Source organism: Amaricoccus solimangrovi, assembly GCF_006385685.1.
In the GTDB taxonomy this organism is placed as follows: domain Bacteria; phylum Pseudomonadota; class Alphaproteobacteria; order Rhodobacterales; family Rhodobacteraceae; genus Amaricoccus; species Amaricoccus solimangrovi.
In genome coordinates this window covers 1-56,752 of record NZ_VFRP01000012.1, presented here as the reverse complement: position 1 = coordinate 56,752, position 56,752 = coordinate 1, and the positions used below count along the sequence as shown (strand labels likewise).

General features: G+C 70.9%; 48 protein-coding genes, 3 tRNA genes and 1 pseudogene (1 of these 52 cut by a window edge). 19 read left to right on the top strand and 33 right to left on the bottom strand.

Annotated elements, in window-relative coordinates; all coding sequences use genetic code 11:
- From xylB to FJM51_RS13065, 9 genes are all read right to left on the bottom strand, one after another.
- Positions 1-864 carry the 5' portion of a xylulokinase gene (gene xylB, locus FJM51_RS13105; protein WP_140454595.1) on the bottom strand. The gene continues 609 nt to the left of window position 1, outside the view, so only the first 864 of its 1,473 coding nucleotides appear in the window; the start codon lies at positions 862-864; the stop codon falls past the left edge of the window.
- Positions 865-919: 55 nt separating this feature from the next.
- Positions 920-1,084 carry a cytochrome bd-I oxidase subunit CydX gene (gene cydX, locus FJM51_RS23770; RefSeq protein WP_181164547.1) on the bottom strand — a complete coding sequence of 55 codons (165 nt, stop codon included), beginning with the start codon at positions 1,082-1,084 and terminating at the stop codon, positions 920-922.
- Between the two features lie 20 nt (positions 1,085-1,104).
- Positions 1,105-2,262 carry a cytochrome d ubiquinol oxidase subunit II gene (gene cydB / locus FJM51_RS13095; RefSeq protein WP_140454594.1) on the bottom strand — a complete coding sequence of 386 codons (1,158 nt, stop codon included), beginning with the start codon at positions 2,260-2,262 and terminating at the stop codon, positions 1,105-1,107.
- 4 nt (positions 2,263-2,266) lie between these two features.
- Positions 2,267-3,844 (bottom strand): cytochrome ubiquinol oxidase subunit I, encoded by a 1,578-nt coding sequence (locus FJM51_RS13090; RefSeq protein ID WP_140454593.1) that lies wholly within the window; start codon positions 3,842-3,844, stop codon positions 2,267-2,269.
- 22 nt (positions 3,845-3,866) lie between these two features.
- A complete protein-coding gene (locus FJM51_RS13085; protein ID WP_140454592.1) occupies positions 3,867-5,537 on the bottom strand; it encodes an ATP-binding cassette domain-containing protein in 1,671 nt (556 codons plus the stop codon).
- A complete protein-coding gene (gene cydD / locus FJM51_RS13080) occupies positions 5,534-7,189 on the bottom strand; it encodes a thiol reductant ABC exporter subunit CydD (protein WP_233713117.1) in 1,656 nt (551 codons plus the stop codon). Before cydD ends, FJM51_RS13085 begins: the two co-directional genes overlap by 4 nt.
- A 4-nt stretch (positions 7,190-7,193) precedes the next feature.
- The gene (locus FJM51_RS13075; RefSeq protein ID WP_140454590.1) at positions 7,194-7,760 is read right to left on the bottom strand and encodes a GbsR/MarR family transcriptional regulator; all 567 of its coding nucleotides are present in this window, start codon (positions 7,758-7,760) and stop codon (positions 7,194-7,196) included.
- Positions 7,761-7,987: 227 nt separating this feature from the next.
- Positions 7,988-8,872, bottom strand: a complete 885-nt coding sequence (gene purU / locus FJM51_RS13070) for a formyltetrahydrofolate deformylase (RefSeq protein ID WP_140454589.1) — start codon at positions 8,870-8,872, stop codon at positions 7,988-7,990.
- A 114-nt stretch (positions 8,873-8,986) separates the two neighbouring features.
- Positions 8,987-10,126: an alpha-hydroxy acid oxidase gene (locus tag FJM51_RS13065; RefSeq protein ID WP_140454588.1), complete on the bottom strand. Its 1,140-nt coding sequence runs from the start codon at positions 10,124-10,126 to the stop codon at positions 8,987-8,989.
- A 146-nt stretch (positions 10,127-10,272) separates the two neighbouring features.
- Here FJM51_RS13065 and FJM51_RS13060 point away from each other — a divergent pair, with 146 nt between their 5' ends.
- From FJM51_RS13060 to FJM51_RS13050, 3 genes are read left to right on the top strand one after another with little or no spacing between them, the layout of a single operon-like run.
- The gene (locus FJM51_RS13060; RefSeq protein WP_140454587.1) at positions 10,273-11,349 is read left to right on the top strand and encodes an HlyD family secretion protein; all 1,077 of its coding nucleotides are present in this window, start codon (positions 10,273-10,275) and stop codon (positions 11,347-11,349) included.
- Complete coding sequence (gene rbbA / locus FJM51_RS13055) at positions 11,346-14,066, top strand: ribosome-associated ATPase/putative transporter RbbA (RefSeq protein ID WP_140454586.1); 2,721 nt, start codon at positions 11,346-11,348, stop codon at positions 14,064-14,066. The genes FJM51_RS13060 and rbbA overlap by 4 nt, the downstream gene beginning before the upstream one ends.
- A gap of 1 nt (position 14,067) precedes the next feature.
- On the top strand, positions 14,068-15,180 hold the full coding sequence (locus tag FJM51_RS13050; RefSeq protein WP_140454585.1) for an ABC transporter permease: 1,113 nt from the start codon (positions 14,068-14,070) through the stop codon (positions 15,178-15,180).
- On the opposite strand, the gene ade is transcribed toward FJM51_RS13050, so the two are convergent.
- Positions 15,177-16,895, bottom strand: a complete 1,719-nt coding sequence (gene ade, locus FJM51_RS13045; protein WP_233713116.1) for an adenine deaminase — start codon at positions 16,893-16,895, stop codon at positions 15,177-15,179. The two genes, FJM51_RS13050 and ade, sit on opposite strands and share 4 nt — an antisense overlap.
- Positions 16,896-17,089: 194 nt before the next feature.
- Between ade and atzF the strand changes: the two genes are divergently transcribed.
- Entirely contained in the window at positions 17,090-18,883 is a 1,794-nt protein-coding gene (gene atzF / locus FJM51_RS13040) for an allophanate hydrolase (RefSeq protein ID WP_140454583.1), read from the top strand.
- Here atzF and FJM51_RS13035 read toward each other — a convergent pair whose 3' ends face one another.
- Positions 18,884-19,858: a glutathione S-transferase family protein gene (locus FJM51_RS13035; RefSeq protein ID WP_140454582.1), complete on the bottom strand. Its 975-nt coding sequence runs from the start codon at positions 19,856-19,858 to the stop codon at positions 18,884-18,886.
- A 310-nt stretch (positions 19,859-20,168) separates the two neighbouring features.
- On the opposite strand from FJM51_RS13035, the gene FJM51_RS13030 reads away from it, so the two are divergent.
- On the top strand, positions 20,169-20,645 hold the full coding sequence (locus FJM51_RS13030; protein WP_140454581.1) for a hypothetical protein: 477 nt from the start codon (positions 20,169-20,171) through the stop codon (positions 20,643-20,645).
- A 59-nt stretch (positions 20,646-20,704) separates the two neighbouring features.
- On the top strand, positions 20,705-22,759 hold the full coding sequence (locus FJM51_RS13025; protein WP_210240281.1) for a sigma-54-dependent Fis family transcriptional regulator: 2,055 nt from the start codon (positions 20,705-20,707) through the stop codon (positions 22,757-22,759).
- Positions 22,760-22,846: 87 nt separating this feature from the next.
- Here the strand turns inward: FJM51_RS13025 and FJM51_RS13020 are convergent, their stop codons facing one another.
- The 8 genes from FJM51_RS13020 to FJM51_RS12985 form a co-directional block, all read right to left on the bottom strand.
- Entirely contained in the window at positions 22,847-24,475 is a 1,629-nt protein-coding gene (locus tag FJM51_RS13020; protein WP_140454580.1) for a molecular chaperone GroEL, read from the bottom strand.
- A gap of 66 nt (positions 24,476-24,541) precedes the next feature.
- Entirely contained in the window at positions 24,542-25,318 is a 777-nt protein-coding gene (locus FJM51_RS13015; RefSeq protein ID WP_140454661.1) for an iron-sulfur cluster assembly protein, read from the bottom strand.
- 5 nt (positions 25,319-25,323) lie between these two features.
- Positions 25,324-26,346, bottom strand: coding sequence for an amidohydrolase family protein (locus FJM51_RS13010; protein ID WP_140454579.1), 1,023 nt, complete (start codon positions 26,344-26,346; stop codon positions 25,324-25,326).
- Between the two features lie 33 nt (positions 26,347-26,379).
- Positions 26,380-27,453 (bottom strand): NAD(P)-dependent alcohol dehydrogenase, encoded by a 1,074-nt coding sequence (locus FJM51_RS13005; RefSeq protein WP_140454578.1) that lies wholly within the window; start codon positions 27,451-27,453, stop codon positions 26,380-26,382.
- A gap of 94 nt (positions 27,454-27,547) precedes the next feature.
- Positions 27,548-27,925: an MmoB/DmpM family protein gene (locus FJM51_RS13000; protein ID WP_140454577.1), complete on the bottom strand. Its 378-nt coding sequence runs from the start codon at positions 27,923-27,925 to the stop codon at positions 27,548-27,550.
- An 11-nt stretch (positions 27,926-27,936) separates the two neighbouring features.
- Positions 27,937-28,992, bottom strand: a complete 1,056-nt coding sequence (locus FJM51_RS12995; protein WP_140454576.1) for an aromatic/alkene monooxygenase hydroxylase subunit beta — start codon at positions 28,990-28,992, stop codon at positions 27,937-27,939.
- 30 nt (positions 28,993-29,022) lie between these two features.
- Positions 29,023-30,099, bottom strand: coding sequence for an NADH:ubiquinone reductase (Na(+)-transporting) subunit F (locus tag FJM51_RS12990; protein ID WP_140454575.1), 1,077 nt, complete (start codon positions 30,097-30,099; stop codon positions 29,023-29,025).
- 130 nt (positions 30,100-30,229) lie between these two features.
- A complete protein-coding gene (locus FJM51_RS12985) occupies positions 30,230-31,900 on the bottom strand; it encodes an aromatic/alkene/methane monooxygenase hydroxylase/oxygenase subunit alpha (RefSeq protein WP_140454574.1) in 1,671 nt (556 codons plus the stop codon).
- A 501-nt stretch (positions 31,901-32,401) separates the two neighbouring features.
- Here FJM51_RS12985 and FJM51_RS12980 point away from each other — a divergent pair.
- A complete protein-coding gene (locus FJM51_RS12980) occupies positions 32,402-32,836 on the top strand; it encodes a hypothetical protein (RefSeq protein ID WP_210240280.1) in 435 nt (144 codons plus the stop codon).
- A gap of 87 nt (positions 32,837-32,923) precedes the next feature.
- Here FJM51_RS12980 and FJM51_RS12975 read toward each other — a convergent pair whose 3' ends face one another.
- On the bottom strand, positions 32,924-33,175 hold the full coding sequence (locus FJM51_RS12975; RefSeq protein WP_140454572.1) for a hypothetical protein: 252 nt from the start codon (positions 33,173-33,175) through the stop codon (positions 32,924-32,926).
- 92 nt (positions 33,176-33,267) lie between these two features.
- Between FJM51_RS12975 and FJM51_RS12970 the strand changes: the two genes are divergently transcribed.
- Complete coding sequence (locus FJM51_RS12970) at positions 33,268-34,347, top strand: WD40 repeat domain-containing protein (RefSeq protein WP_140454571.1); 1,080 nt, start codon at positions 33,268-33,270, stop codon at positions 34,345-34,347.
- 12 nt (positions 34,348-34,359) lie between these two features.
- Positions 34,360-34,557, top strand: a complete 198-nt coding sequence (locus FJM51_RS12965; RefSeq protein WP_140454570.1) for a hypothetical protein — start codon at positions 34,360-34,362, stop codon at positions 34,555-34,557.
- A 17-nt stretch (positions 34,558-34,574) separates the two neighbouring features.
- Here FJM51_RS12965 and FJM51_RS12960 read toward each other — a convergent pair whose 3' ends face one another.
- Both FJM51_RS12960 and FJM51_RS12955 read right to left on the bottom strand, forming a co-directional pair.
- Positions 34,575-34,835, bottom strand: a complete 261-nt coding sequence (locus FJM51_RS12960) for a ribbon-helix-helix domain-containing protein (protein ID WP_210240279.1) — start codon at positions 34,833-34,835, stop codon at positions 34,575-34,577.
- Positions 34,836-34,906: 71 nt separating this feature from the next.
- A complete protein-coding gene (locus FJM51_RS12955) occupies positions 34,907-35,959 on the bottom strand; it encodes an NAD(P)-dependent alcohol dehydrogenase (RefSeq protein ID WP_140454568.1) in 1,053 nt (350 codons plus the stop codon).
- A gap of 160 nt (positions 35,960-36,119) precedes the next feature.
- On the opposite strand from FJM51_RS12955, the gene FJM51_RS12950 reads away from it, so the two are divergent.
- The 4 genes from FJM51_RS12950 (at position 36,120) to FJM51_RS12935 (ending at position 40,293) form a co-directional block, all read left to right on the top strand.
- Entirely contained in the window at positions 36,120-37,862 is a 1,743-nt protein-coding gene (locus FJM51_RS12950; protein WP_140454567.1) for an alkaline phosphatase, read from the top strand.
- 70 nt (positions 37,863-37,932) lie between these two features.
- Complete coding sequence (locus FJM51_RS12945; RefSeq protein WP_140454566.1) at positions 37,933-38,382, top strand: hypothetical protein; 450 nt, start codon at positions 37,933-37,935, stop codon at positions 38,380-38,382.
- A gap of 3 nt (positions 38,383-38,385) precedes the next feature.
- Positions 38,386-39,051 carry an ABC transporter ATP-binding protein gene (locus tag FJM51_RS12940; protein ID WP_140454565.1) on the top strand — a complete coding sequence of 222 codons (666 nt, stop codon included), beginning with the start codon at positions 38,386-38,388 and terminating at the stop codon, positions 39,049-39,051.
- A 12-nt stretch (positions 39,052-39,063) separates the two neighbouring features.
- Positions 39,064-40,293 carry an FtsX-like permease family protein gene (locus FJM51_RS12935; protein WP_140454564.1) on the top strand — a complete coding sequence of 410 codons (1,230 nt, stop codon included), beginning with the start codon at positions 39,064-39,066 and terminating at the stop codon, positions 40,291-40,293.
- 183 nt (positions 40,294-40,476) lie between these two features.
- Here FJM51_RS12935 and FJM51_RS12930 read toward each other — a convergent pair whose 3' ends face one another.
- The 5 genes from FJM51_RS12930 to dld form a co-directional block, all read right to left on the bottom strand.
- Positions 40,477-41,115, bottom strand: a complete 639-nt coding sequence (locus FJM51_RS12930; RefSeq protein ID WP_140454563.1) for a LutC/YkgG family protein — start codon at positions 41,113-41,115, stop codon at positions 40,477-40,479.
- Positions 41,112-42,533, bottom strand: coding sequence for a lactate utilization protein B (locus FJM51_RS12925; protein WP_140454562.1), 1,422 nt, complete (start codon positions 42,531-42,533; stop codon positions 41,112-41,114). The genes FJM51_RS12930 and FJM51_RS12925 overlap by 4 nt, the downstream gene beginning before the upstream one ends.
- On the bottom strand, positions 42,530-43,297 hold the full coding sequence (locus tag FJM51_RS12920) for a (Fe-S)-binding protein (protein WP_140454561.1): 768 nt from the start codon (positions 43,295-43,297) through the stop codon (positions 42,530-42,532). The genes FJM51_RS12925 and FJM51_RS12920 overlap by 4 nt, the downstream gene beginning before the upstream one ends.
- A 7-nt stretch (positions 43,298-43,304) precedes the next feature.
- Positions 43,305-45,077, bottom strand: coding sequence for an L-lactate permease (locus tag FJM51_RS12915; RefSeq protein ID WP_140454560.1), 1,773 nt, complete (start codon positions 45,075-45,077; stop codon positions 43,305-43,307).
- 69 nt (positions 45,078-45,146) lie between these two features.
- Positions 45,147-46,832 (bottom strand): D-lactate dehydrogenase, encoded by a 1,686-nt coding sequence (gene dld / locus FJM51_RS12910; protein ID WP_233713115.1) that lies wholly within the window; start codon positions 46,830-46,832, stop codon positions 45,147-45,149.
- Positions 46,833-47,074: 242 nt separating this feature from the next.
- Here dld and FJM51_RS12905 point away from each other — a divergent pair, with 242 nt between their 5' ends.
- The gene (locus FJM51_RS12905) at positions 47,075-47,875 is read left to right on the top strand and encodes an FCD domain-containing protein (protein WP_140454558.1); all 801 of its coding nucleotides are present in this window, start codon (positions 47,075-47,077) and stop codon (positions 47,873-47,875) included.
- 89 nt (positions 47,876-47,964) lie between these two features.
- Positions 47,965-50,634 (top strand): HAD-IC family P-type ATPase, encoded by a 2,670-nt coding sequence (locus tag FJM51_RS12900; RefSeq protein WP_140454557.1) that lies wholly within the window; start codon positions 47,965-47,967, stop codon positions 50,632-50,634.
- A gap of 32 nt (positions 50,635-50,666) precedes the next feature.
- On the opposite strand, the gene FJM51_RS12895 is transcribed toward FJM51_RS12900, so the two are convergent.
- From FJM51_RS12895 to FJM51_RS12885, 3 genes are read right to left on the bottom strand one after another with little or no spacing between them, the layout of a single operon-like run.
- The gene (locus FJM51_RS12895; protein ID WP_140454556.1) at positions 50,667-51,332 is read right to left on the bottom strand and encodes a GntR family transcriptional regulator; all 666 of its coding nucleotides are present in this window, start codon (positions 51,330-51,332) and stop codon (positions 50,667-50,669) included.
- Between the two features lie 32 nt (positions 51,333-51,364).
- On the bottom strand, positions 51,365-52,120 hold the full coding sequence (locus tag FJM51_RS12890; protein WP_233713114.1) for a M48 family metallopeptidase: 756 nt from the start codon (positions 52,118-52,120) through the stop codon (positions 51,365-51,367).
- A gap of 30 nt (positions 52,121-52,150) precedes the next feature.
- Complete coding sequence (locus FJM51_RS12885; protein ID WP_140454555.1) at positions 52,151-53,464, bottom strand: polyhydroxyalkanoate depolymerase; 1,314 nt, start codon at positions 53,462-53,464, stop codon at positions 52,151-52,153.
- 203 nt (positions 53,465-53,667) lie between these two features.
- Here FJM51_RS12885 and FJM51_RS12880 point away from each other — a divergent pair, with 203 nt between their 5' ends.
- From FJM51_RS12880 to FJM51_RS12865, 3 genes are all read left to right on the top strand, one after another.
- Complete coding sequence (locus FJM51_RS12880; protein WP_140454554.1) at positions 53,668-53,994, top strand: FYDLN acid domain-containing protein; 327 nt, start codon at positions 53,668-53,670, stop codon at positions 53,992-53,994.
- Between the two features lie 190 nt (positions 53,995-54,184).
- Positions 54,185-54,260: transfer RNA gene (locus FJM51_RS12875), tRNA-Ala, on the top strand.
- Positions 54,261-55,219: 959 nt separating this feature from the next.
- The gene (locus FJM51_RS12865; protein WP_140454553.1) at positions 55,220-55,699 is read left to right on the top strand and encodes a site-specific integrase; all 480 of its coding nucleotides are present in this window, start codon (positions 55,220-55,222) and stop codon (positions 55,697-55,699) included.
- Between the two features lie 21 nt (positions 55,700-55,720).
- Here FJM51_RS12865 and FJM51_RS12860 read toward each other — a convergent pair.
- From FJM51_RS12860 to FJM51_RS12850, 3 genes and pseudogenes are all read right to left on the bottom strand, one after another.
- Positions 55,721-55,796: transfer RNA gene (locus FJM51_RS12860), tRNA-Val, on the bottom strand.
- Positions 55,797-55,831: 35 nt separating this feature from the next.
- Positions 55,832-55,906: transfer RNA gene (locus FJM51_RS12855), tRNA-Val, on the bottom strand.
- A gap of 285 nt (positions 55,907-56,191) precedes the next feature.
- Positions 56,192-56,629: pseudogene (locus FJM51_RS12850) on the bottom strand (transposase); the annotation flags it as partial.
- Between FJM51_RS12850 and FJM51_RS24150 the strand changes: the two are divergent.
- Positions 56,543-56,752 (top strand): hypothetical protein (locus FJM51_RS24150; RefSeq protein WP_210240278.1); only part of this gene is annotated, 210 nt, incomplete at its 3' end. The pseudogene FJM51_RS12850 and the gene FJM51_RS24150 overlap by 87 nt on opposite strands.

The following is a 56,752-nucleotide window of genomic DNA, read 5'->3' as shown; positions in this document are numbered from 1 at the left end:
CCAGAGGCCGGGCAGCCCGTGCGCCAGCACCTGCAGCCCGCTGCCGGGCGCCGGGCGCCAGACGTCCGCGGTGATCGTGATCTGCGCCGAGGTGCCGAGCGAGACGAACCCCTCCCCCGGCGCGACGAGCCCGAGGCCGAGCGCCCCGGCCGCGCCATCCCCCGCCCCGGCGATCACGACGGGCGCCGCGTCGAGCCCCCAGGCCGCCGCGAGCGCGGGCCGCAGCCTGCCGGTCGGCTCCGGCCCCTCGACGACGCGCGGCAGGCTCACCCTCGGCATGCCGAAGTGGTCGAGCGCGCGGTCCGACCAGTCCCGCGCCGCCTCGTCGAGCAGCAGCGTGCCGGCGGCGTCGCAGGGATCGGTCGCATGTTCCCCGGTCATCCTCAGGCGCAGGTAATCCTTGCAGAGCGTCAGCCGGCGGGTGGCCGCCGCGACGTCCGGCTCGTGGCGTGCGAGCCAGACATGCTTGCAGGCGGTCATGCCCGGACCCGGCCGCAGTCCCGCCGCCGCCTCGAGCCAGGGGAGCGCCGCGGCCTCCGCCGCCTCCCGCGTGGCGCGGGTGTCGTTCCAGAGGATCGCCGGGCGGAGCGGCCGGTCGGCACCGTCGAGCCAGACCGCGCCATGCATCTGCCCCGAAAGCCCGATCGCCCCCACCGCCGCGAACTCCCGGGGCGCGTCGGCGCGGAGCGCGCCGAGCGCGGCTTCGAGCGCGCGCCACCAGTCCTCCGGATCCTGTTCCGAGGCGCCGGGCCCGGGGCTCCGGACCGGAACCGGCGCCTCGGCGGCGGCGCGCACGCCGCCCGCGTCGATCAGCACCGCCTTCAGGGCCGAGGTGCCGAGATCCAGTCCGAGCGCCGTCGCCATTCCCGTCCTCCCCCGCCGCGCGCGCGATCCGGCGCGCGGCGCCCTCGGCGCGGGGTCAGATCGCGTCCTCGCCCGCGCCGCGCGGTTGCGTTCCCGGCTTCGCCCGCGCCGGCGGGCGCGCCGCCGCGGCCTTGTCCGCCATCAGTTCGTACCACATCGCATTCAACACCGCGAAGGCCGCGGCCAGCGGCAGGCCGAGGATCCAGGCGAAATACCACATCTCTCGTCTCCTTTCGGGTTTCAGTAGGAATGGCCCCTGCCGTCCTGGATCGCGCGCGCGTCGACCTTGCCCCAAAGCACGCGATAGACCCAGGTCGTGTAGGCGATGATCAGCGGCAGGAAGATCACCGTGGCCGCGAGCATGACGAAGAGCGTCATGTGGCTCGACGAGGCGTCCCAGACGGTGAGGCTCGAACGGGGATCGACCGAGGAGGGCAGGATGAAGGGGAACATCGCGAGGCCGACGCTCGCGACGATCCCGAAGATCGAGAGCCCGCTCGCGAGCAGCGCCAGCCCGCCCCGGCCGAGCGCCATCAGCCCCGCGGCGATCAGCGGCCCGGCGAGGCCGAGCGCGGGCGCGACCATCATCCAGGGATGGGCCTCGTAGTTCCGGAACCAGGCGCCCGCGGCCACCTCCACCGACTTGGCGAGCGGGTTCGACGGCCCGTCCGTCACGACCGTGCTCGTGACCGCGTAGCCGTCGACGCCGAGCCAGAGCCAGATCCCGGCGAGCGCGTAGAGGATCGCGGTCAGCAGCGCCGCGGAGATGCCATAGCCGCGCGCCCGCGTCTCGACCGGGCCGGAGGTCTTCAGCATCAGCCAGGCCGCGCCATGCATCGTGAGCATCGCGACCGAGATGAGCCCCGCGAGCAGCGCGAAGGGGTTGAGCAGTTCGAAGAGCGTCGTGCCGTCGTAGAAGATCCGCATCGCATCGTCGAACCGGAAGGGCACGCCCCTCAGCACGTTTCCGACCGCGACGCCGACCACCAGCGCGGGCACGAGCCCGCCGACGAAGAGCCCCCAGTCCCAGCCCGCGCGCCAGCCCGGCCCCTCGCGCTTGGAGCGGTACTTGAACCCGACCGGCCGCAGGATCAGCGCGAAGAGGATCAGGAACATCGCGAGGTAGAAGCCCGAGAAGCTGACCGCGTAGAGCGGCGGCCAGGCGGCGAAGATCGCGCCGCCGCCGAGGATCAGCCAGACCTGGTTTCCCTCCCAGACCGGGCCGACCGCGTTGATGACGACGCGGCGCTCCAGATCGTTCTCCGCGACGAAGGGCAGCAGGATCTGCGTGCCGAGGTCGAAACCGTCCATCACGGCGAAGCCGATCAGGAGCACGCCGAGCAGCACCCACCAGATCAGGCGCAGCGTGTCATAGGCGATGAGGTCGTGCAGGATCATGGTCTCACTCCGCGGCCACGAGGGCGCCGGGGGCGAGCGGCGCCTCCGGCCCGGTATCGGGATCGGGCCCCTTGCGGATCGCGCGGAGCATCAGCCCCATCTCGACGATGAAGAGGCAGGTGTAGATGGCGATGAAGCCCAGCAGCGTCGTCAGCACCGTCGAGGCGCCGAGATTCGAGACCGCGGCCGCCGTCGGCAGCACGCCCTCGATGCTCCAGGGCTGCCGCCCGACCTCGGCGACGACCCAGCCGAGTTCCGCCGCGAGCCAGGGCAGCGGAATCGCGATCACCGCGACCCGGAGCAGCCACCGCCGCCGGTCGAGCGCGCGCCGCGCCGAGAGCCAGAAGAAGGTGCCGGTCAAGAGGATGAAGAAGAAGCCGAGGCCCACCATCGTCCGGAAGGCGAAGAACATCGTCGGCACGTTCGGCACCGTGTCCCAGGCCGCCTTCTCGATATCGGCCTCCGTCGCCCGGCGCGGATCCTCGACATAGCGCAGGAGCAGGAGCGCGTAGCCGAGCCGGTGGCCGAGATCCCCGAAGGTCGCCTTAGCCTCCGCCGGGGCCGCGTCGCCGTTCGGCGCCGCGCGGATCGCCTGGAGCGCGTCATAGGCCCGGATCCCGTCGCGGATATGGTCCTTCGCCTCCTCGACCAGATCGAAGATGCCGGGGATCTCGCGCGTGAGCGAGCGCGTGCCGATCAGCCCGAGCACACCCGGAACCTGCACCGCGAAATGCGTCTCGCGCGCCCGCTGGTCCGGAAGGCCGATCAGGTTGAAGGCGGCCGGCGCGGGCTCGGTGTGCCACATGCCCTCCATCGCCGCCATCTTCATGCGCTGGTGCTCGGTCGTGAGATACCCGCTCTCGTCGCCCAGCACGACGACCGAGAGCGAGGCGGCGAGGCCGAAGGAGGCCGCGACCGTCATCGAGCGCCGCGCGAGCTTCAGGTGCCGCCCGTTGAGCAGATACCAGGCCGAGACGCCGAGCACGAAGATCGAGGCCGTCACATAGCCCGCCGAGACGGTATGGACGAATTTCGCCTGCGCGACCGGGTTGAACATCACGTCGAAGAAGCTCGTGATCTCCATCCGCATCGTCTCGGGGTTGAAGGCCGAGCCGACCGGGTTCTGCATCCAGCCGTTCGCGATCAGGATCCAGAGCGCCGAGAAGTTCGAGCCGAGCGCCACCGCCCAGGTCGCCGCCAGATGCCCGATCTTCGAGAGCCGGTCCCAGCCGAAGAAGAACAGGCCCACGAAGGTCGCCTCGAGGAAGAAGGCCATCATCCCCTCGATCGCGAGCGGCGCGCCGAAGATGTCGCCCACGTACTGGCTGTAATAGCTCCAGTTCATCCCGAACTGGAACTCCATCACGATGCCGGTGGCAACGCCGACGACGAAGTTGATGCCGAAGAGCACGCCCCAGAACTTCGTCATCTGGCGCCAGATCGTCCGGCCGGTCATCACATAGACCGTCTCCATGATCGCGAGCAGCACCGAGAGGCCGAGGGTGAGCGGTACGAAGAGGAAGTGAAAGAGCGCCGTGGTTGCGAATTGCAACCGGGAGAGCGCGACGATGTCGAGTTCCATGAGGCTTCCTGACATGACGGGTTCAGTCGGGCCGAAGTCCGGCGAGAAGGCTGTCGAAGGCGGGTTGGCCGCGGGCGGCGTCCGCGACGATCCGGCCGCCCGAAAGCGCGACGATCCGGTGCGCGAGCGCCGCCTCGCGGCGGATATGCGTGGCGATGAGAAGCGTCCGCCCCTTCGCCGCCCGGTCGAGGCGGCCGAGCACCCGGGCGGCGGTCGCGGCGTCGAGCCCGTCCGTCGGCTCGTCGAGCAGCCAGAGCGGGCGGTCGTGGAGGAGCGCGCGGGCGAGCGCGAGCCGCCGCCCCTGCCCGCCGGAGAGGCCGAGCCCGCCCTCCCCGAGTTCCGTTCCGAGCCCCTCGGCGAGGCCCGCGACGAAGGATCCGAGCCCGGCGGCGTCGAGCGCGCCGAGAAGCCGGGCATCCGAGGCGCCGGGAGCGGCGAGCGCCAGATTGCCGCGCAGGCTGTCGCGGAAGAGTTCGGTCCGCTGGCCGAGCGGCGTGGCGGGCAGCGCGGCGGCGGCGCCGCCTTCGGGTGCGAGCGCGCCGGACAGGAGCGCGATCAGCGTGGATTTCCCCGCCCCGGAGGCGCCGACCACCGCGACCCGCTCGCCCTCCGCGATGCTCAGGTCAATGCCGTCGAGCACGGGCGCCGCCGCGCCTGGATGTCTCACTGCGACACCGCGAAGCGCCACCGCGAGGCCCGGCCCGGGCGTGGCCGGCGCCGGAACGGGCGCGCGGGGCGCGAGCCCCGGCCCGAGGCGTTGGGCGGCGAGGCGCGCGCGGGCGAGGTCGCCGCCCGCGCGGCGCAGCGCGGCGAAGGGTTCGGTCGCGGCGAAGACGCCGAGCAGCCCGAGCGCCGCCACCGGCGCGCCGATCGCCCCCCGCTCCGCCAGCGCCGCGACGATGAGAAGCGTGCCCGCGAGCAGGCCCGCCTGGCCGAGCGCGAGACCCGCGCCGGTCCGCCGCTCCAGCCGGTCGAGCGCCGCGTCGGTCCGCGCGAGCCGCGCATCCGCCGCCGCGAGCCGCGCCCGCGCGGCGCCGAGCCGGCCCGCCATCAGCAGGTCGGTCTGGCCATGGGCGAGATCCGCCGCCCCGGCGCGCAGCGTTTCCAGCAGCCGCGCCCGGTCCCGCGCCGGCCGCCGCCCGCGGACGAGCGCCAGCGCCGGAAACCCGAGCCCCAGCCCGAGCAGCGCCAGCGCCACCGCCACGCCCGCCCGAGCATCCATCAGCCCCAGGCCGAGCCCGACCGCGCCCGCGGCGCAGCCGAGCGCCGCGGCCGGGACGATCCCGCGCAAATAGACCGCGTCGAGCGCGTCCACGTCGAGCGTGAGCCGGAAGAGCCGCCGGCTCGGCCCCCGGACCAGGTCCGGCGCCGCGTCGCCCCGGACCATCCCCCGGAACAGCCGCTCGCGCAGCGCCGCGAGGCTCGCGAGCGCCGCGTCATGCGTCGTCAGCCGCTCGCCGTAGCGCGCGCCGGTCCGAAGGATCGCGAGCAGCCGGATCGCCGCCGCCGGCGCGAAGACGTCGAAGGCGAGCGCGGTCGCGACGCTCGCCCCGGCGAGGCCCGTCGCGGTGATGAACCAGCCCGAGAGACCGATGAGCCCGACGCCCGCGAGCAGCGTCGCCGCCGCGAGCAGGAGTCCGAGCGCGAGCCGGCCGCGGGTGCCGCGCGAAAGCGGGAGAAGGACGCGGATCACGCGGCGGCCTCCAGCCCGGGGGCCGCCAGCGCGAGGTGCCGGTCGAGCCGGGCCGCGAGCAGCGGATCATGGGTCGCGACGATCAGCGTGCGCCCCCGCGCGAGCGCGAGCAGGAGTTCCGTCACCTCGGCGGCGGTCTCCGCGTCGAGATGCGCGGTCGGCTCGTCGGCGAGGATCAGCCGCGCGCCGGGCGTCGCCGCGGCGCGCGCGATCGTGAGGCGCAGCGCCTCCCCGCCCGAGAGCCCGTACCCGCCCTCGCCGATCAGCGCGCGGCCGCGCGCCGCCGCCACCCCGTCGAGCCGGGCGAAGCGCAGCGCCTCGGCCACCTCCCCGGGTCCGATCGACCGCCCGAGCGTGACGTTGCGCGCGAGCGTGCCCGGAAAGATCCGGGCCGACTGGCCGATCCAGGCCATGCCCGCGCGCAACTCCGCCGCGCTTTCCGCGTCGAGGCGCCGCCCGCCGATCCGGATCTCGCCGGCCTCCGGCGTCGCGAGCCCCGCGACGAGCGCGAGCAGCGTGGACTTTCCCGCGCCGCTCGGCCCGGTGACGGCGAGGGACTCGCCCGGCGCCAGATCGAACGCGACCCCGTCGAGCGCCGCCTCCGCGCGGCCGGCATGGCGGAAGCACAGCCCGGAAACCGCGACGGCGGGCGTGCCTGCGAAGGGGGCTTCCGCCGCCTCTCCCGCGCCGGGCAGGACCGCGGCCCCCTGGCCGAGCGCGTCGAGCGCGGCCAGCGCCGCCTCGCCCGAGGCGCGGTCGTGCCAGACGGCGGAAAGCTCGCGCAGGGGTTCGAAGAAGGCGGGGGCGAGCAGGAGCAGGAAGACCCCCTGCCCGAGCGTCAGCTTCGCGCCCCAGGCGCCGAAGCCGATCTGGCCGAGCAGGTGGAAGCCGACGAAGACCGCGACCATCGCGACGCCGAGCGCGGCGAAGAGTTCCAGCACGGCGGAGGAGAGGAAGGCGATCCGGAGCACCGCCATCGTGCCCGCTCGGAACCGCTCCGCCTCGGCGCGGAGCCGCCTCGCCGCGAGATTGGCCGCGCCGAGCGCCCGGATCGTCGCGATCCCGCGCAGCCGGTCGAGCAGCGCCGCGTTCATGTCGGCGACATGCCCCAGCCGCTCCGCGCTCGCCGCCTGGGCGCGCCAGCCGACGAGCGCCATGAAGACCGGAACGAGCGGCGCCGCGATCAGGAGCAGGAGCGCGACGAGCCAGGAGAGCGGCAGGACCGCGAGAAGGATGCCGAGCGGGACGACCACCGCGCGCAGCCGGGCGGGCCGGAACCGTGCCAGAGAGGGCGTGACCGCCTCGGCCTCCTCCGCGACCACGCTCGCGACCCGCCCCGAAGGCGCGCGCGCGCGATCGAGGGGCGAGCCCGCCGCGACCCGCGCCAGCGCCGCGGCCCGGGCCGCCGAGAGCCGGGACCGCGCGGCAACGAAGGCGAGCCACCCGCCCGCGGTTTCGAGAAGCGCGCGGAGCGCGGCGAGCGCGACGAGCCCGGCCGCGGGAAGGAGCACACCGGCGACGCCCCCGCCGCCTGCGATGCGCCCGAGCGCGAGGGCGATCAGCGCCGCCTGCGGGATCCAGAGGAGCGGCGCGACGGCGAGGAGCGCCGAGGCGCGCGCGAGCCGGCCATCCGTCCTCGCGTCCCGCTCCATCGCCTCAGGCCCCCTCATCCGTCCTGCGCGGCCAGCGCGTCAGCCGGTCCTTCGCCTCCAGCAGCCGCGTGACCTTCGCGCCCAGCGCGAGCAGCGTCGCGAGGCGGTCGCTGTCGAGGGTCTTCACATCGTCGTACCAGGTCACCAGCTGCTCGATCAGCCCGTGCATCTCCGCCATCCGCGCCTGGGCGTGACGCTCCGCCTCGTCGCCGGCCTCCACCAGGATCAGGTCGCGCAGGACCGAGAGGGTGGGATCGATCTCCCGCTTCTTCCGCTCCTCGGCCAGGGTGCGCAGTATCGCCCAGACATCGGACGGGGTCGTGAAGAAATCACGACGGTCTCCGGGCTTGTGGCGGAGCAGAACCAGGTTCCAGGTCTGCAGTTCACGCAGGCTCATGGAGACATTGGAGCGCGAGATGCCGAGCATTTCAACGATTTCCTCGGCGCAGAGCGCATCCTCCGACACGTAGAGCAGCGCGTAGATCTGCCCCACCGTCCGGTTGATGCCCCAGCGGCTGCCCATTTCGCCGAAATGGAGCACGAAGGACTGGACGAGCGGCGAAAGGTTCATGACATACCGTCATTTCAGAAATTTCCGAAATGACTAGCACGCCAGATCCCGCGCGCGCAATCCTGCCCGCCCGCGGGACAGCCCCGCGGCCCGCGCATGGCCGGTCACGGCGGGCGTGACGGCCAGAATATGCATAGACATAATGGCGCAAAGCCGGAGGCGCGGATCGCGCGCCCCCGGCTTATGCATATGCTTGTTGGCCCGAAGCGGGCGTGCGACGGGCCGGCTCAGCCCATCCGCTCGGAGGCGTAGCTGCCGGGGCTCGCCGGGAAGACCACGGTCCGGTTGCCGTTCATGAAGGCCCGGCGGTGGATATAGGCGTGGATCGCGCGCGCCAGAACCTGCGCCTCGACGTCGCGGCCGAGGCTCACGTAATCCTCCGCCGACTGCGCGTGCGTCACCCGCGCCACGTCCTGCTCGATGATCGGCCCCTCGTCGAGATCGGCGGTCACGAAATGCGCCGTGGCGCCGATCAGCTTCACGCCGCGCTCATGCGCCTGCTTGTAGGGGTTCGCGCCCTTGAAGGAGGGCAGGAAGGAGTGGTGGATGTTGATGATCCGCCCGGACATCTTCTGGCAGAGCGAATCCGACAGCACCTGCATGTAGCGCGCGAGCACGATGAGCTCCGCCCCGCTTTCCTCGACCAGCGCCATCAGCCGCGCCTCGGCCTCGGGCTTGTTCTCCTTCGTCACCCGCACGTGGTGGAACGGGATGTCGTGGTTCACCACCACCTTCTGGTAGTCGAAATGGTTCGAGACCACGCCGACGATGTCGATCGGCAGCGCGCCGATGCGGGAGCGGTAGAGCAGGTCGTTGAGACAGTGGCCGAAGCGCGAGACCATCAGCATCACCTTCACCCGCTCGGCCGCGTCATGGACGGCCACGTCCATGTCGAAACCCTCGGCGATGGGCGCCAGCGCCGCCGCGACCGCCTCGCGGGACGCGCCGTTCTCGGAGACGACGCTGACCCGCATGAAGAAGCGGCCGTTGTCGAGATCGTTGAACTGCGAACTGTCGACGATGTTGCAGCCCTGCTCGGCGAGCGCGCCCGAGACCGCCGCGACGATGCCGCGCCGCGACGGGCAGGCGACCGTGATGATGAACTCTTCCATGACTTTCCTCCTTCGCCGCCGATCGGGACGCGCGCCCGTGCTGCCTCGCGGAAAACGGCCGCGCCGGCTGTTCCAATCCCGACGCTTCGGCGCGCGAATCTCCCGCCCCGGGCCTCAGAGGTCGAGAATCTCCGCGTTCACCGCGCGGATGTCGCGCCGGCCGCAGAGCGCCATAGAGATGTCGAGCTCGTTCCGGATGATCTCGAGCGCGCGCGTCACCCCGGCCCGGCCGCCCGCGCCGAGCCCGTAGAGGAAGGGCCGGCCGATCCAGACCCCCTTCGCGCCCAGCGCCACCGCCCTCAGCACGTCCTGGCCGGAGCGCACGCCCCCGTCCATGTGCACCTCCATCGCGCCGTCCACCGCGGCGACGATCCCGGGCAGGGCCGAGATCGCCGAGCGCGCGCCGTCGAGCTGCCGCCCGCCGTGGTTCGAGACGATGAGCGCGTCCGCGCCGGAATCGAGCGCCATGCGCGCGTCCTCGGGGTCGAGGATCCCCTTCAGGATCAGCTTCCCGCCCCATTTCTCCTTGATCCAGGCCACGTCGTCCCAGGAAAGCCGGGGATCGAACTGCTCCGCCGTCCAGGAGGAGAGCGAGGAGAGATCGGCCACGTCCTTCGCATGGCCGACGATGTTGCCGAAGCCCCGCCGCCGCGTGCCGAGCATCCCGGCGCACCAGCGCGGCCGGGTCGCCATCTGCCAGAGGTGGCGGGGCGTGAATTTCGGCGGGGCGGAAAGGCCGTTGCGGATGTCCTTGTGCCGCTGGCCGAGGATCTGCAGGTCGAGCGTCAGCACCAGCGCCGAGCAGCCGGCGGCCTTCGCCCGCCGGATCAGCCGCTCGATGAAATCGCGGTCGCGCATCACGTAGAGCTGGAACCAGAAGGGCTTGCGCGTATGCGCCGCCACGTCCTCGATCGAGCAGATCGACATGGTGGAGAGGCAGAAGGGCACGCCGAAGGCCTCGGCCGCCTGGGCGGCGAGGATCTCGCCATCGGCGTGCTGCATGCCGGTGAGCCCGGTCGGGGCGAGGGCGACGGGCATGGCGACCGGCTCGCCCGCCATCTCGCTCGCGAGGCTCCGGTCGGTCATGTCGACGAGCACGCGCTGGCGCAGCCGGATCTTCGCGAAATCGGCCTCGTTCGCGCGATAGGTCGCCTCGGTATAGGCGCCGGAATCGGCGTAGTCGAAGAACATCCTCGGCACCCGCCGGCGCGCGCGGCGCTTCAGGTCCCCGATCGTCAGCGCGGTCTCGAGCATCGAACCCTTCCCTCCGTTCCGGCGCCGGATCTAGTCCCGGGCGTCCCGAAAGGCCAGCGGCACGGCCCGCCGCGCAGGCGGCCCTTGCGAGGCTTCCGCCTCTTCGGCCAGAAATACGGCAGCGGGACCGCGCGAAAGGGAGAGAGATGAAGCCGCCCCGACCGAGCCGCCTGCTCCCGGCCGCCGCCGTCCTCGCCGCGCTCCTGCTCGCAGGCTATCTCGCCTGGACGCGGCTCGGCGGCGATACCCCGCCGGCGGGGTTCGCGCGCGGCAACGGCCGGATCGAGGCGGTCGAGATCGACATCTCGACCAAGGTGGCCGGGCGGCTCGCCGAGATCCTGGCGGACGAGGGCGATTTCGTCACCCGGGGCCAGGAACTCGCGCGCATGGACACGGTCCAGCTCGAGGCGAAGGCGCGTCAGGCGGAGGCGGAGCTCGAACGCGCGCGGATCGGCGTCGAGACCGCGCGCAGCCTCGTCACCCAGCGCGAGGCCGAGCACCGCGCCGCGCAGGCGGTGATCGAGCAGCGCCGCGCCGAGAGCGACGCGGCCCAGAGCCAGCTTGCCCGGTCCGAGCCGCTGGCCCGGTCGAACACGGTGCCGCAATCGACCCTCGACAACGACCGCGCCGCCGCGCGCTCCGCCCAGGCGGCGGTCGCCGCGGCCGAGGCGCAGCTCGCCGCCGCCGAAGCGGCGATCAACGCGGCGAAGGCGACGGTGGTGGACGCCGGGGCCGCCATCACCGCCGCGGAGGCGGCGATCGAGGCGGTGCGCGCCGATATCGACGATTCGACGCTGCGCGCGCCGCGCGACGGCCGGGTGCAGTACCGCGTCGCCGAGCCGGGCGAGGTGCTGGCGGCGGGCGGGCGCGTCCTCAACATGGTCGATCTCGGCGATGTCTACATGACCTTCTTCCTGCCGACCGCCGAGGCGGGCCGCGTCGCGATCGGGACCGAGGTCCGGCTCGTGCTCGACGCCGCGCCGGATCGCGTGGTGCCCGCGAGGATCAGCTTCGTCGCCGACGTCGCGCAGTTCACGCCCAAGACGGTCGAGACCGAGGAGGAGCGCCAGAAGCTCATGTTCCGCGTGCGCGCGCGACTGCCGCGCGAACTGCTGCGCAAGTACATGCGCTACGTGAAGACCGGCCTGCCCGGCGTCGCCTATGTCCGCCTCGATCCGGAGGCGGAATGGCCGGACTTCCTCGCGCGGAACCTCGTCGAATGACCCCTCCCGTCGCCCGGCTGGAGGAGGTCGCGCTGTCCTTCGGCGCGACGCGGGCGCTCGACGGGGTGACGCTCGACATTCCGCCCGGGCGGGTCGTCGGCCTGATCGGTCCCGACGGCGTGGGGAAGTCGACGCTGCTCTCCCTCGTCGCGGGGGCGCGGCGGGTCGCGGCGGGACGCGTCGAAGTGCTCGGCGGCGACATCGGCGCGGACGCCCATCTCGCGCGGGTCCGGCCCCGGATCGCCTACATGCCGCAGGGGCTCGGGCGCAATCTCTACCCGACGCTCTCGGTCGCGGAGAACTGCGACTTCTTCGGCCGGCTGTTCGGCCAGGACGGGCCGGAGCGGCGGGCGCGGATCGCGCGGCTTCTCGCCGGCACCGGGCTCGCGCCCTTCGCGGACCGCCCGGCGGGCAAGCTCTCGGGCGGCATGAAGCAGAAGCTCGGCCTCTGCTGCGCGCTCATCCACGATCCCGACCTGCTGATCCTCGACGAGCCGACGACGGGCGTCGATCCGCTGTCGCGCCGCCAGTTCTGGGAACTCGTCGGCGGCATCCGGGCGCGCCGGCCGGGGATGAGCGTGATCGTCGCCACCGCCTACATGGAGGAAGCGGCGGGATTCGACTGGCTCGTCGCGATGGAGGCGGGCCGGATCCTCGCGACCGGGACGCCGGGCGAGCTGATGGCGCGCGCGGGGACGGACGATCTCGACGCCGCCTTCGTCGCGCTCCTGCCGGAGGTGCGGCGGCGCGGCTATGCCCCGCCGCGCTTCGCGCCGCCGCCCGCCCGGCCGGACGAGGCGCCGGTGATCGAGGCGGAGGGGCTCACGATGCGCTTCGGCGGCTTCACCGCCGTCGACCACGTGAGCTTCCGGATCCGCCGGGGCGAGATCTTCGGCTTCCTCGGCTCCAACGGGTCGGGCAAGACGACGACGATGAAGATGCTGACCGGCCTCCTGCCCGCGAGCGAGGGCGAGGCGAAGCTTCTCGGTGCCCGGGTCGATCCGCGCGACATCGAGACGCGCCGGCGCGTCGGCTACATGAGCCAGGCCTTCTCGCTCTACGCCGAGCTCACCGTGCGCGGCAATCTGGAGCTGCACGCGCATCTCTTCGACCTGCCGCGCGCCGGGATCCCGGGGCGGATCGCGGAGATGGTGGACCGTTTCGACCTCGGCGCCGTGCTCGACGCGCTGCCCGAGGCGCTGCCGCTCGGCGCGCGGCAGCGGCTGAGCCTCGCCGTGGCGCTCATCCACGCGCCCGACATCCTGATCCTCGACGAGCCGACCTCGGGCGTCGATCCGGTGGCGCGGGCGGGGTTCTGGCGGACGCTGGGCGAGCTTTCGCGCCGCGACGGGGTGACGATCTTCGTCTCGACCCATTTCATGAACGAGGCCGCGCTCTGTGACCGGATCTCGCTCATGCACGCGGGCCGGGTGCTGGCGAGCGACACGCCCGGCGCGATCATGGCCGCGAAGGGCGCGGCGAGTCTCGAGGAGGCGTTCATCGCCTTTCTCGAGGCGGCGACGGGGCCGGAGGCGTCCGCTCCGCCCCCGGTGACGGAGGCTCCGGCGGAAGCGGAGACCCGGCGGCGGCGGGCCTTCGATCCGCGCCGGATGCTCGCCTACAGCCGGCTCGAGGCGCTGGAGCTGCGGCGCGACCCGATCCGCGCGGCGCTCGCCTTCGCCGGCAGCCTGATCCTGATGTTCGTGATCGGCTACGGCATCAATCTCGACGTGCGAAACCTCGGCTTCGCCGTGCTCGACCGCGACGCCACCGCGACGAGCCGCGACTATGTGAGCGACATCGCGGGCTCGCGCTATTTCTCCGAACAGCCGCCGATCACGAGCTACGACGATCTCGACCGGCGGATGCGGGCGGGCGAAATCAGCCTCGCGCTCGAGATCCCGCCGGGATTCGCGCGCGACGTCGCGCGGGGAACGCCGGTCGAGGTCGCGGCCTGGATCGACGGGGCGATGCCGACGCGCGCCGAGACGATCCGGGGCTACGCGCGGGGCATGCACGCCGACTGGCTGGCGCGCAAGGCGCGCGAGAACCACGCGGCGGCGGCGGGGGCCGCCTTCGACCTCGCCCCGCGCTACCGCTACAACCCCGGCGTCGAGAGCCTCGTCGCGATGGTGCCCGCGGTGATCCCGATGCTGCTCCTGATGATCCCGGCGATGCTCGCCACGCTCTCGATCGTGCGCGAGAAGGAGCTGGGCTCGATCGTGAACTTCCACGTCACCCCGGTCACGCGGCTCGAATTCCTGCTCGGCAAGCAGCTGCCCTATGTCGCGATCGCGATGCTGAACTTCCTGATGCTGGCGGGGTTCGCGGTCTTCTTCTTCCGCGTGCCGCTGACGGGCAGCTTTCCCGCGCTCACGCTCGCCGCGCTGATCTACGCCTTCGCCGCGACCGGGATCGGCCTCGTGATCTCGACCTTCATGTCGAGCCAGATCGCGGCGATCTTCGCCACGGCGCTGGCCACGATCATCCCGACGATCCAGTTCTCGGGCCTGCTCACGCCCGTTTCCTCGCTCGACGGCGGCGGCGCGGTCTTCGGCGCGCTGTTCCCGGCGAGCCATTTCGTCACCATCGCGCGCGGCATCTTCTCGAAGGGCCTCGCCATCGGCCCGCTCGCGCCCGATTTCCTCGCGCTCGCCGCCGCCGCGCCGGTCCTGCTCGGCCTCGCGGCGGCCTTCCTCGGCAAGCGGGCGCGCTGAGATGCGGGTCTCGAACATCCTCCGACTCGGCGTGAAGGAGATGCGCGGCCTCGCGCGCGATCCGGCGATGATGATCCTCATCGTCTTCTCCTTCACGATCCAGGTCTATTCCTTCTCGCGCGCGATGCCCGAGACGCTGAGCCGGGCCGCGATCGCCATCGTCGACGAGGACCGCTCCCCCCTCTCGGCGCGGATCGCGGGCGCCTTCTACCCGCCCTATTTCAGCGAACCGCACATGGTCGACGTGTCGGAGATGGACGCGCGGCTCGATCGCGGGCTCGACACCTTCGCCCTCGTCATCCCGCCCGGTTTCGAGGCCGACGTGGTGGGCGGGCGCGTGCCCCGGATCCAGCTCAACATCGACGCGACGCGGATGACGCAGGCCTTCAGCGGCGGCAACTACGTCCAGAGCATCGTCGCCGGGGAGGTGGCGGCATTCCTCGCCCGCCATCGCGCGGACACGGAGGCTCCGGTCGCGCTCTCGCCCCGGATCCGCTTCAACCAGACGCTGAGCCAGCGGAATTTCGGCGCGGTCACCAGCCTGATCAACGCGATCACGATGCTCGCGATCATCCTGACCGGCGCCGCGCTGATCCGCGAGCGCGAGCACGGCACGATCGAGCATCTGCTGGTGATGCCGGTGCGCCCGGCCGAGATCATGCTGGGCAAGGTCTGGTCGATGGGGCTCGTCGTGCTCTGCGCCACGGTGCTCTCGCTCGTCCTCGTCGTGCGCGGCTGGCTCGGCGTGCCGCTCGGGGGCTCGCTCGCGCTCTTCCTGCTCGCGACCGCGCTGCAGCTCTTCGCGACCACCTGCCTCGGCATCTTCCTCGCGACGCTCGCCGGCGCGATGCCGCAGTTCGGGCTCCTGATGATGCTGGTGCTGATCCCGCTCCAGATGCTCTCGGGCGCGGTCACCCCGCGCGAGAGCATGCCGGAGGTGCTCCAGACGCTGATGCTCGCCGCGCCGAACACGCATTTCGTGATGCTCGCCCAGGCGATCCTGTTCCGGAGCGCCGGGCTCGGGGTGATCTGGCCCCAGCTTCTCGCGCTGATCGGGATCGGCGGGATCTGCTTCGCGCTCGCGCTCTGGCGCTTCCGCCGCTTCCTGCGCTAGCCGGGGATCAGTTCGAACCGCGCGACGTCCACCATGCCCCGGTCGGTGATCTTCAGCGCCGGAATGACCGGGAGCGCGAGGAAGGCGAGCTGCAGGAACGGCTCCTCCAGCGTGACGCCGAGGCTTTTCGCCGCGGCGCGGAGTTCGACCAGCGTGTCGCGCACCACCTCGAAGGGTTCGAGGCTCATCAGCCCCGCGACCGGCAGCGGCAGTTCGGCGAGGATCACGCCGTCGCGGGCGACGACGAAGCCGCCCTCGATCTCCGCGAGCCGGTTCGCCGCCAGCGCCATGTCCGCGTAATCGGCGCCGATCACGGCGATGTTGTGGTGGTCGTGGCAGACGGTCGAGGCGATCGCGCCCTCCCGCAGCCCGAAGCCCTTCACGAAGCCGGTGGCGCGGTTGTCGTTCATCCCGTGCCGCTCCACCACCGCGACGCGGATCAGGTCGCGCGCGGGGTCGGGCCGCTTGTCGTTGTCCGCGATCGGGATCGTCTCGCGCAGATGCTCGGTGATGATCTTGCCCTCGATCACCCCGATCACGTCGGTCTCCTCGCGGTTGGCGGCGGAGCGGAAATCCTCCGGGGCGAGGCGCCGGGCCTTGACCGAATGCCGGCCGACGGGCGCGACCGATCCCCGCGCGGCGAAGGCCTCCGCCGTCACCCGGCGCCCGGCGCAGAGCACGATCTGCGCGTCGCAGGCCTCGAGCGTCCGCACCCCCACGATATCCGCCCGCCGCCCCGGCGCGATCAGCCCGCGGTCGCGCAGCCCGAAGGCCTCGGCGCCCGAGAGCGAGGCGGCGCGATAGGCGGCGAGCGGCGAGGCGCCGCGTTCGATCAGCCGGCGGATCATGTAGTCGAGATGCCCCTGCTCGGCGATGTCGAGCGGGTTGCGGTCATCGGTGCAGAGGCAGAGATAGGCGGAGGTCGCGTCGTTCAGGATCGGCGCCAGCGCCTCCAGATCCTTCGAGACCGAGCCCTCGCGGATCAGCACGCGCATGCCCTTCCGGAGCTTCTCCAGCGCCTCCTCCGGCGTCGTCGCCTCGTGCTCGGTCCGGATTCCGGCGGCGACATAGGCGTTGAGATCGCGCCCCGAGAGCCGGGGACAATGGCCGTCGACATGGCCACCCTCGAAGAGCCGGAGCTTCGCCATCGCGCGCGGATCGCGGTGGATCACGCCGGGATAGTTCATGAATTCCGCGAGGCCGATGCCGGAAGGATGGTTCATCACCGCCGCGAGATCCCCAGCCTCGATCCGCGCGCCGGAGGTTTCCATGTCGGTCGCGGGCACGCAGGAGGAAAGCTGCACGCGCAGGTCAAGGAGCGTATGCGCGCTCGCCTCCTGGAAGTAGCGGATGCCGTCGAGCCCGATCACGTTGGCGATCTCGTGCGGGTCGCAGATCGCCGTGGTGACGCCCCTCGGCGTCACGCAGCGGTCGAATTCGAACGGGGTGACGAGCGAGCTCTCGACATGGAGATGCGTGTCGATGAAGCCCGGCACCAGCGTGAGGCCCGCGACGTCGATCACCTCGCGCCCCTCGTAATGGGCCTCGACGCCGACGATGGTGTCGCCGCAGATCGCCACGTCGCCCTCGGTCAGCGCGCCGGTGACGAGATCGAAGACCCGGCCGCCGCGCAGCACGAGATCGGCGGGCACGTCGCCCCGCCCCTGCGCGATCCGGGCTTCGAGCCGCCCCGTCCCGGTCTGATCCTGTTCCAATTCGCTCTCTCCCCCCGCGGATTGCCGGCGCGGTGGCAGCATAGGCGCGCCCGTCCGCCGGTGCCACCATCCCGCGCCCGCGGCGCGATCGGGGCGGAAAGGCGGGCGCGCGGGTGCGAGAGCAGGTGACAGCGGGCCGGAACCCCGCGATCATCGCCCCCGTCCGCGCCCGAGCGCGCCCCACGGAGTAGCCGATGCCGCCCGAGATCCTGACGCTTGATTCGCTCCGCGCCGCCTACGCGGGCGGCCTCACGCCCCGCGCGCTGGCGGAGGAGGTGATCCGCCGCCGCGAGGCCTGGCCCGATCCGGCCGTCTTCATCGCGCCGACCCCGGCCGAGGCGCTGATCGCCGAGGCCGAGGCGCTCGTCGCCCGCGCGCCGGAACCCAATTCCCTGCCGCTCTGGGGCATGCCCTTCGCGGTCAAGGACAATATCGACGCGACGCCGCTTCCCACCACCGCCGCCTGCCCCGCCTTCGCCTATCTCCCCGAGGCGGACGCGGCGGCGGTCGCGAAGCTGCGCGCCGCGGGCGCGCTCATGATCGGCAAGACCAATCTCGACCAGTTCGCGACCGGGCTGAACGGCACCCGCTCGCCCTATGGCGCGCCGCGCTGCGTCTTCGACGCCGACTACGTCTCCGGCGGCTCCTCCTCGGGTTCCGCCGTCGCGGTCGCGGCCGGGATCTGCGCCTTCGCGCTCGGCACCGACACCGCCGGCTCGGGCCGCGTGCCGGCGATGTTCAACAACATCGTCGGCGTGAAGCCGACGCCGGGCCTCGTCTCGAACGCCGGCCTCGTGCCCGCCTGCCGCTCGATCGACGTGATCACCGTCTTCGCGCCCACGGTCGGAGACGCGGTCGAGGTGCGGCGGCTGATGGAGGGCTACGACCTCGCCGATCCGTTCTCCCGCCCCGCGAGGCCCGCGGGCATTCCGCCGGCGCCCCGGATCGGCGTGCTCGCAGGCGCCGAGCGCGAGTTCTTTGGCGACGCGGAGAAGGAGGCGCTCTACGACGCGGCGATCGCGCGGGCCGAGGCGCTGGGCGCGACCATCGTCCCCTTCGACTACGCGCCCTTCCGCGCCGCGGCGGCGCTGCTCTACGACGGCCCCTTCGTCGCCGAGCGGCTGGCGGCGGTCGAGGATTTCCTCGCGACCAACGCGGCGGATTTCGACCCGACGGTGCGCGCGATCATCGAGGGCGCCAGGGACAGGACGGCGGTCGAGGCGTTCCGGGGCCGCTACGCGCTCGAGAGCTACATCCAGGCGGTCCAGCCGGTCTGGGACGCGGTCGACATGCTGATGCTGCCGACTTCGCCCACCACCGCGACGGTCGCGGCGATGCTGGCCGATCCGGTGGGGGAGAATTCGAAATTCGGCCGCTACACCAATTTCGCGAACCTGATGGGCCTCGCCGCGATCGCGGTACCCGGCGGCTTCGGCCCCTCCGGCCTGCCCGCGGGCGTGACGCTGGTCGGCCCCGCCTTCACCGACGACGCGCTCGCGCCCTTCGCCGCGGCGATGCACCACGCGGCGGCTTCGGGGCTCGGGCGCGACCGCGCGGCGCCGGTGCCGCCGCCGCCCGCGCCCTTCGTGCCGGGGGGCTGGATCACGCTCGCGGTCGTCGGCGCGCATCTCTCCGGCATGCCGCTCAACACCGAACTGACCGCGCCGGGCGGCGTCCTCGTCGGCGCGGCCACGACCGCGCCGGGCTACCGGCTCTACGCGCTCGCGGGCACCGTGCCGCCCAAGCCCGGCCTCGCCCACGCGCCGGGCTTCGAAGGCCCCGGCATCGCGGTCGAGCTCTGGGCGCTGCCGCCGGCGGCCTTCGGCGCCTTCGTCGCGGCGATCCCCGCGCCGCTCGGCATCGGCAAGGTGCTGCTCGCCGACGGCTCCGCCGTGCCGGGCTTCCTCTGCGAGGGCCACGCGCTCGACGGCGCCGAGGAGATCACCGGTTTCGGCGGCTGGCGCGCCTATCGCGCCGCGAGGGGCTGATCAGACGGCCAGGGACACCGGGTCGAGCCCGGGCAGGTCCGGCCCGACCGGCACGATTCCGGTCGGGTTCAGCGCCCGGATCGCGTAATAGCCGCGCTTGATGTGGTCGATGCTCACCGTCTCCCGGATCCCCGGCACCGCGAGCACGCGGGCGAGATAGGCGGAGAGGCCGGGATAGTCCGCGAGCCGGCGCAGGTTGCACTTGAAGAGCCCGTGATAGGCCGCGTCGAAACGGACCAGCGTCACGAAGAGCCGGATGTCGGCTTCGGTGAACCGCTCCCCGAAGAGGAAGGGGCCCGCGCCCGCGAGACGCTCCTCGAGCGCGTCGAGCATGACGAACACGCCCCGGAAGGCTTCCTCGTAGGCGATCTGCGTGGTCGCGAAGCCGGCGCGGTAGACGCCGTTGTTGAGCGCGGGATAGATCCGCGCGTTCAGCGCGTCGATCCCGGCGGCGAGATCGGCCGGATAGAGATCGATGTCGGAGCGCGCGAGATCGCCGAAGCCGGAATTCAGCATCCGCAGGATGTCGGCGGATTCGTTGTTCACGATCGTGCCGCGCAGCTTGTCCCAGAGCACCGGCACCGTGGCGCGGCCGGTATGGCGCGGGTCCGCGCGGGTGTAGATCTCGTGCAGCCAGGTCGCGCCGTTCACCGTGTCGCGGTCCGCGCCGGGATAGTCGCCGAAGCGCCAGCCCTGATCGCGCATCGCCGGCTCGACCACCGAGACGGAGATCGCCTCCCCGAGCCCCTTCAGCCGGCGCCCGATCAGCGTGCGCGAGGCCCAGGGGCAGATGAGCGCGACATAGAGATGATAGCGCCCGGCCTCGGCCCGGAACCCACCCTCGCCGGTCGGCCCGGCCGCGCCGTCGGGCGTGACCCAGTTCCGGAAGCCCGAGATCTGGCGCACGAAGCCGCCCTTCGCATCGACAGCCTGCACCGGCTGCCAGTTCTCCGTCCAGATGCCATCCACGAGCATGCCGCTCTCCCGTCGCTGGGGCGCGCCTCGCCGCGCCCGGATCCCGTTCCCGCCACCGACGTAGCCCCGGACGGCGCGGCCGACCAGCCGTCCGCGCGGGAGATCATTCTTTCCGGAACGGACCTAATCCGGGCCGCTTCGATCCCGCGGGCGGGATCCTGCCCGCCGGGGGAAGTGAGGGAAGTGGTAGCGCGCTACTACCCGCCCGGGGACGCGGGGCGCTACCTTGATATTGTGGCATCCATGGCTCCGCTGGGCTAGGATGCGTCGGCCGACCCAAGGCGAAGACCGGGCGGCCAGGGAGGACTGGATGATCGACATCGTTTCGAAACGGAGCGGACCGCGGCCGGAGGACGAGCGCGCGCGCAAGGTGATCGAGGCCAACCGGCCGGTGATCGACAAGCTCGCCGACCATCTGACCAACGGCGCCTGGTCGGCGCGCCGGAACGCGCCGGCGAAGACGGGGCCGGAGCCCGAGGGCCTCATCATCCATACCGCGCGCGCCACCGCGCGAAGCGAGCCCCCGCGCCCCTTCGTCCGGATCGCCGTCAACGGCCGCGTCAGCCTCGTCGACCTCGATACCGGCCGGCAGATGCATCATCTCGGCGACATAAGGCGGCGCGACGGGATCACCAGCTTCCGCCTCGCGACGCGGGAGAACGGCTTCTTCTCGCCGGTCGAGCCGGAGATCGCCGAGGCGATCGCCGATCTCGACGGCCAGGCGCTCGAGGGTCCGGAGGCCGAACGCGGCCTGACCGAGGCGATCGGCGCGCGGCTTCGTCTCTGACTTCGCCCATTCGACTGACCTGGAGGCCCGAAGCACCGGAAAGATCGAACGCACGTTTCATGAGCCACAAGTCGAACCCAGTCCCCAACGCGGCAGGCCGGCGCCCCCCGACCCCGGCCTGCGGGGGCGCGTCGCGCATCGCCGATTACGACGAGCGGGCGACGATGGGCGCCTGGGAGCAGCTGCTCTCCGGCGCGGCGGGCTGCGCCACCTCCTGCCAGGTCCGCGCGCTGATCGGTGATTCCTGGGCGCGCTGCGCCGAGGGGGGCATCGACGCGAGCCGGGCCGAGGCGCCGATGATGGCCGAGGCCGACACGGTCGAGGAGATCGGCCGCGCCAGCGCCGACCTGCTCGCCGCCGCCCGCCGCTCCTTCGCGAGCATCGGCAGCCTGCTCGAGGGCACCGGCGCGATGCTGGTCCTCGCCGACCACGAGGGGGTGCTGATCGATGCGATCGGCGACCAGCGCACGCTGAACGCCGGCATGGACATCCATCTCGGCATCGGCGGCAAATGGACCGAGGAGGCGGCGGGTACCAACGGGATCGGCACCGCGCTCTTCGCGGGCGAGCCGGTCTTCGTGCACGCCGCCGAGCATTTCTGCGCCGGGATCAAGGGCTGGACCTGCGCCGGCGCGCCGATCCGCGACCCGCTCGACGGGCGGGTGCTCGGCGTGGTCGATCTCTCCGGCCATCCCGGCATCTTCCGCCCGCACAATACCGTGCTCGTCGCCGCCGCGGCGCGCGAGATCGAGAAGGCGCTGGCCGAGCAGCAGAGCGAGGAACGCTCGCGCCTGCTCGAGGCCTTCATCGCCTCCGCGCCCAACTACCGCCGGGGCGACGGGCTGATGATCCTCGACCGCCGGGCGCGGCCGGTCCATTGCGCGAACATTCCCTGCGAGGTTTCCGGGCGCTTCCCGCTGCGCGGCGGGCCGACGCTGGGGCCGGCGACGGGCAAGGCCGCGGGCTTCCTCGACGACCTCACCCGCGCGCTGCCGCCCGACATGAGCGGCTGCCACCTGACGCCGCTCCGGCTCGACGGCGCGCTCAGGGGCGCGGCGCTGGTGCTGCCCGCGCCGGCGCGGCCGCGCAAGGCGAAGGGCGGGGATCCGGTGGAGGAGGCGGCCGCGGCGATCCTGGGCGAGAGCCCGGCGCTGCGCGAGGTGATCGACATCGCCTGCCGCGTCGCCCGGGGCGACGAGGTGAGTTCGCTGCTGATCGAGGGCGAGACCGGCGTCGGCAAGGAACTCTTCGCGCGTCTCGTCGGCGCGTCGCGGCCGGCGGGGCGCTACATCGCGATCAACTGCGGCGGCATCACCCGGGAACTGATCGGAAGCGAGCTCTTCGGCCATGTCGCGGGCGCCTTCACCGGGGCGGCGCGCGAGGGCAAGCCGGGCGTCTTCGAACTCGCCCACGGCGGCGCGCTGACCCTCGACGAGATCGGGGAACTGCCGCTCGACATCCAGCCCTTCCTGCTGCGCGTGCTCGAGGATCGCGCCGTGCAGCGGATCGGCGACAGCAAGCCGAGGCCGGTCGACGTGCGGCTGATCGCCTCCACGAACCGCGACCTGCGCGCCGAGGTGGAGGCCGGACGCTTCCGGCGCGATCTCTACTACCGGATCGGCGCGGTCTCGGTCCGGGTGCCGCCGCTGCGCGAGCGTGGCCGGGACGCGATGCTGCTGCTCGAGCATTTCAACGGGCTGATCGCCGACCGCTCCGGCCGCGATCCGCTGGTCTTCTCGGCGGAAGTGCTCGACCTGCTCGCCGCCTATCGCTGGCCGGGCAATGTGCGCGAGCTCCGCAACCTCGTGGAGCGGCTGCACCTTCTCGCGCGGACCCCGCGGGTGACGCCCGCCGAACTGCCGCGCGAGATCCTGAACCCCGGGGCCGCCCCGGAGGGCGCGCCCGACGGTGGCGAGGCGGCGTGTGTCCGGCCCGCCGAGCGCGCCGCCCACGCGACGGCGAGCAGCTTCGCGGAGGCGGAACTCGCCGCGCTCCGCGACGCGCTCGAGGCCGAGCAGGGCAACCTGACCCGGGTGGCGCGGCGGCTCGGCATCTCGCGCCCGACGCTCTACCGCAAGCTCGACCACCACGGCATCCGCCGAACCTTCCAGTAGGGCGGACCTCGGTCCGCCCCTTTCCCTTCACAAAAGGCCGCGATCCCGGAGGATCGCGGCAGGCGGGGAAGTCCCCCCGGCCGGCGGTCAGGGCCGGCCGAGCTTCTCCGCGCCGCCGCCCAGCGCGGGGCCGGCGGTCGGATCCTCGTCCTCGTGCAGGTCGCCCACCAGCGTCTCGGTGGTGAGGATGAGCTTCGCCACCGAGGCGGCGTTCTGGAGCGCGGCGCAGGTGACGCGGACCGGGTCGATGATCCCGGCCTCGTACATGTTGCCGTAGTCGCCCTGGGCGGCGTTGTAGCCGAAGCCGCCGTTGACGGCGGAGACCTTCGCGACCACCTCCTCGGCGTCGCCGCCCGAGTTGCGCACGATCCGCCAGAGCGGCCGGGTCAGCACCTCGCGCACCAGTTTGGCCCCCTCGGCCACGTCGCCCGAGACCTCGGCTATGGCCTTGTCGACCACCGGCCGGATCTGGGCGAGCGCGACGCCGCCGCCCGCGACCACGCCCTCCTCGACCGCGGCGCGGACGGCGGAGAGCGAATCCTCGATGAGCTGGATCGTGCGCTTCTGCTCCACCGGCGTCACGCCGCCGGCGTAGAGCACCGCCGTGCCGCCGGAGAGCTTCGCCAGCCGCTCGCGGAGCTTGTCCTGCTCGATGTTGGGCGGGGCGGCGTCGTGCTGGCGCTGCACCTGGGCGCGGCGGGCGGTGATCGCCGCGGCCGCGCCCTCGCCCCGCAGCACCGAGGTATGGCCGGCGCTCGCGCGCACCCGCTCGGCGCCGCCGAGATCCTCGCGCGTCGCGGCCTCGATCCGGCCGCCGAGGTCGCGCGCGATCACCCGGCCGCCGGTGACGATGGCGAGATCCTCCATCAGCGCCTTGCGCCAGTGGCCGTATTCCGGCGCGTGGACGACGAGATAGCGCCCCGTTCCCTCCTTGCCGAGCAGCGTCACCACCACCTCGGGCGAGACTTCCTCGGCGATGACGAGAAGCGGGCGCCCCTCCGCGTCGGCGAGGGCGCGCACGCCGTCGAGCGCGGCGGGATCCTTGATCTTGAGGTCGGTCATCAGGATGAGCGGGCGCTCCAGCACCGCCTCCATCCGCTCCTGGTCGGTGACCATGTGATGCGAGAGATAGCCGCGGTCGAAGGACATGCCTTCCACCACGTCGAGCAGCGTGTCGGTCGTCACGCTGAAATCGGTGGTGATCACCCCGTCGGCGCCGACCCGCTCGAAGGCCTCCGCGACCAGCGCGCCGAGTTTCGGCTCGGTCGCGGCGATGGTCGCGACGGCGGCGAGCGCGCCGTTCCGCGCGGGCTTGGCGGAGGCCCGCAGCGCCTCCACCACGCGGTCGACGGCGAGATCGATGCCCCGGCAGAGATCGACGGTCTTGGCCCCCCGCTCGCTCGCCTCGACGCCCTTCTGCACCAGCGCGTTCGCGAGCACGATCGCCGTGGTGGTCCCGTCGCCCGCGACCTCGTTCGTCTGCATCGAGACCTCGCGCACCACCTGGGCGCCCATGTTCTCGAACCGGTCGAAGAGTTCGATCTCGGAGGCGATCGAGACGCCGTCGCGCGTCACCATCGGCGTGCCGAGGGGCCGGTCGATCATCGCGTTCATGCCCTTCGGCCCGAGCGTGGGCTCGACGGCGGCGGCGAGTTGCGAGACGCCGCGGGCGAGCGCGCGCCGCGCGTCGGAATTGTGGATCATGAGCTTGGGCATATTCCCTCCCGCCGCCGGTCGAACCGGCGATTATGTCCTTGGATAGTCATCTGGGTGGCCCGGAAATTACCGGGCCGCCTGCGGCCGGGGCGGAACCCGGCCGAGGATGAAATCGACCAGGGTCGGCTCGCCGTCGACCTCGACGGCCTCCTTGTAGCGCGCCCCGCGCAGGCCCTGGCAGAGCGTGCCGTTGAACTCCATGTTGAGACGGACCTGCCTCAGTGTCGCGAGATGCGCGGGCAGCCCCTCGGCCGTCAGCGCCACGCCCGCCCAGTCGCGGAAGGCGAGATCGCCGGGCCATTTGGCAAGGCCCCTGCCCGTCAGCGCCTCGCGGTAGCGCGCGAGCCTGTCCTCCTCGACCTCGGTGAATTCGAGTTCGCGCAGCGTCATCGCGGCGATCGCCTCGGGCGAATGGCCGAGCGCGCGGAGGCGGAGCAGCACCGCCTCCTGCCGCCGCTGGAACGCCTTCTCCGCGAATTTCTCGCGGAGCGCGTCGAGATCGTCGCCGTCGCAGAGACCGGCGAAGGCTTCCGAGAAGGGACGGCCGTCATTGACGACGGCCATCACCTCCTCGGCATGCATGTGGTCCTCGAGCCGCACGCGGGCGCGCGCGACCCAGGGGAGCCGGCCGACCTCCCGCACGATGCCCTCGCACATCAGGAAGGCGAAGTTCGGCGAGCACCAGTAGGTGGGGAGCCGGAAGCTCACCAGGACCGAGGGACCCTCGATCTCGACGTTCTCGACGAAGCCCATCTCGGTGACGGCCTCGTCGAGTTCGGGATCGGTGACCCGGTCCAGCGCCTGCCAGACCTCGGCCTCGCGTTCCGCGCACATGCCATGCATCGGGTTCACTCCGCCGCGATCCTGACCGGATCGGCGCGCAGCTTCGCCTTCCGGTCCTCGATATCGATGTCGTAGAGCTTCGCGGCGTTCAGCCCGAGGATCTTCTCCTTGATCTCGTCGGTCAGCTGCACGCCCCGCTCGGCGGCGATGTCCTCGGGGATCTGGTAGGCCCAGAACTTCTCGACCAGCCATTTCGGCGTCCAGATCGCGTAGTCGGAGGAGAAGAGCAGCTTGTCCGGCCCGACCCAGAACAGCAGTTCCGCGATCATCTCGCCGAAATAGCGCGGCCGCGAGTGGATGAAGGGCAGCACCACGGCGAGCCCGCCGTAGACGTTCGTCTCCTGCACCGCGATCCAGCAGAAATCGTCGAGCCTCGGCTGGCCGCAATGCTCGACGATGAAGTTGAGGTTCTGGAAGTCGGTGGCGCAGTAGTCGACGTCGTGGACGTCGAAGGCGTCCTTGTTGAGCGGGATGATCGTCGGCCCCTTGTGGATGTGGACGTTCCGGATCCCGAGCTTGTCGAGCAGTTCGAAGCACTTGTACGCCCAGGGGTCGTTGAGCTTCCAGCCCTTGCTCTCGCCCTTCCATTCGGCGGTGTAGAGCTTCACGCCCTTGATGTCGTAGGTCTCCTTCATGAAGTGGATGTATTCGAGCGCCTGCTCGCCATCGCGCGGGTCGTAGGAGCCGTTGATGATGAACCGGTCCTTCGCGCGGGCGGCCATCTCGTGGCTGCGCTTGATGCAGCCGAACCCGGTCTTGTAGAAATCGCCCAGCACCGTGGTCTGGATGATCGCCATGTCGTCGGGGCCGTCGATGAAGAGATCGCGGTAGACGTCATCGGCGGAATACTTCTCGAAATGCGACTTCTCCCAGCGCTGCTCCGCGGGCGAGAGGGCGTTGTGATAGGCGTAGAAGCATTCGATGAACTGCTTGCCGTGGATGTTGCGCTGGTTCTCCGGGCTGCCATCCCAGAAGTGGATGTGCCCGTCGACGACGAAGATTTCCTTGCCTTCCGGAGTGATGTACATGGCTTTCCTCCCAGTCCCGGGTTGGCTTGTCCGTTATGTCGTGATCGCGACCTTCAGCACCCCGTCGCGCTGGTGCGAGAAGAGGTCGTAGGCCGCCTCGATGTCATCGAGCTTGTAGTGGTGGGTGACGAGCGGCTTCAGGTCGACGCGGCCCGAGGAGATCACCTCCATCATCCGCCGCATCCGCTCCTTGCCGCCCGGGCAGAGCGCGGTCTTGATCGCGTTGTCGCCGAGCCCGGCCGAGAAGGCGTCGAGCGGGATCCTGAGGTCCGTCGAATAGACGCCGAGGCTCGACAGCGTGCCGCCCGGGCGCAGGATCCGGAGCGCCGCCTCGAAGGTGGCCTGGGTGCCGAGCGCCTCGATCGAGACATCGACGCCGCGGCCGTCGGTCAGGTCCATGATCGCCTCGACCGGGTTCACCTCCCGGAAGTTCACCACCTCGTCGGCGCCGAGCCTGCGCGAGACCTCCATCCGCGCGGCGACCGCGTCCACCGTGATGATCCGCGTCGCGCCGAGGAGCTTCGCCCCCGCCGTGGCGCAGAGCCCGATCGGCCCTTGCGCGAAGACCGCCACCGTGTCGCCGATCCGGATTCCGCCGTTCTCCGCGCCCGCGAAGCCCGTCGACATGATGTCGGGGCACATCAGCACCTGCTCGTCGGTCAGCCCGTCGGGGACGGGGGCGAGATTCGCCATCGCGTCCGGGACCAGCACGTATTCCGCCTGGCAGCCGTCGATCGTGTTGCCGAACTTCCAGCCGCCGATCGGCTTCCAGCCGTGTCTCGTGCCCGCGCCGTCCTGGCTGCAGAAGCCGCAGAGGCAGGCGTTCGACCAGCCCGAGGGGGTGATGGCGCCGGCGATCACCCGCTGGCCCTCGCTGAACCCGGTCACCGCGGAGCCGAGCTTCTCGATCACGCCCACAGGTTCGTGGCCGATGGTCAGGCCCTTCTCGACCGGATACTCGCCCTTCAGGATATGCACGTCGGTGCCGCAGATCGTCGTCGTGGTGACGCGGATCAGCGCGTCCATCGGCCCCACGTCCGGGATCGGCTTGTCCTCGAGCACGATCCGGTTCTTCTCGACGAAAACGGCGGCTTTCATCCTGGCCATTCTTCCCTCCGATTCTGGCCGCGGGAATCGCTGGCGCGTTCCCTCGACGGCGGGGAGAGACTGCGCCCTTCCCGCCGCCCGTCCTTGACCGAGGTCAGATGTATTCCATCACCTCGTCCATGTTGCCGAAGAGGATGACGGTGTTGTCGTCGACCCGGACCATGCGGCCGTAGTGGGTCGAGGTGTTCACCTCGAAGATCTCCGCCGTCATCTCGCGGCCGAGATAGTCGCTGATCTCGTCCATCTTGAAGATCAGCTTGTCATGGCCGTCGATCCGGATCATCGCCGGCTGGTAGGTGACGATCACGCCCTCCTTCGAGCCCATGAACTCGGCGATGGCGCGCGCCTCGACCGAGTCGTTCATGGTGACCCCGCACTGGTCGGAGATCGTCTGCTCGAAGGTGATGTCCTTCATCGACTTGAAGATCGTGTCGTGCTTGGCGGAGTCCCGCTTGGCCGTCTCTGTCGACATGTCCGTCTCCCTTAGTTGAGGCCGAGTTCGCCGAGGATCTGCGTGATGCGCTCCTCGGACTGCGCCCGCACGTCCTCGAACGAGACGGGTTTGGAATGCGGCTCCGACCAGATCGGCTGGAGCCCGCGGGCCGCCTTCTCCGCGAGCGGGCGGTGGATCGTGAGCCAGGCCTTGAAGAGCGAGCGGTTGTGCTCGGCATGCTTCTCGTCGTTCACGAGCAGGTACATGAGGTCGATCGCATTCGCGAGGTTGCGCTCGTAATCGGCCTCGGCGGCGGAGATCACGGGCGGCGTCACGAAGTCGTTGTTGGCCGCGGCCACCCGCATCAGGAAGCCGGAGCGGAAGAGCTCGCCCACCAGCGGCTCGAAGACGAGGTTGATCGCGAAGTACTGCTCCAGATAGTCGGAGGTCCCCATGATCGTCTCGATCGCCTCGCGGGTGCCCTGCCAGATCGGATCGTTGAGCCAGTGCTCCTTGCCGGCGCCGTCGTCCCAGCCCTCGATCTCCATGCCGATCTCGGCGAGATAGAGGGTGATGTCCTGCGCGAGCCTGAGCTTGTAGGAGCTGTTGGTCAGCGTCGCGTTGTTGATCATCTGGGTGTAGCCGTAGCGCTGCGCCTGCATGAGCGAGGTGCCGAGGCCGAATTCGGCGTGTTTCCACGCGCCGAGATGGTTCATCAGGACCTTCTGCCACACGCGGTCGAAGGCGCGCGGCGCGCCGGACTTGCGCGCGTTGGCGATGACCGACTGCACCATGGTCTCGATGCGGGACTGGCGCTGGTAATGGGTGCGCTCCCACTCCTGGTCCGGGGCGCGGAAGGCGTGCCAGTTCGACGACAGCGCGCGGGTGTAGTCCTTCATGTAGGCGCCGTTGCCGTCGGCGAATTCGATGATCCAGTTCTGGATCAGGTAGCGTTCCGGATCCGGCTGGACGTCGACGGTCACGTCCTCGTAATGGGTCGCGCGCTGGCCGCGCGGCTGGAAGTAGCGGTACTTGCGGCTGTCGCTGTCCGCGAAGATGGCAGCGCCCGCGGCGCCCGATCCAACCGAGCTGGAAATGGCTGGCATGACGTTTCGCTCCTTGATCTCGTGTTTCGTTCAGTGGGACCGGGCCGGCTCGAGCTGGCCCGGGGTCGCGCTCGACGAAGTGGTGAAACGGTCGAAGTGGATGCGTTCGCTCTCGAAGCCCGCCATGAAGAGCACGGGTTCGAGCGCGTCGATCATCGGCGGCGGCCCGCAGGCGTAGACGTCGCCCGCGCCGTCGATGTCGAGTTCCCTGAGCTTGTCGGCGACCCGCTCGTGGACGAAGCCCCGCGCCCCCTCCCACCCGGCATCCTCCTCCGCGTGGCTGAGCACGGGGATGAAATGGACCGAGGGGTTGGCCTCCGTCAGCGCGGCGATCCGGTCGAGGTAGAACAGGTCGTCGCGCGTCCGGGCGCCGTAGAAGAAGAAGACCTCGCGGTCCTCGCCGCTCGCCACATGGTCGTGCAGGATCGACCAGATCGGCGAGAGGCCGGAGCCCGCCCCGACGAGGATCATGGGTCCTTCGCGGTCCTCGCGGCGGAAGCAGGTGCCGTAGGGTCCGGTGACGGAGACCTCGGCGCCGACGCGGATCCCTCCCGAGTCGAGCTCGGAGGAGAATCTTCCTTCGGGGTACTTCTTGATGATGAAGCGCAGGGTTTCGGCTTGCTCCGGCGTATTTGCCATGGAAAACGAGCGCGTAATCGTCTGCCCTTCCTCGGTGGTGACGGTGATGTCGACATATTGCCCGGCCCAGAACTTGATCGGCGCGTTGAGCGCGATGGCGATGCCCCGGATGTCATGGGTCAGCTTTCCGATCTCGGTGATGCGACCCTCGAAGGTCTTCACCGCGATGGATTTCGACAGGACCTCCTCGTCGTAGTTGAGGAGCTCCACCTCCATGTCCGAATAGGCGATCGCCCGGCAGAGCAGGATGTGCCCGCTCTCGCGCTCCATGTCGTTGAGCGCGAAGGTCGAGTACTTGAGCAGATCGACCTCGCCCTCGTTCAACACGCATTTGCAGGCCGAGCACTGTCCCTCCTTGCAGCCATGCGGCAGGGCGATGCCTTGCCGGAAGGCGGCGTTCAGGACCGTTTCACCGTCCTCGACCTCGAATTCGACGCCGACCGGTTCCAGGCGGACCGTATGGGTCATTCCGTTTGCCTCGCTTCCACTTCTTCCCCGGTCCCTCCCCGGGGCGCGGGGAGGGTTGGCTGACGGGGGCGGGTCAATCACCCACCCCGCGGGTTGCGGGTAGGGTGGGCGATCCGCCCACCCGCCTGGCTCAGTGGCAGGGCTTGATCGTGAAGCCCGCCTTGTACTCCGCGATATGCGCCTCCCGCGCCTCGGGGGTCATCTCGCGCAGCAGCGTGAGCGGGGAGAGCAGCGTGTTGCCCTTCACGTCGTCGAGCGTCCACATCTCCTTGTCGTCGAAGCGCAGATGCGGCTGCGGGACCAGCGTCCTGCCGTCGGAGCGGACGAAGTTCAGGTCCCTGATCGCGTCGGCCAGATCCCAGCCGTGGTAGAGCGTCTCCCACTCGCGCTTGCCGGAGAAGCGGCCCATGGCGGGCGTCGGCCGGCCCTGGTATTCCTCGGCGAAGGCTTCCACCGCCGTCCAGCGGTCGAGTTCATGCGCGAAGGTGTGAAGCTGGCCGTCGATCTCGTCCACCACCATGTCCTCGCGGATCAGGCAGGGCACGAGGCAGGACCAGCAGCGGTGCGGATAGACGTAGCCCGTCTCCTCGCCCGCGAAGGTGATGACCTTCTGGCCCTTCTTCGAGAGCTTGTCGTACCATTTCCAGAAATCGCCGAACTCGGCGTACCAGCCCGGATACTTCGACTCGAACCATTCGAAGTCGGCGTCGCGCTGCGCCTCGATCCGCCAGAAGTTCACCGGCCAGCCGACCGCGAAGAACTGCGCGACCTTGTGGACGTAGTGCTTCTTGGTGATCCGGTTCCAGGCCTCGTGCACGTCGTCGTGGTGCACCTTCACGCCGTATTTCTCGAGCGGCAGCATGTAGGTGCGGTAGTAGTCCTCGAAGATCCAGCGGTGCCACATCTCCGCGTAGGATTCCTTGTTCTTGTCGCGGTTGGTGGTGCCGTATTCGATGAAGGTGCCGATCGCGGCGTCGACGATCGCGTGGTTCTGCCAGAAGGCGTAGCGCAGGTCGCGCTCGAGCAGCAGGTGGTTCTCCGGCTCCTTCAGCGCCGCCATCAGCATCGAATGGCCGTTGCCGATGTGCCGGCTCTCGTCGGACTGCACCGAGAGGAACACCGTCGGGAGCGCGTAGTCGCCGTTACGGGCGGCCTCCGACGGCATGGCGACGAAGAGCGTGTTGGTGAAGGCGGTCTCCGCGACCACGGTGAGGTACATGCAGGCGGCGGTCATCGTGTCGCCGGTGATGAAACCCTCGCCGAACTGTCGGCCGATCGTGGTGGCGTAGCACTTGCCGAAGGCTTCCTCGGTGATGTCGAACCCGGCCGGGTCGATGTAGTTCTCCATGTACCATTTCTTGAGGTTCATCTGGATGGTCGAATGGCGGAACTCGTCCACCATCTGCATCGTGAACCCGGTCCGCAGATCCTCGCCCGGCGCGAGGCGGGCGACCATCGCCATCGAGCGCGCAGCCGAGATTTCCGGGAAGGGGATGATCGCGAGGAAGAGCTTCATCCACTCGACCCAGCGCGGCTCCACGTTGCGGAACATGTCGCCCCGGAGCGCGGCGTCGAGCGCGCCGTAGACGCGGTTGTCCTTCTCCTCCTGCATCGGGAAGTAGGAGCGCAGCACCTGCTTCATCGGGTCGCGCGGCGCCCTGGAGATCTTGTAGTCGGTCGGGAAGGTATTCGCTTCCTGCACATAGGTGGGTTGCCACCCGAGGTCGGAAATCCGTTTCGTCGCCTCGCCGACGGGAATGCCCCGCTGCGCGGTGATCTTGTTGAGCGTCAAGGACGTCATCGTCTGAAAGCCTCCACCCTGTTGCGCCCTCGGGCCCCATCGCCCGGGCCGGTCGCGGCGCCATGCGCCGCCAGTTCTTCTGTCGAACGGCGGGCCTCGGATCGGATGACCCCGGGGACCGGCCGTTCGGTGGATCCGGCAAAGGTGTCGGTGGCGGGCATTCGGATCCGGACCACGCCTCGGCGGTCTCTCGCGATCCTCGGGCCGGCGGCCTCCCCTTCGTTCTTGTGGCACCGGGCGAGCACCCGGTGGGCTTCTTCTGCCAGCTGCGATGCAAGTTGCGTGCCAGCCTTTTCCATACCCGCCGCGACGGGCCGCGCGCCGCTTCCCGGCCCCGGGCGCGGCGGCGCGGGCCGAAGGGTGTAACGAGGCGTTACACCTGTAATTTACACTTGTCGCGCCGATGACATTTCGCTTACGCGAAGTGATTATTCGCAGCTGCGAAGTAGACGGGGAGTAATGCGCGGCCTATGTGATCGTCAGTCCAGCGGGAGGATGACCGTGGCCGAGTCGCAGGATCCCAGCCGCCCCCGGGCGCCCGAGGAGGTCGCCGCCGAGCTTGCCCGGCTGATGCCGCGCGACGCCGTCTACACCCTGCGCTTCCTCGGGGAGAGCCAGCACCGGCTGCGCGCGCATTTCGAGGAGGTCATCGCGCGCGAACTCGCCGGGCGCGGCGTGACGGCGGAGAGCCATCCGATGATCCGGGGCTTCATCGAGACGCACGCGCTGCTCCTGCGCGACTTCGTCCTCTCGGGCGTCGCGATGACACATCAGCTGCGCCTCGGCGAGATCGAGCGGCTGCTCGGCGACACGACCTCCGTGCTGAGCGTCGACATCTGGGACGACCTGCGCGGCCATATCGAGACCGCCGAGCGCCAGTTCCGCGCGCAGGCGGATGCCCTGCCCGACCAGCTCGAAGGCTACCGGGCGCCGTAGGGCGGACATCTGTCCGCCATCCCGGGCTCATCCCGCCATCGCGGAACGGTCCGCCATCCCGGGCGCGAAGGCGGACAGATGTCCGCCCTACGGGGCGGGCCAGAGGGCGAGCCAGGCGGCGGGGTCGCTTCGCAGCCGCGCATGGGCCGCGCCCATGATCGCCGTCCGCTCCGCCTCGGGCAGCGCGCGGAGCGCGGTCTCCGCCTCGGCGACCGCGGCGGCCTCCGGCTCGGCCGCGGCGCGCGCGAGCGCGCTCACGCAGGCGTGCCCCGCGCCCAGCTTCGCCAGCGCCACCTCGTGGAGCGTGGTGAAGATCACCCGGCCCGCGTTCTCGAACATCGCATCCTCTCCTTCATTGGCCCGGTCCTTGCTTGGCACCGGAAAAAGACACGTCGCGGGGGGCATGCCCGCCGCGCGGGAAGGAACGCCCCATGAACCAGCCTGACCGCCCGCTCACGCTCCACGACCTGCTCGCCCGCCGCTGGCGGACCGAGGCCCCGATCACCGCGATCCGCTTCGCGACCGATGGCGGCGCCACCGCCTTCGCGACGGCCGCGGGCGCGGTGCTGATCGCGGGAGCCGCCGACCCCGAACCGCCGGAGAGCCGGATCCGCGTGACCGGCGACCTCGGCCAGACCACGATCCGGCCCCGGACGAAGGAGCCGCCGGCGCTCGTCCCCGTCACCGGCCTCGCCGATGGCGCGCCGCCGATCGCCGCGCGCGGGAGCGGGTTTCTCGTCGGCGACGCGGCGGGCCGCGTACTCGAGCTCGGCCCCGACGGCGCCGCCACGACGGTGCTGACGCTCGAAGGGCCGGTCGTCGCGCTCGACCAGGCGGGCGGCGCGGTCGCCGCCGCCGACGCGGGCGGCGTCACGCTGCTGAACCGCGACGGCGCGCGGCGCCGGGACCTGCCCGGGACGGTGGCGCTCGCGCTCCACGCGGGCGGCGGGCTCGCCGCCGCCGACGCGGGCGCGGTGCGCCTTCTCGGGCGCGACGACGCCTCCCCGGCCGTGCCCCTCGCCGGCGCGCTCCGGCTGCGCTGGCGCGGCGACGGCGCCTGGCTCGGCGCGGCGCTCGGCGCGGAGGGGATCGCGCTCGTCGACCCGGCCGCCCCCGCGGCCCCGATCCGCCTCGGCGGCTTCCCGGCCCCGGCGCGCGACCTCGTCTGGAGCGCGCCCGGCCACGCCTTCGCCGCCCCGGGCGCCTTCCGCGTCGCCGCCTGGGACGCCGAGGCGCTGCCCGCGACCGACCGGCCGCTCCTGACGGGACAGCCCGGCCTCGTCGCCGTCGAGGCGCTGGCGGCGCATCCGTCCCGGCCGCTCCTCGCGGCGGGTTTCGCCAATGGCCAGGTCGTGATCGCCCAGATCGGCGCCCGCGACGAGCTTCTGCTCCGCCACGAGGGCGCGGCGGTCACCGCGCTCGCCTTCTCGCCCGACGGCCGGCATCTCGCGATCGGCGACGCCGCCGGCGTCGCCGCGATCGCCACCTTTCCCGCCCGCATGTTCAAGTAAGGAGATCCTTCCATGACCACCCCCGAGACCGAGGCCCCGGCCGCCACGCTCACCCCCGAGGAACAGAGCAAGGACCTGTTCTTCACCCGGCTCGGCGAGATCTCGCAGGAGATGGTGACCGCCCATGGCCGCGATTTCGCGATGGGCGCGCTGGTTCTCGCCGCGCGCTGGATCGCCGAGGGCCGGATCGGCCAGCCGAAGCCGCACTGAAGCGAGGCGCCGCGCCGTCATTCCGGCGCGGCGCCCCGATGGTAGAGCAGGCAGATCGTCCGGAGCGCCGAGGCGAAATTCGCGACGTCGCCCTGATGCTCCGCCGTCTCCGCGTGCAGCGCCGCGAGCAGCTTCGGCGTCGTCAGCCCCTCCCGTTCCGCCATCGCGTCGAGCACGTCCCAGAACGCCGCCTCGAGCTGCAGGCTCGTCGCATGCCCCCCGATCCGGAGCGACCGGCTGACCCGGCGGAACGGCCCGGGTCCGGCTTTCGCGACCATGCCGCGCATCCGCTCCGCTTCCACCACGCCCGGCCCGGGGACGGCCGGCCCGGCCGCCCCCGCCCCCCGTCTCAGGGGATCAGGACCGCGCGGCCGTGGATCTGGCCGGCGTTCAGATCGTGCAGCGCGCGGTTGGCGTCGGCGAGCGAATACTCGACCGTCGTCAGGTCGCAGAGCCCGCGGTCGGCCAGCGCCATCAGCTCGACGAGCTCGGCCCAGGTGCCGACGAGATTGCCGATGATGTTCTTCTCGGTGATCACCATGTCGACGGTCGGCACGACGATGTTCTCGCCATAGCCGACGACGTAGTAGCTCCCCATCGGCCGGGTCATCGCGAGGCCCTTCGCGGTCATGCCCTTCTCGCCCACGAAGTCGATCACCGCCTCCGCGCCCGCGCCGCCGGTCTCGGCCAGCACCGCCTCGACCTCGTTGCCATCGGCCTTCACGAGCTTGTCCGCGCCCTTCTTCCGCGCGAGTTCCAGCGAGGCGTCGGACTTGTCGACGACGATCACATCGGCCGCGCACATCGCCTTGAGGCACTGGATCGCGATATGGCCGAGCCCGCCCGCGCCGATCACGACGACGCTTTCACCCGGCAGCAGGTGGCGCGTCGCCTTCTTGACCGCGCGATAGGCGGTCAGCCCCGCGTCGGCGTAGGGCGCGACCTCCTTCGGCGCCAGCGACTTCGGGAGCGCCACGATGTTGCGCTCCGAGGTCGCGAGATATTCGGCGTAGCCGCCGTTGGAATCGAGCCCCGGGAAGGTGCCGGGCGCGTGCATGTCGAAGCCCCGGCGGCAGGCGAGGCAGGTGCCGCCGGAGATCTTCGGATGCACGATCACCGGGTCGCCGACCCTGAGCCCCTCGACCTCCTTGCCGACCTCCTCGACCCAGCCCGCGTTCTCGTGGCCCATGATGAGCGGCAGGAGCTGGTTCCCGTTCGGGTCCATGTGCGGCTTCCAGACGCCCTCGATGATGTGCAGGTCGGTGCGGCAGACGCCGGCGCCGCCGATCCTGACGATCACGTCGGTCGACTTGCGGATCTTCGGGTCCGGCACGTCCTGGAGCGTCACCCATTCGTTGGCGGTCAGTGCCTCGTCGTAGCGTTCGAGTACCTGGGCTTTCATGCGCGTCTCCTCCCGGGGACTGGTTGTGTTCACCTCCTGAAAAGCAACAACCGTGCCAGGTTTTCGCGGCCATCCGACACAGGAGTGTCGCGGAAGCGTCGCCGTTCTGTCATCCGGCGGCGGTAACCGGGGCGCGACCCCAACGGATCCTGGAAATCCCATGCGCCGAACCCTGTTCCTGCTGGCCGCCAGCACCTGCCTCGTCCCCGCGGCCCATGCCGCCGAGATCATGCCGCTCGACCGCGCGACCATTCTCGCCGGCTCGCCCTTCGACATGAAGGTCGAGTTCGACGGCGTGGTGAAGCCGGGCGACGTCTCCGTGACGATCAACGGCGAGCCGGCCGCCGGCCTGCTCGGCAAGGACGCGACCTTCATCGAGAGGGAGGAGGGCGTCGACGCCTCCGCCGTCCGGATCGACGGCGTGAGCATCGCGACCCCCGGCAGCTACACCGTCGAGGCGAAGGCCGGCGACGAGACGAAGTCGGTGACCTGGGATGTCTACGGCACGCCCGGGACGCCGGTCGTGAAGAACGTGATCTTCATGATCGCCGACGGGCTCAGCGTCGCCGACCGCACCACCGCGCGTCTGATGTCGAAGGGCATGACCGGCGGCAAGGCCGACGGCCGGCTCAACATGGACGATCTCGACTACGCCGCCTTCATCGGCACCTCCTCGACCGGCTCGATCGCGACCGACAGCGCCAATACCGCCTCGGCCTACATGACCGGCCACAAGACGGCGGTGAACGCGCTCGGCGTCTATGCCGACCGGACCGAGGACACGCTCGACGATCCGAAGGTCGAGCTCATCTCCGAGGCGCTCCGGCGCACCGGCGGCAAGTCGGTCGGCATCGTCTCGACCGCCGAGATCGAGGATGCGACGCCCGCGGCGCTCATCGCCCATACCCGCAAGCGCGCCGACAAGCCCGAGATCGCCGACATGCTCCTCGCGCATCAGCCCGAGGTGATCCTCGGCGGCGGCTCGGCCTATTTCCTGCCCCGGTCGACGCCGGGCTCGAAGCGCAAGGACGACGAGAACCTCGTCGAGAAGTTCCAGGACGCGGGCTACGCGCTCGCGACCGACGCGGAGGGGCTGAAGGCCGCCGGGGGCTCGAACTCGGGCAGGATCCTCGGCCTGTTCCACACCGGCAACATGGACACGGCGCTCGACCGCAAGTTCCTGGGCAAGGGCACGGTGCAGGACTTCCCGAACCAGCCCGGCCTCGTCGAGATGACCCGCGTCGCGATCGACCAGCTGGCGAAGGATCCGGACGGGTTCTTCGTGATGATCGAGGCCGCCACGGTCGACAAGATGAAGCACCCGATGGACTGGGAGCGCGCGATGATCGACACGATCGAGTTCGATCAGGCCGTCGGCGTCGCCCGGGACTTCGTCGCGGCGCATCCCGACACGCTGCTCGTCGTCACGGGCGACCATACCCACGGCAATTCGCTGATCGGCACGATCGACCCTGCCCGGGGCGAGGGCCGCGAGAGCGTGGGCGTCTACGCCGACGCGGGCTTTCTCGGCTACAGGGACGAGAATGGCGACGGCTATCCGGACGACCTGAACGTCGCGCCCCGGATCGCGATGTTCTCGAACAATTTCCCGGACTATTACGAGACGTGGGGGCCGAAGCTCGACGATCCGTTCGAACCGGCGGTCAAGGACGAGAACGGCGACTATGTCGCGAATGCGGAGTACAAGGACGTCCCCGGCGCGGTGCTGCGCGAGGGCAACCTGCCGAAATCGGCCGATACCGCCGTGCACGCCGTCGACGACGTCGTGCTGCAGGCCTCGGGCGCGGGCGCCGAGAAGTTCCACGGCTACATGGAGCAGAGCGACGTCTACCGGGTGATCGCCGAGCTTATGGCGCTCGCCCCGGCCAAGCCCGGCAACTGAGGCCTGACCGCCTGAACCGAAACCCCGGGGAGCCCGCCTCCCCGGGGAGAGCATTTTCCGGAGCCGCCCGATGATCCGCCAGAGCCGCCGCGCCGTCCTTCTCGCCACCGTCTGCCTCGCCGTCGCGGCGGCCGCGCGGGCGGGCGAAGGCTCGGGCACGCTCGCCTTCGACGAGCTTTACGGCAAGGTCGGCGTGCTCGGCCTTTCCTTCTCCGACAAGCTCAGGGCGCTGAAAGGCCAGACCGTCCGGATGAAGGGCTTCATGGCGCCGCCGCTCAAGGCCGAGGCGAAGTTCTTCGTGCTGACGAAACGGCCGATGGCGCTCTGCCCGTTCTGCTCCTCGGACGCCGACTGGCCGGCGGATATCGTCGTCGTCTATCTCGACCGCGCACAGACCTTCGAACAGGCCAATGCGCTCATCGAGGTGACGGGCACGCTCGAGGTCGGCTCCTGGACCGATCCCGAGACAGGCTTCGTCAGCCAGGTGCGCATCGTCGGCGCGCGGTTCGACCGGGTCTGAGCCATGGCGCGCCTCGCGATCCGGAACCTCGTCGCGCGGTTCCCCGGCCTCGACCAGCCCGCGCTCGACGTACCCGCCTTCGACCTCGACGCGGGCGCGCGGATCGCGCTGCGCGGGCCTTCCGGCTCGGGCAAGACCACCTTCCTCAACATGCTGACCGGCCTCGCGCGCGTGCCGGAGGGGCACGTAACCTGGGACGGCATCGATCTCGCGACGCTCGGCGAAGGCGCGCGCGACCGCTGGCGCGCGGCGAACGTCGGGCTGGTGATGCAGGATTTCCACCTCTTTCCCGGCCTCTCGGCGCTCGAGAACGTGCTCCTGCCCCGGCGCCTGCGCTGGCGCGGCGCGGAGAAGGGCGCGCGGGAGGAGGCGCTGGGGCTCCTGCGGCGGACCGGCGTGCCCCGGCCGGACCAGCCGGTCGAGACGCTCTCGCGCGGCCAGTCGCAGCGCGTCGCGGTCGCGCGCGCGCTCCTCGGCCGGCCGGCGATCCTCGTCGCGGACGAGCCGACCGCGAGTCTCGACGCCGAGGCGGGCGCGGCGGTCGGCGCGCTCCTGACCGATCTCGCCCGCGAGACCGGCGCCACGCTCGTCGTCGCCACCCACGATCCCGAACTCATCGAGCGGATCGGCCGGGTGGCGCATCTGACCGCGGGCCGGCTCGCCGCCTGAGAGGAGACCGACTTGCTCCGCTTCATCCTCGCCGACCTGCGCCGGGCCTGGCCGGGCGCGCTCGCGATCGCGCTCATCATCGCCTTCGCCACCGCGCTCGGCATCACCGTGACGCTGCAGGAACGCGCGCTCCGGCTCGGCAGCGCCCGGGCGGCGGACGCCTTCGACCTCGTGATCGGCGCGCCGGCGAGCGAGACGCAGCTCGTGCTCTCGTCCGTCTTCCTGCAGCCCGCGCCGCTGCCGCTGATGCCGGGCGCGGTGATGGGCGAACTCGCCGCCGATCCGCGCGTGGCCTGGGCCGCGCCGATCGGCTTCGGCGACGCGCACGAGGGCTGGCCGGTGGTCGGGACGACCGGGGCGCTGATCGACGGGCTCGGCGGAATCGCGAAGGGCCAGGGCTTCGCGCGGCTCGGCGACGCGGTGGTGGGCGCGCGGGTGCCGATGGCGCCGGGCGACACGTTCCACCCGGTCCATGCCGAACTCGCCGCCGAGGGGGAGGTGCATCAGGGCACGACCTATACGGTGCGCGGCGTGCTGAGTCCGACCGGCTCCCCCTGGGACCGGGCGATCCTCGTGCCGATCGAGGCGGTCTGGCAGAGCCACGGGATGGAAGCGGGCCATGACAAGGAAGGCGACGCGCGGCATCACGAAGGGGCGCTCGACGCGGATCAGCCGGTGAACCCCGCCGCGGTCGCCGCCCCCAACGCGCCGGGCGTGCCCGCCATCGTTGTGCGCGGCCACACGATCGCGGACGCCTACAACCTGCGCCAGCACTACCGGGGAGACCGGTCCGTGGCGGTCTTCCCGGCCGAGGTGCTGACCCGGCTCTACGGGACACTCGGCGACGCGCGGAGCGTGCTCTCCGCGGTCGCGATCGCCGCGCAGGCGCTTGTCGCCGCGGCGGTGCTGCTGGTCGCGCTTCTCCATGTGACGCAGCGGCAGCGCCAGATCGGCGCGCTCCGCGCCTTCGGCGCGAGCCGGGGCGTCATCTTCCTGATCGTCTGGGGCGAGGTGGCGCTGATCGCCGCGGCGGGCGTCGCGGCCGGGATCGGCCTCGGCTGGCTCGCCGCGCGCCTCATCTCCGCCCGGATCGAAGCGGCGAGCGGCGTGGCGATGCCGGTCGAATTCGCAGCCAGTGATCTCGGGCTCGTCCTCGGCCTGCTCGCGGCGGCGGGCGCCTGCGCGCTGATCCCGGCGGCGATCGCCTACCGCCAGTCGCCGGCGGCGGCGCTGCGGGGGTGAAGGTGGGTGCGGGCACCCACCCCTGCGCGACGCGGATCGCATCGGCGCGGCCGGGGCCGGGCTCCGCTCGTTAACCTGACCGACGGGAAGGATCTCCCGCCCCGGCCCGCGGGCTGCTACCGGTAGATCGGGGGGCGCGGTGGTTATCCGGTTTACCATCATGGCCGGTCATGGTCCGCGGCGTCATTCCTCCACGAGGATGACGTGCACGAAGCCCGGGCCATGCGCGCCCCGGACGTAGCTGCCCTCGATGTCGGTGGTGCCGCTCGGCCCGGTGATCAGGATCGCGTTCCTCGGCGGCTCCGTCCCCTCGAGCCGGGCCGCGTAATCCTCGAGATGGGCGAGCATGTCCGCCACCCGCAGCACCACGACGTGATGGAGAGGCAGGAAGGCGAGCAGGATCGGCGTCTCGGGACCCGAATGGATCACGATGGAACCGCTCTCCGCGACGCCGAAGCGCGCGAGCCCGACCCCCGCCGCCTCGTCCGGGGCGATGGCGGAATGGGTTTCGACCGCGCCCCAGTCGAGCCCGCGCAACTCCGGCGCGCCGTCGAGCGCGACCGAGGGGCGGAGCCCCTGCCCCGCGAGGTAGCGCGCCACCGCCTCCGGCACCGCGTCGAGCGCGGGCACCCGGTCGATCGTGGTGCCGAGCGCGGTGGCCTTGATCGCGAAGCTCTCCGCGAGCGTCGCCCCGGCGAGGCGCGGGCGGACCGCGTCTGGCTCGGCGAGCAGCGCCGCGGCCTCCCCCGCGATCTGAGCCGGGTCGCGGGCTGCGCTGAGCTCGGCCCGCACGGCCGAGAAGATCCGTTCGCGCGCGCTCATTTCCGGCCCCCCCGGTACTGTTCCATGAAGGTCTTCCCCGAAGGTCGCGGCAGGTCGCGATAGGCGGTCCAGCCGCCCGCGAGCGGCACGGAGCCGACCCAGCCGCCCTTGCCCATGAGACGGAGCGCCCGGACGCCGAGCCCGCTCGCGAGGCGGTAGAGCCGGGGTCGCCGCGCGACCCAGGCCCAGAGGCCGAGCCCCGCGCGCATCGCCCGCGGCTCCAGATTCTCGCGCCAGCTCCGCCCGCGCCAGGCGCGGAGCAGCGTCGGGAGCGGGATCCGGACCGGGCAGACCTCGGCGCAGCGGCCGTTCATCGTGCAGGCGAAGGGCAGGTCGCGCGATTTGGCGAGCCCGTCGAGCACCGGCGTCAGCACCGCGCCCATCGGTCCGGGATAGGTGCCGCCATAGGCATGGCCGCCGATCTGGCGGTAGACGACGCAGTGGTTCATGCAGGCGCCGCAGCGGATGCAGCGGAGCATGTCGCGGAACTCGTCGCCGAGCATCCGGGAGCGGCCGTTGTCGACGAGGACGATGTGCATCTCCTCCGGCCCGTCCGCGTCGCCCGGCCGTTTCGGCCCGCGGTGGAAGGTGGTGTACTGCGTCATCTCGCCCCCGGTCGCGGAGCGCACGAGCAGCCGCAGCAGCGCGAAGGCATGGGCGGTCGAGGGCACCAGCTTCTCGATCCCGGCGGTCACGATATGGACGCGGGGCGGCGTGGTGGTGAGCTCGGCGTTGCCCTCGTTCGTCACGGTGCAGGTGGCGCCGGTGTCCGCGATCAGGAAGTTCGCGCCCGAGATGCCCACGTCCGCGCCGAGGAACTTCTCGCGCAGCACGCGCCGGGCGCTTCGCACCATCGAGCCCGGATCCTCGGCGCTCGGCGGGGGCACATGGCCCTCGCGGAAGAGATCGGCCACCTGCTCGCGGGTGCGGTGCATCGCGGGCCAGATGATGTGCGAGGGGTGCTCGCCGGCGAGCTGGATGATGTGTTCGGCGAGATCGGTCTCCACCCGCTCGATCCCCGCCTCGGCGAGCGCGTCGGGCAGGCCGATCTCCTCGCCGAGCATGGATTTCGAGCGCGTGACGCTGCGCGCGCCCGCCTCGCGGCAGAGCCGGACGACGATGGCGCGGGCCTCCGCGTCGTCGGCGGCCCAGTGAACCTTCGCGCCGGAGGCGGTGGCGTTGCGCTCGAAGGTCTCGAGGTAGTGGCCGAGATTGGCGATCACGTGGTCCTTGATCGCCCTGCCCCGCTCGCGCGCCGCCTCGAATTCCGGGAAGGCGCCGACCGCGGCGGCGCGCTTCGTCTCGGCCGTGTTGGTGGTGCGGTCGATCGCGATCTTCAGCGTGCGGTCCGCGAGCGCGATCCCGGCGCGGGTCTTGAAATCCGGCGCCTCGGCCTCGGCATGGGGCGCGTCGCTCATTCGGCCTCTCCGATCGCCGGGCCGTCGGCCATGCCGGCCACGACCTCCACCGTGTGGAAGCAGCGGACCTTCGAGCCCTCGCGATGGAGCTTGCCCGCCATGTTCATGAGACACCCGAGATCGCCCGCGAGCAGCAGGTCGGCGCCCGTGGCCTCGATCGCCGCCGCCTTCTCGCCCACGATCCCGTTCGAGATCGCGGGGTATTTCACGCAGAAGGTCCCGCCGAAGCCGCAGCAGACCTCCGCGCCCTCGAGCGGGCGCATCTCGAGCCCGTCGATTCCAGCGAGGAGCGCGCGGGGTTGGGCCTTCACGCCCATCTCGCGGAGCCCCGAGCAGCTGTCGTGATAGGTCGCGCTCGCGGGCAGGCTCCGGCCTTCCGGCCGGTAGCCCATCACGTCGACGAGGAAGCTCAGGATCTCGCGCGTCTTCCCCGCCAGCGCCTTCGCGCGCGGCCCCCAGACCGGGTCATCCGCGAGAAGCTCGGGATAGCCATGCGCGATGGTCCCGGCGCAGGAGCCCGAGGGCACGACCACGTGGTCGTAGCCATCGAAGACCGAGATCACCTGGCGGGCCAGCGCCTTCGTGTCGGCGTCGTCGCCGCTGTTGAAGGCGGGCTGGCCGCAGCAGGTCTGCGCCTCGGGGACCTCGACCACGCATCCGGCCTCCTCCAGCACCCGGATCGCGGCGAAGCCGATCCGGGGCCGCATCGCATCGACGAGGCAGGTGACGAAGAGTGCGACGCGGGGGCCGGATGCCTGGGTCATGGCCGCCTCACTCCGCCGCGACGGCCGGGGCCGTCCGGCCGCGGTTCACCGCCATGAAGCCGATCACCGCCACCGCCCAGACGATCGCCGCGATCCACCACATGTTGAAGCCGCCCGCGATCAGCGCGGTGCCGATGAGCCCGCCCTGCACAACGTAATAGGCCATCGGGATCAGCGTCTTGCGGATGATCTCGCCCTCGCGGTCGACGAGGCCGACCGTGGCCGAGGCCGCGACGACGTTGTGCACGCAGATCATGTTGCCCGCCGCGCCGCCGATCGCCTGCAGCGCCACGACCAGCATCGCGCCGGTGGCCCCGAGGCCGATCTGCTCCGCCGTCGAGAACTGGAAGAGCGAGAACATCATGTTCGAGATCGTGTTCGACCCGGCGACGAAGGCGCCCATCGCCCCGATCAGCGGCGCGAACATCGGCCAGGCCTGGCCCACCGCGTTCGAGACGCCCTCGGCGAGCACGATCGGCATCGAGGCGAGCCGGTCGGAGGCCGAGTTCAGGAACACCTGCACCATCGGCACGGCGAGCATGAGCGCCGGGGCCGCCGCCACCATCGCGGAGCCGGAGGAGCGCAGCGCCCGGCCGTAGTCCTTCGCCGTCATCCGGTGCAGGAAGAAGGTGAAGAGCGAGGCGAGGATCAGGATCGTGCCCGGCAGGTAGAGCACCTGCACCCGCGCGTTGATGCCCGAGCCGAAGAGGTTGTCGAAGGCGAGCGTCATCTCGGGCGAGGTCAGCCAGGCCTTCACCGGCAGGATGGTGCGCGTCAGCACCAGCAGCGCCACGACGAAGACGTAGGGAGCCCAGGCCTTGGCGAGCGACATGAGCGGCTGGCCGGCCCTGTGGTCCTCGAGATCGTCGAGCTTGCCGACCCAGGCCGGATCCCAGTCCTTGCGCGCCGGGAATTCGAACGTGTCCGCCGGCATCAGGAAACCGCGGCGCGCGGCCGGGATCACGATGGCGAGGCCGATCAGGCCGCCGAGGAGCGACGGGAACTCCGGCCCGAGGATCGAGGCGATCAGGTAATAGGGCACGGTGAAAGCGAGGCCCGCGAAGAGCGCGAACTTCCAGACCCGGAATCCTTCCGCGAAGGAGCGGTTGGCGCCGAAGAAGCGGGTCAGCATGCCGATCATGATGAGCGGGATCAGGAAGCCGATCAGCCCGTGGATCATCGCGACCTTGGCGGCGATCTGGAACAGGTATTCGAGGAAGGGCGTCGGCGCGATGGTCGAGTTGACGATCGCCTGATCCGCGAGCCCGGTCTTGACGCCGACGAGGATCGGGGTGCCGACCGCGCCGAAGGAGACCGGCGTCGACTGGATGATGAGCGTGACCATGACCGCGGCCATGGCCGGGAAGCCGATCGCGACCAGGAGCGGCGCGGCGATCGCCGCCGGCGTGCCGAAGCCCGAGGCGCCCTCGATCAGCGAGCCGAAGAGCCAGGCGATGATGATGGCCTGGATCCGCCGGTCGGGGGAGATCCGGGTGAAGCCGTTCCGGATCGCCCGGATGCCGCCGCTCTCCTCGAGCGCGTAGAGCATCAGGATCGCGCCGAAGACGATGTAGAGCAGGCTGATCGCCGTCACGACGCCGTTCACCGTGGCGCCCGCGACCTTCGCGAGATCGGTGCCCCAGACGAGGAGCGCGGTGATGACGGTGACGACATAGGCGACGAGCATCGAGAACTTGGCCGAGCGCGCGAGCACGACGAGCAGCACGAATACCGTCGCGATCGGCAGCAAGGCGAGCAGGAATGTCAGGAATCCTGGCATCTTTCCCTCCGGTAATGGGCCGCCCTCGGCGGTCCCGGTTGATCTTGTTCTTGACGGGGACGCCCGGCGTCAGTGCCAGTGGGCGCGCTTCGAGGTCTGGCCGATCCCGGGATTGAGGCTGTTGGTGGGATCGAGCGACCGGTAGAAGTCCGCGAGCGCGGGCTTCGCGTGGTAGAGGTGGCCGACATTGTGCTCGGCCGGATATTCCGCGCCGCGGTCGTCGAGCAGCCGCCACATCTCGTGTTCGAGCGCGAGGCAGTCATGCCCCTTCCTTACCACGTAGTCCTGGTGAAAGACATGACAGAAGAAGTGCCCGTAATAGAGCTTCTTTTCTATCTTCGCCTCCATCTCGGGCGGAAGATGCTCGACCCAGTCGCGATCGTCGCGGCGCAGCGCGATGTCGAGCGCGAGGATGTCCTCGACCTCGCGCGCGTGGACGGCGCGATAGCGGTTCGCGGCGCCCGCGACGGCGAAGCGGTGCAGGAAGGCGGCCTTGCCCTCCTCGGCCGTGCATTCGAAGACGTCGCCGGTCGCGGAGGGGAACAGCGTCCCGAGCCAGGCCCGCGCCTCGGCGATCCCGCCGCCGCCCATCCGGAGCAGCAGGTGATGCTCGTAGCGGTCGCGGAAGTCGTTCATCCGCGCGGGGAGATGCTGGGGCGCGAGCGCGGCCACTCCCTGCGCGATCCGGTCGGTCAGCGTCGCGCCGAGGCCGAGCCGCTCGGTCAGCGCGTCGGCCTTCGCCTTCGCGGCGAAGAAGGCGGGCATCCGGTCGGTGCCCGCGCGCTGGATGAAGAGGAAGGTGTCCTTGCCGTATCTCGCCGCCACGTCGTAGGCGTCGCGGTGGATGTATTCGCCCGCGATCGGCAGATGCTCGAAATGCGCGAGGATGTGGCGGCGGATCGTGGTCAGCTCGTCCGGGTCGTTGGTGCCGACGTAGAAGACCGCCGTTTCCGTCTCGGCCTCGAACGTGTCGAGCCGCACCGCGAAGACCGCGAGCTTGCCGGCGCAGCCCGCCGCCTCGCGGAGCCGCCGCGGGTCGGCGTTGAACCGGGCGGGCGTCTCCGCGTCCACCTCGCGCACATGGGCGCTGTATTCGCGGTCCGAACCCCAGGCCTCCGTCGGCTCCGGCGCCGGCAGGTCGCCGCGCTCGACCCGGGCGAGGATCTCCTCCGGATCGTTGCCGAGCGGCAGGCCGAGATGGTTGACGAGCGCCACGGTCCCGTCGTCGCGCACCTCGGCGTAGAGGCTCATCTCGGTATAGGCCGGGCCGCGCCGGATCAGCGCGCCGCCCGAATTGTTGCAGATGCCCCCCAGCACCGAGGCGCCGATGCAGGAGGAGCCGATCACCGAATGCGGCTCGCGCCCGAGCGGGCGGAGCGCCTTCTCGAGCGCGTCGAGCGTGGCGCCGGGCAGGCAGACCACCTGCCGGCCCGCGTCGATCAGATGGATGCCCCCGAGGCGGCGGAGCGAGACCAGCACGATCTCGCGGCCGTAGTCCTCGCCCCAGGGCGTCGAGCCGCCCGTGAGGCCGGTATTGGCCGCCTGGAAGATCACCGCGCGCCCCGCGGCGATCGCGGCGTTCAGCACGCGCCACTGCTCGACGAGAGTGCCGGGCCGGACCACCGCGACCACCGGCCCACCGCCGAAGCGGAAGCCCTTCGTGAAGGCGCGGGTGTCGCGGTCGCGCGTGAGCACATGCGCCGGGCCGACGATGCCGCGAAGCTCGGCGAGCAGCCTTTCCGGGGCGACGGTCACGCGGTGGCCCCGCGGGCAAGCATCGTCGATGGTCGGGGGGACTTCATCCGGCGCTTCCTCCTCGTCGCGGCGCGAGCGCGAAATCCTGAGATTCGCGCCGGCTGCCTGGCTCTTTGTTGAACCGGTGTTTCGTGTTTGGTAAAACATTTTTACCACGATCGTCAACCCTGAAACCTTCTTCACCCTGTCCCGCGATCGGGTTAGAAGAGGCGACTGGCAGGCTCCGACCGGAGGGAGGCATCTTGGCGAGGGATGGCATCAAGGGGATCGGCGCCGCCGAATCCACCGCCCGGCACATCGAGGACCTGATCCTCGAGGGATCGCTCCGCCCGGGCGAGCCGCTGCTGCCCGAACGGGAGATGGCGCTGCGGCTCAACGTCTCGCGGCCGACGCTGCGCCAGGGAATGAAGCTCCTGGAGGAGCGCGGGCTGCTCGTCGCGGAGCCGGGCGGCGCGCGCGTGGTCGCCCCGCTCGCGACCAGCATCACCGATCCGCTGATCGAGCTCATGTCGAGCCGGGGCGAGGTGGTGAACGACTATCTCGAACTGCGCGGCACGCTCGAGGGCATGGCGGCGACGCTCGCCGCGACGCGCGCGAACGACGTGGACCGCGACACGCTGCGCCGCTGCGCCGAGCGCATCGACGCCGCCCATGCCAAGGCCGACCCGCATGACGAGGCGGACGCCGATGTCGACCTGCACGTCGCGATCTACGAGGCGAGCCACAATGTCGTGCTGCTCCAGATCATGCGCGCGCTCTCGGGCATGCTGCGCCGGGGCGTGTTCCACAACCGCGAGAAGCTCTATGCCCGGCCCGAGGTGCGCGAGGTGCTGCTGACGCAGCATCGCGCGATCTTCGACGCGGTGATGGCGCGCGATCCCGCCGCCGCCGGCGGGGCGGCGGAGGAGCACATGGCCTATACCCGCCGGGTGCTCGCCGAGATCGCCGCGGCCGAGGCGCGGCTCGAGATCTCGCTGCGCCGCATCGACGGCGGCAGCCTCAGTTCCCGCGCCCGGACCAGGCCCGCGACCGGCGCCGGCTGAGCCGCGACGACTTGTCCCCCGCCCCGCCTTCCGTTCCCGGGCGCGCTGGCCTATCCGGGAAGGGAGGCATATCGAAGGGAGGGCGACGGGTGGCGGGCGAGGAATGGCACGCGCTGACGGGCGACGAGGCGCTGGCGCGGGTCGAGTCGAGGGCCTCGGGGCTCGAGACATCGGAGGCGAGCCGGCGGCTGGGCGAGGTCGGGCCGAACGCGCTCCCCGCGGCCGCGCCGGTCCATCCCGTGCTCCGCTTCCTCGCGCAGTTCAACAACACGCTCATCTACGTGCTGCTCGCCGGCGCGCTCGCGGCCGGCCTGCTCGGCCATGTGATCGACGCGGGCGTGATCGTCGTCGTGGTCATCATCAACGCGATCGTCGGCTTCGCGCAGGAAGGCCGCGCCGAACAGTCGCTCCGGGCGATCGGGAGCCTGATCTCGCCGCGTGCCACCGTGCTGCGCGGCGGCGAGCGGCTGATCGTGGGCGTCGAGGAACTGGTGCCGGGGGACGTCGTGCTGCTCGAGGCGGGCGAGCGGGTGCCGGCCGACCTGCGGCTCATCCGCGCCCGGGGGCTCAGCGTCGACGAGGCGCCGCTGACCGGGGAATCCGTCACCGCCGCCAAGGCCGAGGCGCCGGTCGCCCCCGACGCGCCGCTCGGCGACCGCGCGGGCATGGCCTTCTCGGGCACGCTCGTCGCCACCGGCCAGGGCATGGGCGTCGTCGTCGCGACCGGCCCCCGGACCGAGATCGGCCGGATCAGCCGCCTCATTCAGGATGTGGAGCGGATGGTGACGCCGCTCCTGCGCCAGATCGACCGATTCGCCATCCTCTTCACCCGCGTCGTGCTGGTGGCCGGGCTCGCACTCTTCCTCTTCGCCGTCTTCGCCCGCGGCTTCGACTGGACCGAGGCGCTGATCGCGGTCGTGGCGCTCACCGTCGGCGTCGTGCCGGAGGGGCTGCCGGCGGTGATGACGATCACCATGGCGATCGGCGTGCGCCGGATGGCGGCCCGCCGCGCGGTGGTGCGCAAGCTGCCCGCGGTCGAGACGCTCGGCGCGGTCTCGGTCATCTGCACCGACAAGACCGGCACGCTGACGCTGAACGAGATGACGGTACGCCACGTGCTCGTCCCCGGCCACGATGTCCGCGTCGGCGGCGTCGGCTACGCGCCGACGGGCGCGCTCAACGCCGAGAACCACGGCGACGACGCCCGGGCGATCGCCGCGCTCTCCCCGATTCTCTCCTGCGGCATGATGTGCAACGACGCGACGCTGCGCGAGGAAGCGGGCGAATGGACGACGCGGGGCGATCCGATGGAGGGCGCGCTGGTCGCGCTCGCGATGAAGGCGGGGCTCGATCCCGCCCATGCGCGGGGCCAGTGGCCGCGCCGCGACGAGATCCCGTTCGACGCCGCGCATCGCTACATGGCGACGCTGCACGAAGGCCCCGACGGCGCGGGCATGATCTACGTGAAGGGCGCGCCCGAGGCGCTGCTCGCGATGGCAGGCGCCCGGGGCGGCGACTGGGAGGCCCGGATCGCCGATCTCGCCCGCCAGGGCGAGCGCGTGCTCGGCTTCGCCGCGAAGCGCCTGGAGGCGCTGCCCGGCCAGCTCACCCCCGCCGATCTCGCCGAGGGGGTCGAGTTCCTCGGGCTCATGGGTTTCCTCGACCCGCCCCGGCCGGAGGCGGTGGCCGCGATCGCCCGATGCCGCTCCGCCGGCGTCGCGGTGAAGATGATCACCGGCGACCACGCCGACACCGCGCTCGCGATCGGCCGCCAGCTCGGCCTCGCCGACCGGATCGAGGCGATGACCGGGGCGGAGGTGGACGCGCTCGACGACGCGGGCCTCGCCCGCGCCGTGCCCGGGGTGGCGGTCTTCGCGCGCACGAGCCCCGAGCACAAGCTCCGCATCGTGCGCGCGCTCCAGGCCGATGGCGCGATCGTCGCGATGACCGGCGACGGCGTGAACGACGCGCCGGCCCTGAAACAGGCCGATGTCGGCACCGCGATGGGCCGTCAGGGCACCGAGGCGGCGCGCGAGGCGGCGGAGATGGTGCTGCTCGACGACAATTTCGCCTCCATCGTCGCGGCGGTGAGCGAGGGCCGCACCGTCTACGACAACATCCGCAAGGTGATCTCCTGGACGCTCCCGACCAACGGCGGCGAGGCGCTGGCGGTGATCGCCGCGATCTTCGTCGGCTTCGCGCTGCCGATGAGCCCGACGCAGATCCTCTGGGTGAACCTCGTGACGAGCGTCGGCCTCGGCCTCGTCCTCGCCTTCGAGCCGCCGGAGCCGGGCGTCATGACCCGCCCGCCGCGCGGCGCGGGCGCGCCGCTGCTCTCGGGCTTCCTGATCTGGCGCGTCGTGCTCGTCTCCGCGCTGATCGCCGCGGCGACGCTCTTCGTCTTCCTCCAGGCGCTCGGCCGGGGCGAGGCGACCGAATACGCGCGCACCATGGCGGTCAACATGACGGTCGTCGCGGAGATCTTCTATCTCTTCAACGTGCGCTACCTGACGATGCGCTCGCTGACCTGGCGCGGCGCGCTCGGCACGCCGGCGGTCCTCGGCGCGATCGCGGCGCTGGTGCTCGCGCAGTTCGCCTTCACCTACGCGCCCTTCATGGCCGCGATCTTCGACACCCGCCCGCTCCGCCTCGCCGACGGGGCGATGATCCTCGCGCTCGGGGTGGGGCTGATGCTGCTGCTCGAGGCGGAGAAGCTCCTGATGCGCCGGCTCGGCCTCTTCGCGGACCTCCGGAGCTAGCCGCGCGGGAGGGCCGCGCGGATCCCGGCGCCCTACCCCGCCAGCATCCGCAGGCCCTGGGTCACGTCCATCCGCACGGCGAGCCTCAGGCCGGGGTTGTCCCCGGCGCGGAGCGCGGCGATGATCTTGCGATGGTTCTCCGCCGCCTGCCGCCGCTGCAGCCGCTCGTAGAGCGCGCGCATCGTGGGACCGGACTGCAGCCAGACCGTCTCGATCAGCCCGAGCATCGCCGGCGCCTGGGCGCGCAGGTAGAGCGTGCGGTGGAATTCGAGATTGGTCCGCACATAGCCCGCCGCGTCGCCCTTCACGATCATCTCGTCGATCACGTTGTTGATCGCCTGCATCCGGTCGATCAGCGCCACATGCGCGCGCGGCAGCGCGCGGCTCGCGAGTTCTGGCTCCAGCAGCGCGCGCAGGGAGGCGAGTTCCTCGATCCGCTCGTTGGTCAGTTCCGGCGTCGAGACCCGGCCGGAGGCGGAAAGCTTCAGCGCCCCCTCCGCGACCAGCCGGCGCACCGCCTCGCGCGCGGGGGTGGTCGAGACGCCGTATTCGGCGGCGATCCCGCGCAGCGTCATCGCCGCGCCGGGCGCGATCAGCCCGTACATCACCCGCGCCCGCAGGCCGCGATAGACCCGCTCATGCGCGGTGAGCGAGGTGTCTCCGCCGGGCAGGGTCTGGATCGGGCGCGGCTCTGTCATCGCCGATGCGGACCACGAAGCGCGCCGCCCCGTCAAGGCCGCCATGATCCGGCCCCGGGCACGGAATCGTGTCCCGCCTCCTCCGCGGGGCCGGGCCGCGAGAAATCGTAGCCGTGCAGCCGGACCCCTTCGCGCCGGAGCCAGTCGCGCGGCGCGGCGTAATCCGGGCAGAGCCCCGCGACGACGGCCCAGAACCGCGCGGAATGGTTCATCTCCGCGAGATGCGCGACCTCATGCGCGGCGACATAGTCGAGCACCGCGCGCGGCGCGAGCGCGAGGCGCCAGGAGAACATCAGGTCGCCCCGCGCGGTGCAGGAGCCCCAGCGCCCCTTCGGATCGCGGAGCGTGATCCGCCGGACGCTCCGCCCGAGCGCCGCCGCGTGGCGGTCGCAGGCGGCGGCGCAGGCCTCCCGCGCCGCCTCGCGCACGAAGGCGGCCACCCGGCCCGGCAGGTCCGCGGGCCGGCCGGGAACGTGGAGCGCGCCTTCGGCATGGATCAGGCGCCGCCCGCCGGAGGCCGCGCGAATCGCGAGTTCCCCGTCGCCGAACGGCAGCCTCGTCCCGTCGCGAACCGCGATTCGCGGGCGGGCGGCCATGTGGCGCCGCAGCCAGTCCTCGTGATCGTCGAGAAAGGCCCGCGCGGCCGCGAGCGGCGCCGCGGTCGGGATCGTCAGCACCGGCCCGCCCGAGGCGAGCCCGGCGACGCGCAGGATCATCCGGCGCGAGCGCGCATCCCGGCGCAGGCGGACCTCGATTTCCGGATCACCGATCCGCAGGATACCCGCCACTCCGGACGCGCCCTCCCCCGTCCGGCCGGCTCAGACCTCGGCCCGGGGCGCCGCGGCGATCCGGTCGGAGACGACGAGCCGGGGCCGCGCCGGGGCGATGTCGCGCCGATGCGCGGCGATGAAGTCGCGCACCCTGGGCTGGGTGGAGCCGCGCCAGCGCGACCCGTTGAAGACGCCGTAATGCCCCACCCCCTCGACCACGAGATGCTCCCGCTCCGAATCGGGCAGGCCCCGGGCGAGATCCTGCGCCGCCTCGGTCTGGCCGAGGCCGGTGATGTCGTCCTTCTCGCCCTCGATCGTCATCAGCGCGATGTCGGTCATCGCGCCGGGATCGACCGGGCGATCGCGATAGCGGTATTCGCCGAGCGCGAGCAGGCGCCGCTGGAACACGCGCTCGATCGTCTGGAGATAGAAGCCGGCGGTCAGGTCCATCACCGCCATGTATTCGTCGTAGAAACGGCGGTGCGCCTCGGCGCTGTCGCCGTCGCCCTTCACGAGATTCTTGAACTGCGAGATATGCGCGTCCATGTGCCGGTCGAAATTCATCGACAGGAAGCCCGAGAGCTGCAGGAAGCCGGGATAGACGCGCCGCATCGCGCCGGGATTGGGCCAGGGCACGCGCACGACGACATTCTGCTCGAACCAGCTCAGCGGATGGCTCTGCGCGAGTTCGTTCGGCTGTTTCGGGTTGCGCGCGGTGTCGATGGGCGAGCCCATCAGCGTCAGCGAAGCCGGGCGCAGCGGATCGCGCTCCATCGCCATGAGGCTCGCCGCGACCAGCGCGGGCACGCCCGGCTGGCAGACCGCCATCACGTGCACCCGCTCGCCGTCGCGGGCCAGCGTCCGGACCATCTCGATCAGATAGTCGGTATAGTCGTCGAGATCGAAATCGCCGTGGCTGAGCGGCACCTGCCGCGCGTCGACCCAGTCGGTGATGTGGACGTCGTGCTCGGGCAGCATCGCCTGGACGGTGCCGCGCAGGAGCGTCGCGTAATGCCCCGACATCGGCGCGACGATCAGCACCTTCGGATCGCGCCGGGCCGCGGCGGCGGCCGAATCACGCCGGAACCGCAGCAGGTCGCAGAAGGGACGCGACCAGACCACCTCCTCGACGACGGGCGTCTCGAAGCCGTCGACGAGCGTCGTCTCGAGCCCGAATTCGGGCTTTCCGTAGCGCCGGGTCGCCTGGATGAACATGTCGAGCGCGGCTGAGACCGCGCGATTGCCGTAGCTTTCCGACAGGAGGTTGAGCGGATTGCTCACCATTTCCTGGCTTATCCGCGCCGCCGCGCGCATCGGGGACAACGCGGCGTGCGTCATTTCATATGCATGGTAAAGAAGCATACCCACCCCACGAAATTTTGTTACAACGAGAATAATACGATTGATCGCGAGGACAAGCGGCATTCGCCCGGCGAACGGGCGGAAGCCGCCCTTCTTTGGTCGCATGGAGAACGGCGCGTTACCGACCAACACCCCTTTGACATCCCGGCCGCTCCGTGGCATGCGACGCCGGATTCGACTCCCACGCACACGAAGGACTTCCGATGCCCAAGGACGAATGGGGCGTTAAGCGCGTTTGCCCGCACTGCGGCTCCCGGTTCTACGACCTGCGCAACGACCCGATGACCTGCCCCGAATGCGGCGCCACCTTCTCGATCGAGAGCCTCTCCTCCGCCGCGAAGGCGAAGGCGCCCCGGCCGGAGAAGGCGAAGCCCGAGCCGATGGACATCGAGGATCTGCCCGATCTCGACACCGACGACGACGTGATCGACGGCGACGACGACATGAGCGACGAGATCCTCGAGGACGAGGAGGACAACGTCGACATCGACGACATCGCCGATGTCGGCAACAGCGAGGAAGAGAACTGATCCGCGTCTTCCGGGCGTGACATCCACGCCCGCCGCGAGATCCGAGGCCCCGCCGCTCCCGCGCCGGGGCCTTTTTCACGGGCCGGTCGAGGGCACCGGAAGCGGCGCGGAAAAAAGCGGAGGACCGCGTCGATTTCCGCTTCTTTTCCCCTTGCACCCCGCCGCCCGTGCCCCTAAAAGCCGCCTCCACGGGGCCATAGCTCAGCTGGGAGAGCGCTTGCATGGCATGCAAGAGGTCAGGGGTTCGATCCCCCTTGGCTCCACCAAATCCCGCCGACAAGCGATTGATATTACACGACGATTTGTAGGCCACTCCGGGTCTTTCCCCCAAGGCTCCTTCCAATAGCTTCAGGACGCTATCGGAACGGACAAGAACCGTCCTTCCTGGCATTTCCATCGGTCCGCCCCCGCGAACTGTGCCGATCGCAACACGAATCATTAACGAGCAACTGGGCGCGCTATCACGAATCGTTGACCGCCTCAGTTGATTCCTCTCCCGTGGAAATACAGAGGGAGATGTCTATGAAAATTCGTTGGATGGCCGGCCCCTGCCTGGCCCTGCTTCTTGGCGGCTGCGCCACAATCACTCGCGGAACCAATGACGTGTTCGAAGTTAATACCATGCCTAGCCAGGCGCAGGTCACGACCACAAACGGGTTCGCTTGCGTTTCCCCCTGCGCTCTGAAGATGCCCAGGCGCTCCGAGTTCGACGTGACAATCTCCAAGCTCGGATACGAGACCGCTCGAGCGCATGTGACCAACGGGGTGGCCGGCGGAGGGGGCGTCGCAATGGCCGGCAATGTGGTTCTCGGCGGCATCATTGGCGCGGGAGTCGACGCCGGCACCGGCGCTATGCTGGATCTTAAGCCCAACCCGCTCAATGTCACTCTCGCGCCTCTGAGCAACGCGCCGGCGGTCGCTGGTCTCGCCGTGGCCACGAACGCCGTCGCGTCCGCGACGCCCACCGCCGCCACGCCGCCTATGGAGTATGTTCCGGTCCAAGGAGGCACGCCCGCCATGGCTCTGGCAGGCCCTGGCACTCCCGCGACCGTGGCGCCCAGCGCCGCGCCGATAGCATCTACCGCCACCATCCCGGCCGCCGCTGTCGCCCCAGCACGGGGCGCCCCATCTCTGCTTCTACCACCGGTCCCGACGCAGACCCAGAAGCTGCCAGGCCATCGCGTCGCCGGCTACGGCTGCCCGGGCTTCGCACCCCGTGTGCTCTATGCGGAGAGCCCCGGCAAGCTGCCGAAGGGGTGCGAGAGGATGGAAGCTCTGTGACCAGCCCGAAACGGCAGGCGAGCCCAAGCGCAGGGCCGAGATCGTCGACCCGCGCCGGCCGCTGCTGACGAACTCCCGCGGGAATCCCTGGACCGCCTCCGGCTTCGGCGCCAGCTGGCGCACCGAACTGATCCGCCTCGGCCTGCGCCCGGAGCGGAACGACGAGCTTGAGCCCGGCGCGTTCCGCCCGACCTTCCACGGCCTGCGCCACACGAATGCGACGCTGATCGCGACGGCGGTCGCCAGGAACCCGGACACATTCGGCGGGATAGCCCGCGTCAAGGCGATGCTCGGGCACATGTCCGAGGCCATGGCACGGCACTACGCCAGGAGGGCGGAAGTGGAACATCTCAACGCCGAGACAATCCTGCTGCTGCCCGAAATTGGGAACACGCCCGCGTGGATTGGGAACAATCCGGAGTAGTGCTGTCTAAGTGATTGATTTTGGTGGGTGATGACGGGCTCGAACCGCCGACATTCTCGGTGTAAACGAGACGCTCTACCAACTGAGCTAATCACCCTGCCGGGAGTCGATCCCCACGAGCGGAGAGGGATATGGTGGGCGATGAGGGATTTGAACCCCCGACATCTTCGATGTGAACGAAGCGCTCTACCACTGAGCTAATCGCCCGGCGGAGTGCGAGATAGCCTCAGACCGCGGGCTGCGCAAGCCCCTGTTTCGCGCCATCGCCCAGTTTTCCTCCCGCGCGCGGCAATCAGGGTGATCCGCGCATTTGCCACGGCTGATTTGTTCCTCAGGATGGTTCCGTTGCATCGCAAGACCGCATGTCCTTCTGCGGCTGACCTGTGACGGGTGGTTCGCCCTACACTGGCGGCTTTCAACGAGGGTTGGTCGTGTCGCGAATGTGGTTGAGATTCCCTGGCAGCTGCTCCGGGCTCGTGAAGTTGGCGCCGTTCAGGCGGCGAGATCAAGAGCCATCGGCTCGAGAGGCTGAGAGAGGGTTTCCCAGCCGTCGACCTTGCGCATCTGGATCTGCCCGGAGGCCAGCAGGGCCCAGAGCAGCATGGGCGGGGTTTCGGCGCGGGGCAGCACGGTCTGGGTCTTGACGCGGCGCCGGAATTCCTCGTTCAGGCGCTCGATCGCATTGGTCGTCCTTGCGGATTTCCATTGCGACGGATCGAGCCGAGTGAAGCTGAAGAGCCGGTCTCCCGCTTCCTCGAGGCTGTCGGCGACCGCCCGGCACTTGAGGCGCCATTTCCGCAAGAACATCTTCCGCCTGAGCTCGATCCCCGCGGCGGTGTCGGCATGGATCATGTCGCGGTAGTCCTCGGTCAGCTCGTCGTGCAGGCGCTTGGGGGCATGCGCCAGGAGGTTCCGGTGCTTGTGAACCGTGGGGCTGTTGAAGAACCGTGGCTGTTCGGCCGGAAGAGGGCTCTGTCAGGCTGTCACGGCCCCGAGGACCACCCGCTCGAACAACCGATCGAAGGCGGCGCGCAGCCCCGTGCGAGCCGTCAG

Excerpts from the sequence above, each read along its gene's own strand:
- cydX (WP_181164547.1), bottom strand. The coding sequence starts at position 1,084 with ATGTGGTATTTCGCCTGGATCCTCGGCCTGCCGCTGGCCGCGGCCTTC.
- cydB (WP_140454594.1), bottom strand. The coding sequence starts at position 2,262 with ATGATCCTGCACGACCTCATCGCCTATGACACGCTGCGCCTGATCTGG.
- FJM51_RS13090 (WP_140454593.1), bottom strand. The coding sequence starts at position 3,844 with ATGGAACTCGACATCGTCGCGCTCTCCCGGTTGCAATTCGCAACCACG.
- cydD (WP_233713117.1), bottom strand. The coding sequence starts at position 7,189 with ATGGAGCGGGACGCGAGGACGGATGGCCGGCTCGCGCGCGCCTCGGCG.
- FJM51_RS13075 (WP_140454590.1), bottom strand. The coding sequence starts at position 7,760 with ATGAACCTTTCGCCGCTCGTCCAGTCCTTCGTGCTCCATTTCGGCGAA.
- purU (WP_140454589.1), bottom strand. The coding sequence starts at position 8,872 with ATGGAAGAGTTCATCATCACGGTCGCCTGCCCGTCGCGGCGCGGCATC.
- FJM51_RS13065 (WP_140454588.1), bottom strand. The coding sequence starts at position 10,126 with ATGCTCGAGACCGCGCTGACGATCGGGGACCTGAAGCGCCGCGCGCGC.
- FJM51_RS13060 (WP_140454587.1), top strand. The coding sequence starts at position 10,273 with ATGAAGCCGCCCCGACCGAGCCGCCTGCTCCCGGCCGCCGCCGTCCTC.
- rbbA (WP_140454586.1), top strand. The coding sequence starts at position 11,346 with ATGACCCCTCCCGTCGCCCGGCTGGAGGAGGTCGCGCTGTCCTTCGGC.
- FJM51_RS13050 (WP_140454585.1), top strand. The coding sequence starts at position 14,068 with ATGCGGGTCTCGAACATCCTCCGACTCGGCGTGAAGGAGATGCGCGGC.
- atzF (WP_140454583.1), top strand. The coding sequence starts at position 17,090 with ATGCCGCCCGAGATCCTGACGCTTGATTCGCTCCGCGCCGCCTACGCG.
- FJM51_RS13035 (WP_140454582.1), bottom strand. The coding sequence starts at position 19,858 with ATGCTCGTGGATGGCATCTGGACGGAGAACTGGCAGCCGGTGCAGGCT.
- FJM51_RS13030 (WP_140454581.1), top strand. The coding sequence starts at position 20,169 with ATGATCGACATCGTTTCGAAACGGAGCGGACCGCGGCCGGAGGACGAG.
- FJM51_RS13025 (WP_210240281.1), top strand. The coding sequence starts at position 20,705 with ATGAGCCACAAGTCGAACCCAGTCCCCAACGCGGCAGGCCGGCGCCCC.
- FJM51_RS13020 (WP_140454580.1), bottom strand. The coding sequence starts at position 24,475 with ATGCCCAAGCTCATGATCCACAATTCCGACGCGCGGCGCGCGCTCGCC.
- FJM51_RS13015 (WP_140454661.1), bottom strand. The coding sequence starts at position 25,318 with ATGCATGGCATGTGCGCGGAACGCGAGGCCGAGGTCTGGCAGGCGCTG.
- FJM51_RS13010 (WP_140454579.1), bottom strand. The coding sequence starts at position 26,346 with ATGTACATCACTCCGGAAGGCAAGGAAATCTTCGTCGTCGACGGGCAC.
- FJM51_RS13005 (WP_140454578.1), bottom strand. The coding sequence starts at position 27,453 with ATGGCCAGGATGAAAGCCGCCGTTTTCGTCGAGAAGAACCGGATCGTG.
- FJM51_RS13000 (WP_140454577.1), bottom strand. The coding sequence starts at position 27,925 with ATGTCGACAGAGACGGCCAAGCGGGACTCCGCCAAGCACGACACGATC.
- FJM51_RS12995 (WP_140454576.1), bottom strand. The coding sequence starts at position 28,992 with ATGCCAGCCATTTCCAGCTCGGTTGGATCGGGCGCCGCGGGCGCTGCC.
- FJM51_RS12990 (WP_140454575.1), bottom strand. The coding sequence starts at position 30,099 with ATGACCCATACGGTCCGCCTGGAACCGGTCGGCGTCGAATTCGAGGTC.
- FJM51_RS12985 (WP_140454574.1), bottom strand. The coding sequence starts at position 31,900 with ATGACGTCCTTGACGCTCAACAAGATCACCGCGCAGCGGGGCATTCCC.
- FJM51_RS12975 (WP_140454572.1), bottom strand. The coding sequence starts at position 33,175 with ATGTTCGAGAACGCGGGCCGGGTGATCTTCACCACGCTCCACGAGGTG.
- FJM51_RS12970 (WP_140454571.1), top strand. The coding sequence starts at position 33,268 with ATGAACCAGCCTGACCGCCCGCTCACGCTCCACGACCTGCTCGCCCGC.
- FJM51_RS12965 (WP_140454570.1), top strand. The coding sequence starts at position 34,360 with ATGACCACCCCCGAGACCGAGGCCCCGGCCGCCACGCTCACCCCCGAG.
- FJM51_RS12960 (WP_210240279.1), bottom strand. The coding sequence starts at position 34,835 with ATGGTCGCGAAAGCCGGACCCGGGCCGTTCCGCCGGGTCAGCCGGTCG.
- FJM51_RS12955 (WP_140454568.1), bottom strand. The coding sequence starts at position 35,959 with ATGAAAGCCCAGGTACTCGAACGCTACGACGAGGCACTGACCGCCAAC.
- FJM51_RS12950 (WP_140454567.1), top strand. The coding sequence starts at position 36,120 with ATGCGCCGAACCCTGTTCCTGCTGGCCGCCAGCACCTGCCTCGTCCCC.
- FJM51_RS12945 (WP_140454566.1), top strand. The coding sequence starts at position 37,933 with ATGATCCGCCAGAGCCGCCGCGCCGTCCTTCTCGCCACCGTCTGCCTC.
- FJM51_RS12940 (WP_140454565.1), top strand. The coding sequence starts at position 38,386 with ATGGCGCGCCTCGCGATCCGGAACCTCGTCGCGCGGTTCCCCGGCCTC.
- FJM51_RS12930 (WP_140454563.1), bottom strand. The coding sequence starts at position 41,115 with ATGAGCGCGCGCGAACGGATCTTCTCGGCCGTGCGGGCCGAGCTCAGC.
- FJM51_RS12925 (WP_140454562.1), bottom strand. The coding sequence starts at position 42,533 with ATGAGCGACGCGCCCCATGCCGAGGCCGAGGCGCCGGATTTCAAGACC.
- FJM51_RS12920 (WP_140454561.1), bottom strand. The coding sequence starts at position 43,297 with ATGACCCAGGCATCCGGCCCCCGCGTCGCACTCTTCGTCACCTGCCTC.
- FJM51_RS12915 (WP_140454560.1), bottom strand. The coding sequence starts at position 45,077 with ATGCCAGGATTCCTGACATTCCTGCTCGCCTTGCTGCCGATCGCGACG.
- FJM51_RS12895 (WP_140454556.1), bottom strand. The coding sequence starts at position 51,332 with ATGACAGAGCCGCGCCCGATCCAGACCCTGCCCGGCGGAGACACCTCG.
- FJM51_RS12885 (WP_140454555.1), bottom strand. The coding sequence starts at position 53,464 with ATGCTTCTTTACCATGCATATGAAATGACGCACGCCGCGTTGTCCCCG.
- FJM51_RS12880 (WP_140454554.1), top strand. The coding sequence starts at position 53,668 with ATGCCCAAGGACGAATGGGGCGTTAAGCGCGTTTGCCCGCACTGCGGC.
- FJM51_RS12865 (WP_140454553.1), top strand. The coding sequence starts at position 55,220 with ATGCGGAGAGCCCCGGCAAGCTGCCGAAGGGGTGCGAGAGGATGGAAG.